The 56233-nt window shown below is 61.5% G+C and carries 54 protein-coding genes (2 of these 54 running past the window's edge); 23 read left to right on the top strand and 31 right to left on the bottom strand.

What is annotated here, in order from left to right; all coding sequences use genetic code 11:
• The 11 genes from AC07XZ_RS19540 to tssB all read right to left on the bottom strand — a co-directional run.
• Positions 1-680, bottom strand: partial view of a type VI secretion system Vgr family protein gene (locus tag AC07XZ_RS19540; RefSeq protein WP_102687016.1) — the 5' portion only. 1330 nt of this gene lie to the left of the window's left edge; the window shows 680 of its 2010 coding nt (coding positions 1-680); the start codon lies at positions 678-680; its stop codon lies off the left edge, out of view.
• 15 nt (positions 681-695) lie between these two features.
• On the bottom strand, positions 696-1070 hold the full coding sequence (locus AC07XZ_RS19535) for a hypothetical protein (RefSeq protein WP_007958880.1): 375 nt from the start codon (positions 1068-1070) through the stop codon (positions 696-698).
• A gap of 7 nt (positions 1071-1077) precedes the next feature.
• Positions 1078-1704, bottom strand: a complete 627-nt coding sequence (locus AC07XZ_RS19530; protein WP_007958878.1) for a DNA/RNA non-specific endonuclease — start codon at positions 1702-1704, stop codon at positions 1078-1080.
• A gap of 170 nt (positions 1705-1874) precedes the next feature.
• Positions 1875-2921: a hypothetical protein gene (locus AC07XZ_RS19525; protein ID WP_102687017.1), complete on the bottom strand. Its 1047-nt coding sequence runs from the start codon at positions 2919-2921 to the stop codon at positions 1875-1877.
• A gap of 46 nt (positions 2922-2967) precedes the next feature.
• Positions 2968-5508, bottom strand: a complete 2541-nt coding sequence (tssH, locus tag AC07XZ_RS19520) for a type VI secretion system ATPase TssH (protein ID WP_085746097.1) — start codon at positions 5506-5508, stop codon at positions 2968-2970.
• Between the two features lies 1 nt (position 5509).
• On the bottom strand, positions 5510-6535 hold the full coding sequence (tssG, locus tag AC07XZ_RS19515) for a type VI secretion system baseplate subunit TssG (RefSeq protein ID WP_102687018.1): 1026 nt from the start codon (positions 6533-6535) through the stop codon (positions 5510-5512).
• Positions 6499-8292 carry a type VI secretion system baseplate subunit TssF gene (tssF, locus tag AC07XZ_RS19510; protein ID WP_102687019.1) on the bottom strand — a complete coding sequence of 598 codons (1794 nt, stop codon included), beginning with the start codon at positions 8290-8292 and terminating at the stop codon, positions 6499-6501. Before tssF ends, tssG begins: the two co-directional genes overlap by 37 nt.
• Positions 8276-8719, bottom strand: coding sequence for a type VI secretion system baseplate subunit TssE (gene tssE / locus AC07XZ_RS19505; protein WP_102687020.1), 444 nt, complete (start codon positions 8717-8719; stop codon positions 8276-8278). The genes tssF and tssE overlap by 17 nt, the downstream gene beginning before the upstream one ends.
• Before the next feature lie 15 nt (positions 8720-8734).
• Positions 8735-9232 (bottom strand): Hcp family type VI secretion system effector, encoded by a 498-nt coding sequence (locus AC07XZ_RS19500; protein ID WP_007958866.1) that lies wholly within the window; start codon positions 9230-9232, stop codon positions 8735-8737.
• 76 nt (positions 9233-9308) lie between these two features.
• Positions 9309-10793, bottom strand: coding sequence for a type VI secretion system contractile sheath large subunit (gene tssC / locus AC07XZ_RS19495; protein WP_007958864.1), 1485 nt, complete (start codon positions 10791-10793; stop codon positions 9309-9311).
• A 29-nt stretch (positions 10794-10822) separates the two neighbouring features.
• Positions 10823-11365, bottom strand: a complete 543-nt coding sequence (gene tssB, locus AC07XZ_RS19490) for a type VI secretion system contractile sheath small subunit (RefSeq protein ID WP_007958861.1) — start codon at positions 11363-11365, stop codon at positions 10823-10825.
• Positions 11366-11593: 228 nt separating this feature from the next.
• On the opposite strand from tssB, the gene AC07XZ_RS19485 reads away from it, so the two are divergent.
• From AC07XZ_RS19485 to tssA, 5 genes are read left to right on the top strand one after another with little or no spacing between them, the layout of a single operon-like run.
• Entirely contained in the window at positions 11594-12040 is a 447-nt protein-coding gene (locus AC07XZ_RS19485; RefSeq protein ID WP_039767163.1) for a hypothetical protein, read from the top strand.
• A gap of 46 nt (positions 12041-12086) precedes the next feature.
• Complete coding sequence (gene tssK / locus AC07XZ_RS19480; RefSeq protein WP_085746101.1) at positions 12087-13418, top strand: type VI secretion system baseplate subunit TssK; 1332 nt, start codon at positions 12087-12089, stop codon at positions 13416-13418.
• An 18-nt stretch (positions 13419-13436) separates the two neighbouring features.
• The gene (locus AC07XZ_RS19475) at positions 13437-14201 is read left to right on the top strand and encodes a DotU family type IV/VI secretion system protein (RefSeq protein WP_102687021.1); all 765 of its coding nucleotides are present in this window, start codon (positions 13437-13439) and stop codon (positions 14199-14201) included.
• Entirely contained in the window at positions 14198-18019 is a 3822-nt protein-coding gene (locus AC07XZ_RS19470; RefSeq protein ID WP_102687022.1) for a type VI secretion system protein, read from the top strand. Before AC07XZ_RS19475 ends, AC07XZ_RS19470 begins: the two co-directional genes overlap by 4 nt.
• Positions 18016-19104, top strand: a complete 1089-nt coding sequence (tssA, locus tag AC07XZ_RS19465) for a type VI secretion system protein TssA (RefSeq protein ID WP_102687023.1) — start codon at positions 18016-18018, stop codon at positions 19102-19104. The genes AC07XZ_RS19470 and tssA overlap by 4 nt, the downstream gene beginning before the upstream one ends.
• Here tssA and AC07XZ_RS19460 read toward each other — a convergent pair.
• Both AC07XZ_RS19460 and AC07XZ_RS19455 read right to left on the bottom strand, forming a co-directional pair.
• On the bottom strand, positions 19101-20069 hold the full coding sequence (locus AC07XZ_RS19460; RefSeq protein WP_085746105.1) for a 2-hydroxyacid dehydrogenase: 969 nt from the start codon (positions 20067-20069) through the stop codon (positions 19101-19103). The two genes, tssA and AC07XZ_RS19460, sit on opposite strands and share 4 nt — an antisense overlap.
• A 172-nt stretch (positions 20070-20241) precedes the next feature.
• Complete coding sequence (locus AC07XZ_RS19455; RefSeq protein ID WP_007958838.1) at positions 20242-20625, bottom strand: tautomerase family protein; 384 nt, start codon at positions 20623-20625, stop codon at positions 20242-20244.
• Between the two features lie 273 nt (positions 20626-20898).
• On the opposite strand from AC07XZ_RS19455, the gene AC07XZ_RS19450 reads away from it, so the two are divergent.
• The 3 genes from AC07XZ_RS19450 (at position 20899) to AC07XZ_RS19440 (ending at position 22848) form a co-directional block, all read left to right on the top strand.
• The gene (locus tag AC07XZ_RS19450; protein WP_007958836.1) at positions 20899-21093 is read left to right on the top strand and encodes a hypothetical protein; all 195 of its coding nucleotides are present in this window, start codon (positions 20899-20901) and stop codon (positions 21091-21093) included.
• A 48-nt stretch (positions 21094-21141) separates the two neighbouring features.
• Entirely contained in the window at positions 21142-21312 is a 171-nt protein-coding gene (locus AC07XZ_RS19445; RefSeq protein ID WP_007958834.1) for a hypothetical protein, read from the top strand.
• Between the two features lie 255 nt (positions 21313-21567).
• A complete protein-coding gene (locus AC07XZ_RS19440; protein WP_102687024.1) occupies positions 21568-22848 on the top strand; it encodes an HAAAP family serine/threonine permease in 1281 nt (426 codons plus the stop codon).
• A 224-nt stretch (positions 22849-23072) separates the two neighbouring features.
• Here the strand turns inward: AC07XZ_RS19440 and acnB are convergent, their stop codons facing one another.
• Positions 23073-25682: a bifunctional aconitate hydratase 2/2-methylisocitrate dehydratase gene (acnB, locus tag AC07XZ_RS19435; protein ID WP_045121882.1), complete on the bottom strand. Its 2610-nt coding sequence runs from the start codon at positions 25680-25682 to the stop codon at positions 23073-23075.
• Positions 25683-26150: 468 nt separating this feature from the next.
• On the opposite strand from acnB, the gene AC07XZ_RS19430 reads away from it, so the two are divergent.
• On the top strand, positions 26151-26621 hold the full coding sequence (locus tag AC07XZ_RS19430) for a DUF1289 domain-containing protein (RefSeq protein WP_039767141.1): 471 nt from the start codon (positions 26151-26153) through the stop codon (positions 26619-26621).
• 124 nt (positions 26622-26745) lie between these two features.
• Here AC07XZ_RS19430 and AC07XZ_RS19425 read toward each other — a convergent pair whose 3' ends face one another.
• Entirely contained in the window at positions 26746-27609 is an 864-nt protein-coding gene (locus AC07XZ_RS19425; RefSeq protein WP_085602794.1) for a universal stress protein, read from the bottom strand.
• A 159-nt stretch (positions 27610-27768) separates the two neighbouring features.
• On the opposite strand from AC07XZ_RS19425, the gene AC07XZ_RS19420 reads away from it, so the two are divergent.
• From AC07XZ_RS19420 to AC07XZ_RS19410, 3 genes are all read left to right on the top strand, one after another.
• A complete protein-coding gene (locus AC07XZ_RS19420) occupies positions 27769-28377 on the top strand; it encodes a MiaE family protein (RefSeq protein ID WP_064597504.1) in 609 nt (202 codons plus the stop codon).
• Positions 28378-28517: 140 nt separating this feature from the next.
• A complete protein-coding gene (locus AC07XZ_RS19415) occupies positions 28518-29225 on the top strand; it encodes a response regulator (RefSeq protein WP_007958821.1) in 708 nt (235 codons plus the stop codon).
• A complete protein-coding gene (locus tag AC07XZ_RS19410) occupies positions 29226-30512 on the top strand; it encodes an ATP-binding protein (protein ID WP_102687025.1) in 1287 nt (428 codons plus the stop codon).
• 33 nt (positions 30513-30545) lie between these two features.
• Here the strand turns inward: AC07XZ_RS19410 and AC07XZ_RS19405 are convergent, their stop codons facing one another.
• Both AC07XZ_RS19405 and moaA read right to left on the bottom strand, forming a co-directional pair.
• Positions 30546-31445, bottom strand: a complete 900-nt coding sequence (locus AC07XZ_RS19405; protein WP_085746110.1) for a bestrophin family protein — start codon at positions 31443-31445, stop codon at positions 30546-30548.
• A 29-nt stretch (positions 31446-31474) separates the two neighbouring features.
• A complete protein-coding gene (gene moaA / locus AC07XZ_RS19400) occupies positions 31475-32473 on the bottom strand; it encodes a GTP 3',8-cyclase MoaA (RefSeq protein WP_102687026.1) in 999 nt (332 codons plus the stop codon).
• A gap of 357 nt (positions 32474-32830) precedes the next feature.
• Between moaA and AC07XZ_RS19395 the strand changes: the two genes are divergently transcribed.
• From AC07XZ_RS19395 to AC07XZ_RS19380, 4 genes are all read left to right on the top strand, one after another.
• Positions 32831-35155, top strand: a complete 2325-nt coding sequence (locus tag AC07XZ_RS19395) for an FdhF/YdeP family oxidoreductase (RefSeq protein WP_102687027.1) — start codon at positions 32831-32833, stop codon at positions 35153-35155.
• Positions 35156-35264: 109 nt separating this feature from the next.
• Positions 35265-36680, top strand: a complete 1416-nt coding sequence (locus tag AC07XZ_RS19390) for a cytochrome ubiquinol oxidase subunit I (RefSeq protein WP_102687102.1) — start codon at positions 35265-35267, stop codon at positions 36678-36680.
• A 17-nt stretch (positions 36681-36697) separates the two neighbouring features.
• The gene (gene cydB, locus AC07XZ_RS19385; protein WP_102687028.1) at positions 36698-37714 is read left to right on the top strand and encodes a cytochrome d ubiquinol oxidase subunit II; all 1017 of its coding nucleotides are present in this window, start codon (positions 36698-36700) and stop codon (positions 37712-37714) included.
• The gene (locus tag AC07XZ_RS19380; RefSeq protein ID WP_102687029.1) at positions 37701-37856 is read left to right on the top strand and encodes a DUF2474 domain-containing protein; all 156 of its coding nucleotides are present in this window, start codon (positions 37701-37703) and stop codon (positions 37854-37856) included. Before cydB ends, AC07XZ_RS19380 begins: the two co-directional genes overlap by 14 nt.
• A gap of 45 nt (positions 37857-37901) precedes the next feature.
• Here AC07XZ_RS19380 and AC07XZ_RS19375 read toward each other — a convergent pair whose 3' ends face one another.
• Positions 37902-38753: a CAP domain-containing protein gene (locus AC07XZ_RS19375; protein ID WP_102687030.1), complete on the bottom strand. Its 852-nt coding sequence runs from the start codon at positions 38751-38753 to the stop codon at positions 37902-37904.
• A 199-nt stretch (positions 38754-38952) separates the two neighbouring features.
• On the opposite strand from AC07XZ_RS19375, the gene AC07XZ_RS19370 reads away from it, so the two are divergent.
• Positions 38953-39573 carry a cell wall hydrolase gene (locus AC07XZ_RS19370; RefSeq protein ID WP_102687031.1) on the top strand — a complete coding sequence of 207 codons (621 nt, stop codon included), beginning with the start codon at positions 38953-38955 and terminating at the stop codon, positions 39571-39573.
• 145 nt (positions 39574-39718) lie between these two features.
• Here AC07XZ_RS19370 and AC07XZ_RS19365 read toward each other — a convergent pair whose 3' ends face one another.
• The 4 genes from AC07XZ_RS19365 to AC07XZ_RS19350 form a co-directional block, all read right to left on the bottom strand.
• On the bottom strand, positions 39719-41125 hold the full coding sequence (locus AC07XZ_RS19365) for a heavy metal sensor histidine kinase (RefSeq protein ID WP_102687032.1): 1407 nt from the start codon (positions 41123-41125) through the stop codon (positions 39719-39721).
• The gene (locus AC07XZ_RS19360) at positions 41122-41793 is read right to left on the bottom strand and encodes a heavy metal response regulator transcription factor (RefSeq protein ID WP_007950581.1); all 672 of its coding nucleotides are present in this window, start codon (positions 41791-41793) and stop codon (positions 41122-41124) included. Before AC07XZ_RS19360 ends, AC07XZ_RS19365 begins: the two co-directional genes overlap by 4 nt.
• 12 nt (positions 41794-41805) lie before the next feature.
• Complete coding sequence (locus tag AC07XZ_RS19355; protein ID WP_085746118.1) at positions 41806-42063, bottom strand: DUF2790 domain-containing protein; 258 nt, start codon at positions 42061-42063, stop codon at positions 41806-41808.
• Positions 42064-42210: 147 nt separating this feature from the next.
• A complete protein-coding gene (locus tag AC07XZ_RS19350) occupies positions 42211-42924 on the bottom strand; it encodes a murein L,D-transpeptidase catalytic domain family protein (protein WP_102687033.1) in 714 nt (237 codons plus the stop codon).
• Between the two features lie 151 nt (positions 42925-43075).
• Between AC07XZ_RS19350 and AC07XZ_RS19345 the strand changes: the two genes are divergently transcribed.
• Positions 43076-44689: a L,D-transpeptidase family protein gene (locus AC07XZ_RS19345; protein WP_102687034.1), complete on the top strand. Its 1614-nt coding sequence runs from the start codon at positions 43076-43078 to the stop codon at positions 44687-44689.
• Positions 44690-44692: 3 nt separating this feature from the next.
• Here AC07XZ_RS19345 and AC07XZ_RS19340 read toward each other — a convergent pair whose 3' ends face one another.
• Both AC07XZ_RS19340 and AC07XZ_RS19335 read right to left on the bottom strand, forming a co-directional pair.
• Positions 44693-45208: an HvfX family Cu-binding RiPP maturation protein gene (locus AC07XZ_RS19340; RefSeq protein ID WP_102687035.1), complete on the bottom strand. Its 516-nt coding sequence runs from the start codon at positions 45206-45208 to the stop codon at positions 44693-44695.
• Between the two features lie 57 nt (positions 45209-45265).
• On the bottom strand, positions 45266-45469 hold the full coding sequence (locus tag AC07XZ_RS19335) for an HvfA family oxazolone/thioamide-modified RiPP metallophore (protein ID WP_085746122.1): 204 nt from the start codon (positions 45467-45469) through the stop codon (positions 45266-45268).
• A 241-nt stretch (positions 45470-45710) separates the two neighbouring features.
• On the opposite strand from AC07XZ_RS19335, the gene glsB reads away from it, so the two are divergent.
• Both glsB and AC07XZ_RS19325 read left to right on the top strand, forming a co-directional pair.
• Positions 45711-46619, top strand: coding sequence for a glutaminase B (gene glsB / locus AC07XZ_RS19330; RefSeq protein ID WP_102687036.1), 909 nt, complete (start codon positions 45711-45713; stop codon positions 46617-46619).
• A 69-nt stretch (positions 46620-46688) separates the two neighbouring features.
• Positions 46689-48191, top strand: a complete 1503-nt coding sequence (locus tag AC07XZ_RS19325) for an aldehyde dehydrogenase family protein (protein ID WP_102687037.1) — start codon at positions 46689-46691, stop codon at positions 48189-48191.
• Positions 48192-48239: 48 nt separating this feature from the next.
• Here the strand turns inward: AC07XZ_RS19325 and AC07XZ_RS19320 are convergent, their stop codons facing one another.
• From AC07XZ_RS19320 to cynS, 3 genes are all read right to left on the bottom strand, one after another.
• Positions 48240-48899 (bottom strand): carbonic anhydrase, encoded by a 660-nt coding sequence (locus tag AC07XZ_RS19320; protein ID WP_007950573.1) that lies wholly within the window; start codon positions 48897-48899, stop codon positions 48240-48242.
• Positions 48900-48910: 11 nt separating this feature from the next.
• On the bottom strand, positions 48911-49147 hold the full coding sequence (locus tag AC07XZ_RS19315; protein ID WP_085746126.1) for a DUF2790 domain-containing protein: 237 nt from the start codon (positions 49145-49147) through the stop codon (positions 48911-48913).
• An 83-nt stretch (positions 49148-49230) separates the two neighbouring features.
• Positions 49231-49695: a cyanase gene (cynS, locus tag AC07XZ_RS19310; RefSeq protein WP_102687038.1), complete on the bottom strand. Its 465-nt coding sequence runs from the start codon at positions 49693-49695 to the stop codon at positions 49231-49233.
• Between the two features lie 120 nt (positions 49696-49815).
• On the opposite strand from cynS, the gene cynR reads away from it, so the two are divergent.
• Positions 49816-50694, top strand: coding sequence for a transcriptional regulator CynR (cynR, locus tag AC07XZ_RS19305; protein ID WP_102687039.1), 879 nt, complete (start codon positions 49816-49818; stop codon positions 50692-50694).
• Positions 50695-50766: 72 nt separating this feature from the next.
• Here the strand turns inward: cynR and AC07XZ_RS19300 are convergent, their stop codons facing one another.
• Positions 50767-51096, bottom strand: coding sequence for a hypothetical protein (locus tag AC07XZ_RS19300; protein WP_011334739.1), 330 nt, complete (start codon positions 51094-51096; stop codon positions 50767-50769).
• 127 nt (positions 51097-51223) lie between these two features.
• Between AC07XZ_RS19300 and AC07XZ_RS19295 the strand changes: the two genes are divergently transcribed.
• Complete coding sequence (locus tag AC07XZ_RS19295) at positions 51224-51595, top strand: hypothetical protein (protein ID WP_052026217.1); 372 nt, start codon at positions 51224-51226, stop codon at positions 51593-51595.
• Between the two features lie 12 nt (positions 51596-51607).
• Here AC07XZ_RS19295 and AC07XZ_RS19290 read toward each other — a convergent pair whose 3' ends face one another.
• Positions 51608-52111, bottom strand: coding sequence for a GNAT family N-acetyltransferase (locus AC07XZ_RS19290; protein ID WP_102687040.1), 504 nt, complete (start codon positions 52109-52111; stop codon positions 51608-51610).
• Between the two features lie 47 nt (positions 52112-52158).
• Positions 52159-54102, bottom strand: coding sequence for a DNA topoisomerase III (locus AC07XZ_RS19285; protein ID WP_102687041.1), 1944 nt, complete (start codon positions 54100-54102; stop codon positions 52159-52161).
• Between the two features lie 278 nt (positions 54103-54380).
• Here AC07XZ_RS19285 and AC07XZ_RS19280 point away from each other — a divergent pair, with 278 nt between their 5' ends.
• Positions 54381-55787, top strand: coding sequence for a serralysin family metalloprotease (locus AC07XZ_RS19280; RefSeq protein WP_102687042.1), 1407 nt, complete (start codon positions 54381-54383; stop codon positions 55785-55787).
• Between the two features lie 94 nt (positions 55788-55881).
• Here the strand turns inward: AC07XZ_RS19280 and AC07XZ_RS19275 are convergent, their stop codons facing one another.
• Positions 55882-56233 carry the end of an MFS transporter gene (locus AC07XZ_RS19275; RefSeq protein ID WP_102687043.1) on the bottom strand. Its footprint extends 863 nt past the window's final position, so 352 of the gene's 1215 nt are visible here — the last part of the coding sequence; its start codon lies off the right edge, out of view — the gene reads right to left on this strand; the stop codon is at positions 55882-55884.

The following is a 56233-nucleotide window of genomic DNA, read 5'->3' as shown; positions in this document are numbered from 1 at the left end:
TTGTACACCCCGGCCACCGCTTGCAGACACACCTGGCCTGAGCGGATGCCGTGCAGCTCGCGCTCACCCAATTGCTGACCCAGATACTTGACCTTCGGCCCGTTGGGGATCTGTACGAAAGCATCGTTGCTATCACCCAGCACCAGCGTGTGCTTGCCGTCCTCGTGGGTGAAGAACCAGAAAATGCCTTCCTCCTCCAGCAGGCGCGAGACGAAGGCGAAATCGGTTTCGCCGTACTGCACGCAGTATTCACGTGGGGTGTAACTGCCGGTCAGTGAGAGTTTGAAATCGGTGAAACCGTGAGCTTTGAAGATTGTGGTGACGATGTCGGAGGTGGCGAGGTTCTGGAATACCCGGTTGTTGCTGGCCAGGGTCAACCACCAGAGCCACGGTCTTAAAACCAACTGATAGCGCTCGGCGGTGGCATCGGCAGGCAGTTGGCGAATTTCAGCGACCAAGGCATCGAACGGGCGCAATTGAGCGTCGTTGTGCAGGGTGGTGGTGACGTGGGTGGCAACGGCGCTGGTGAGGGTGAGCGAGGTACCGTCATTCAATCCGTTGAGGGTTTGAACGCCGAGGTTGTTCAGGGTTTCCTCACCGGAGAGCGACTCAGGGTAAAGCGCCGACAGCGAGGTGGCGGTGAGGGAGAGCGTAGTGTTGCTGTCGGTGGAGCGGGGCATCCGCATTGCCTCCGATCAAGAATTCGCAAAAACAAGTTGTGAGGATGCGATGCCATGTTGAACTTTGATGACCTGCATTGGCGTCCCGTGGGGGCAGCTCCATCCATTGAGTGAGTCAGATACTTTTTTCAAATATTTTTTCTTGACGCTGACAAACACCATGACCCGATCGCGGCTGTCCGTCTGTGCGCGGATCACACTGGAGGTAAATATCCAGGACTGAGTTTTTCGCTGTTCGGGTCTGGAGCCAATGAGTGTTTGATAGACGGTTTCACGAACATTGAATCGGCCGATTTCATTGGTATTGCAGGCAGCGATCAGTGTGACCGCGCGCTCAGGAGGGCTCAGCCTTATCTCGTGTTCGAGTGTCGGGAAAATATCGAAGCTCATAGTCACCTCACGATGCCCAGCAGCCTTGGGCGACATGTTTCGGGCTACCTTCGTGAAACTTGTACACGCCGTTGAGAATATAGAGCGGTCCAGTGTTCCAGCCTTCACCATGCTCCGTCAAAACCCGATATATCAATGGGTAATTCAACTTTCCAGGTGCTTCTGCGTAGAAAAAGTCGATTCGTAAAGATTCCGGGCAGGGAAGCGGGCAGTAAGGATTGTTGGCAGCCCCGGATGTCGAACCACCGGGTGCAACTTGCGCAACCAAGTAGCGCGAGGTGTCGTACTGTGCGGTGACTTGATACACAAACTCGATCCCGGGATTCTTCTTCACGTACTCGTAAACCATGGCTTCGTACTCATACATGATTGGATGGTTGCTACCTTCGGTCAGTGTTACCAGATTCCGAAGATCGGTTCCGCTGCCGCCCAGCTTGTTTCCAATCAGATGCCCTCGTTGATGATGTTCCGGGCAAGTACCGGACACGAATCCCGGTGGTCGCAAGGACTGATCCGGACCCGAGCCGCCGGTCATGTTGGTCGATGTCAAAGTTGCCTTTGCATAAAGAGGCACCGTGACGTTGCTACCGTTTACGTTGACAGTGGTGGATTTGTATTCCGGATTCAATGGCATTGGCGTTAGTCCCGTTAAAGGCCTGCAATCTTGAAAATTTACCAATAGGCTTGCTGCTCTCCTGAAGGGGACGGATTTATTTGTTTCGCATAAATAAATCTGTCCCCTTAAATCCCCTAAATCCCCTGAACGTAGACGTTGGCGACTCTGTTGTGATGGGCTGACCAGCCTCAAGTGAATTCCATGAGTTCTTCTTCTGCGCTTGTCGTGACCTTGCCGGCGCCTTCATACACCGTTTTGAAAACAGTGAAGTCAGTCGAGGAAAAAACGTGGGGGGAGAACTTTGGCGCCGCCCAATTGGTAGGTGATTGTCGTTGTGGTCGCAAATTACCGAATTCAGCTTCGTTTGGAAAAGAAGGATCAATCTGATTCGCCGACAGCGTTTTAACCTTGCTGAACCAGGCACTGCACTTTGCGCATGCGGCTTTTTTACCGCCCAGATTTCCCTTGATAACGGGTTTGAAGCCACTGCCGATAATCAAAGCTCGCATCAGCGAAATTTCCGCATGGTAGCCATCATTCTCTACATATTGCAGGGCATGCGGTGTTGGAGGAGTGTTGGTTATTTTTGTTATCGGGCTCAGCACCACCGTACGTGGCAATGGTTTCTGCTCTTTGAATGCCTTGACCAAATTCAATAGGTTATTGAGTTGTTTGGTGTTGAGGCGGGGGTTGTAGGTCAATTCAAGAATTTTTTCGGCGACCTTTGCCTTTTCCTCCGCGGTCTTGCTGAGCATGTTGGTAACGTAAAGTTTGGTGTCAGGAATGATCGGCGCGCGATCGAGAAACTTCCATCTGACCAGTTTGGAGTTTTCGTCTGTCGCCCAATTGCCATTTTTATTACCAACCTGATTGCTCTTCAGCCAGCTTTCCTGCAACTCGTATTCCGGGATGTTCTGATTGATCACTCGGTCCGTTTCCGAGAACAACACATGGAGAATTCTGGCCGCTTCCATGAGTGCATTACTACCACCGGGGTGTATGGCGGTTAGAAGCACCTCACAGGCGGCAATCAATGACTCGCCATTTTTGTTCGCTGCAACATAAATGGTACTTTCACCAGGGTGAGTGTAGGCCTGTACCTCTTCCGGGCTCTTGGTGGTGACATGCTGCCCGATGACACCCAGCACAACACTGAGGATGCAGAGATGGTTGGGATTGTGCGGTGACAAAACGTTGATAACAGGTCTCTGTTGAGGCGCGCTGGGTAACGGCATTCCATTAACTCCTGTATTTTTTTAGCTTTCAATGACAGTACGTCATTTACTCCAACACCCACTCCGCCAATTTCCCTGTCACCTGCGTCATCAGCACGTTCTCGACATCCCGCGCGCCTGCTGCGCTGCATTTGGCGAGCACGGCTTTGACGATTCCCGAATCAAACTCGAACTGCTTGCCGGTAGCCGCCTTGTAACGGCCCCGCAGTTTTTCCAGCTTCGCCAGCACAATCCCTTCCAGCGTCTGCTCATCCAGCGGCCGATACGCGACCACCGTCATGCGTGCCAGAAAAGCCGGGCGGAAGGCTTGCAGGAGGACTTTGTGCAGCGCCTCGTTGAAGGCTTCCGAGCCGAGTTGTGCAGTCGGTGTATCGAGCAACAGTTCGGCGCCGACATTGCTGGTGGCGAGCATCACGGTGTTCTTGAAGTCCACCACCAACCCCGTCCCGTCTTCCATCAAGCCCTTGTCGAACACGTTGTAAAACGCTTCCAGCACATCCGGATGCGCCTTTTCGATTTCATCCAGCAACACCACCGAATACGGTTTGCGCCGCACGGCTTCGGTCAGCACGCCGCCGCTGCCGTAACCGACATAGCCGGGTGGTGCGCCCTTGAGCTGGCTGACGGTGTGGGCTTCCTGATATTCCGAGAGATTGATGCTGATCAGGTTGCGTTCGCCGCCGTACAAGGCATCGGCCAGCGCATACGCGGTTTCGGTTTTGCCAACGCCCGTGGGGCCGACCAGCAGAAACACGCCAACCGGTTTTTGCGGATCGGTGAGACCCGCACGATAGGCCTGCAATCGTTGGGCGATGGTGTTGAGCGCAGTGCTCTGGCCCATCACTCGCAGGCCCATGCGTGTGCCGAGGGTGCGCACGGCGTGGGCTTCGTCGGCGAGCATTTTGCCGACGGGGATGCCGGTCCAGCCGGCGATCACGGCGGCGACGGTTTTGCCGTCGACCTGTTCGGGCACCAGCGGATCGTCCTGGCGAATCGCATCGAGGCCGGCTTCCAGGCGCAGCAGTTCGGCGGCGAGGTGATCGATGCGGCTGTCGGTGGCTTCATCCGGTTTGTCGCTGTCGGCGCGTTCACTGAGGTCAAGTAATTCGCGGCGAGTGTCGAGCAGTTCACGCACCGCCACGCGCTCTTCACTCCAGCGGGTTTCAAGTTCGCGGATGGCCTGGACGTTGGTCTTCGATTCGCTTTCCAGCAGGGTGATGCGCTCGCGGTGATCGAGCCCCGTGGCTTGTTCGCGGCGCAGACGTTCGACTTCCTCTTTCAGGCTTTGCTGACGGTGGCGCAGGCTCTCCAGCGGCGGCGGTACATCATGCTGGCCGAGGGCGACCCGGGCGCAGGCGGTGTCGAGGACGCTGATGGCCTTGTCCGGCAACTGGCGGCCGGAGATGTAGCGGTGCGAGAGTTTCACCGCTTCGTGGATCGCGGCATCCAGCACTTGTACGCCGTGATGCTGTTCGAGTTTGGCGGCGACGCCACGTAGCATTTCCACGGCGGTGGTTTCGTCCGGCTCTTCCACCTGCACCAGTTGGAAGCGGCGGGCGAGGGCCGGGTCTTTCTCGAAATATTTTTTGTATTCCATCCAGGTCGTCGCGGCCAGCGTGCGCAATTCGCCTCGGGCCAGCGCGGGTTTGAGCAAGTTGGCCGCGTCGCTGCCACCCTCGGCACCGCCAGCGCCGATCAAGGTGTGGGCCTCGTCGATGAACAGGATGATCGGCTTGTCGGCGCTGCGAACTGCGTCGATCACCCCTTTGAGCCGCTGTTCGAATTCGCCTTTGACCCCGGCCCCGGCCTGGAGCAAACCAAGGTCGAGCACCCGCAAACTGACTTCCTGCAACGACGGCGGCACATCCCCGGCGGCGATGCGCAGTGCCAGGCCTTCGACCACGGCAGTTTTGCCGACTCCGGGTGCGCCGACCAGAATCGGGTTGTTCTGCCGGCGTCTCAGAAGAATGTCGACGCACTGGCGGATTTCGCCATCGCGACCGACGATCGGGTCGATGCGCCCGGCATGGGCGTCGGCGGTCAGGTCCTGGGTGTATTGATCGAGCACCGAGTCTTGCCGTGGCGTTGGACTCCCCGAAGACACAGAGCGCGGGCCAACGTGCTCACGGGAGTTTGCCGTCCATTCCAGCAGGTTTGCGCGCAGCGCTTCTTTCGGAATTCGCAGCAATGACGACGCGCTGTTGAGCAGCAGGCTGCGGCGTTCGTCGCGATCGATCAGCGCCAGCAACAGCAAGCCGGAACGAATGCTGTCGATCCCCAGCACACTCGCCTGCACCACGGCGTCTTCCAACAATCCCAGCGTGTGCGAAGACAGCGCCGGCGTGCGCGTGCTGCCGGTCTTGAACAGGTCCAGCGCCTTGTTGATCTCCGCCGTCAGCGCATCACGCTCCAGCCCGAAGCGCGGCAGCAGAAAAGCAAAATCGCCACCCTCGATATCCAGCAACTCCAGCAACAGATGCTCGATCTCGACAAAGTGATGCCCGCGCTGCAAACACCGTTGCGCGGCACGTTCGAGGGCGCGGCGGTTGTCCGGGTTGAGGCGTCCGATCAGGCTGGCCAGTTCCATTTCAGGTAATCTCCAGCTGACGCAGGCGGGTTTCGATCCGTTGCACGGCGAGGCTGGTCTGGCGTTGCAGGCCACCGTTCCAGCTCAGCAGGGCCGGGGTTTGTCGGCCGAGTTGCAGCGGCCCCGCACCGCGTACCAGCAGCACCAGTTTCACGTCCAGATCCGGGCCGAAATACAGCGCAGCAAGGCTGGCCAGTGCCGGATGCGCTTCGCCTTCCGGCAGGAATCGCGCGGCCTGCGTCGATGGCAGCGGCCCCAGCGTCAGACGAATTCCGGCATGTTCATCCCAGACCCGAGTACCGGCGACAGCACTGCGGCCGAGCTGCAGATTGCGTCCGCCGGCCTTCATGACGCTGCGGCTGGCACGTGGAATCTCACGCCACGCCCCCTCGTAAGCGCTCAGTTCCACCGCCACGGAAAACTGCTCACGGACAATCGCCGCAAACCCCGCCAATGACCGGCGGCCATCGGCGTACAACGCGGTGCAGGCCAGAACGGCGCAGTCGGGAATCGCCTGGCGTTCCTGCAAGGATTTTGGCAGCAAACCGGTCAGCGCCCGCAATTGCGCCTGCACGGGCGAAGCGCCGGGCGTGGTGAAACCGAGGGCGATCCGGTGTTTGCGCATCACCTTGTACAGCAGGCTCAGCAGCCGATGCTGGAACAGGTCGAGGAACTCGGCGGGCGCATGATCCTTGGCTCGCGCACGTTGTTGCAGCCATTCCTGATAGGCGTAAGGCAGCGGGCCGTCGGGGCCGCCGAGGCCGAACATCGGCGAGTTCAGGGTCAGCGGTTCACCGGGGTTTTCTTCCAGGCTTTCGATCTGGCTGGCGGCGAACAACGGCGTCAGCGGCCCGCGCAATTTCAGCGCTTCGGCCTGTGGCGATGTACCCGAACCAAGGGCGTCGGCCTGGGGCTGTTCGCGCTCCAGCAACAGCAACGCCTGCAACCATTCGAACGCCTGTGGATCACGGCGCAGGCGCTGGCTCAGGGTCAGAGCGACAGGGGCATGCCGGCTTGGGGTTGCCATGCCTTGACCTCCTTGTCTGCCTGCATGAGCACCGTGCGCACAAAGCGATTGGCCGTGGCGTACACCGAAAAGAATTGCGCGAGCACCGCTGAAAACAACACCGCGCTGCTGCCGACGAAATGCTGTGGATCGAGCTGCAATTGCACTTCAAGCCCGTTGCGCCAGCCGCGCCAGGCGTCGGCGCCGACATGGCCGATTACCCGTTCGCAACCGAGGCTCAGCAGACCTTCAATCTGGCGCAGGGCGCTGGCTTCATCGCGCAGGTTGTGCAGGGTCAGGATTTCCTTCAGCGCATCCAGTGCCTGCGGCCCTTCGACCAGCGACAGATGATTGAGGGTCAGTTGCGAGACGAGCCGCCAGCGCGAATCACCATTCAGTCGCGGCAGGCTTTGCGGGCTCGGCGGATTGCGCAGGCGTGCCCACGCCACGGGACCCGGCCGTTCGAAACCCAGCGGCGTACCGGCGGGCAGGCTCTGGGCCAGATGCCGATTGGTGCAGAGCAGTTCGGCGGTCAGGCTGTAATCGGGCAGATCGGTCTGCGGTTCGAAACGGGTGTCGACGACGCTGACCAACAGATCGCTGCCGAGCCGGTTCGGCGTCTGCCCGTTGACCCGCCGCGCATGCCAGTAACGTTGCCGGTCACCGCTGCTGTGCTGGCTGCCGAAATACGCCGGCAGCCGTTGCACACCGCTGGCGGAGCTGGCGCGCACGCTGCGGATGCTGTGGATCTCGACGCTGTTTTCCCGGTGGCTGTCGGCGATCAGTCGATACTCACTGCGGGTGCCGTCCGGGCGCAGCGGCTCCGAAGTGCGCGGGAACAGGTTGATCACCGGCGCGCAGCCCAGCGCTATATCGCTGGCCTGCAAGTGCAATCGGCCGGCCGGGGCCCGATCAAAAACGATGTACAGATACAGCGTCTGGCTGTCACTCGATACGCCGGACAGTGGCAGATCAAAGAAGTGGAATTTGTCCGGGAACGCGAAGTACTCGGCCAGCAGGCGCATGCCCGGATGCACGCCGTCTTCGTCCGGCAGCAGCACTTCGTCGTCGGCGAAACCAACCATCTTCGGCAGACCTTTCACGCCGGCGGGAATGCTCCCCGGCGAGCCGGCCAGCACCTGCACCGCGTGGGCGCCGAGCAGGTCATAGAGGCTGGCGTTGATCACTGGTGATGCGGCCAGGTGAATGCGCAAGTGTTCGATGCCAAGCTCGGACCACTGACTGTCGCCGAGGCAACGCAGACTCAGGCGCAACGCCGAGCGGGACTGCGCCACACCGGTCAGCGCCTGGGCTTCATCGCTACCCAGCAACAAGGCTTCGCTGACTTCGACTGGCCACAAACGCACGGCGGCGCTGGTGCGAAAGTGAATGCTCTCGCCCTTGCTGGTGGTGACGAACAATGGCGTGTCCCGGGGGAGGGGATAGCCGCCGTCGAGGTTGCCTTTGCTCGGGTCCGGTTCGAACTGGACGATCGCGCACGACGGCAACGGGCGCATGGCCAGGGGATAAAGCTGTTCGAGCAGCGCGTCGCTGAATTCGGCGTAGTCGTCATCCAGCCGCCGTTGCAGACGTGCGGCGAGCAGGGCGAAACCTTCCAGCAATCGTTCGACGTGCGGATCGGGGCATTCGCCGGGGGACAGTTCCAGCCGTCGTGCGACTTTCGGATAGCGTTCGGCAAACTGTCCGCCGGCATGTCGCAGCCAGGTCAGTTCGCGCTGGTAGTAGTCGAGCAATTGCGGGTCAATCGAGTCGCTCATGGCGCACCTCCAGCCCTTCGTTGCCGGGCTCGATGACAAATGCCACCGGCCAGTGTTGCGAGCCGCTGCGCAATTCACCGGTCAGGCGAATGCTCAAACGCTGCGGGTGCTCGGGCAGGGGATTGACCTGAACCTCGCCGAGCAGCAGGCGCGGTTCGAAATGGGTGATGGCTTCGCGAATGTCCCGCGCCAGACGACGCCGGTCATCGCTGCGCTGTTGTTGCAGGGCGCTCCAGTCGGCGATGCCGTAGTCGATGACGCTGGGCGGGGAGGTCAGGGGGCGCGGGCCACGGCGGGTGTTGAACAGGCGCCCGAGCTCGGTGTGCACCGAGTCGAGCAAATCCTGCCGATCGAACTCCCGCGCCCCGTCGCCCTCGCTCCAGGCGAGGCGTTCGAACAGCGGTGGAAGTAAGCCGGTGCCTGCCATGGCCGCGCCGCCGGGTTAGCTGACGAGCTTGTTGGCGGCCATGTCCCAGGTCGAGGCAGCCGTGCCTTCCTTGGTGCCGTCGTCTTTCTGCGCGGTGAGTTCCCATTTGATCTTGGTGAAGTTCAGGGACAGGGTTTCCACCGGTTTGCCGCCGGTACCGCCACTGACGCTGACGTTGGAAATCACCACGTTGGTCAGGGTGTAGATGATGAACGGCAGCAGTTGCCCGCTGCCTTCGGCGGCGTTACGGCCGATGGTGATCTTGGCTTCCGGGATCGGCTTGCCGGCGCAGCAGTATTCGTTGAGGGACGGTGTGGAGGTGTCGACGAATTTGGTCAGGGTGAACTCGCCGACGTGAGGCTTGCCGGAGGTGCGCTCCGAGTTGCTGACGTCGTTGGTGACTTGCATCGCCACGTTGTGGCTGTAGGACATGACTTCGATCTTGTCAGCGTAACCCTCGAGCAGGCTGTCGCCTTTGATGTCGCCGCCGAGGTCGAGAATGATTGCATCCATCGCTTGAAACTCCTGAAAGGTGTCGTGCCAGGCAAACAGGGGCGCGCCCGCAGGAAATCCTGCGGGCGCAGGCAGGTCAGGCGGCTACCGGTGGCGGCAGGGTCGCGACCAGGCGGATCGACGCGGTCAGCTCTTCGAGCTGGAAGTGCGGCCGCAGGAATACCGTCGCGCGATAGGCACCAGGCTTGCCGGCGACTTCGGTGACGTCCACCCGCGCTTCACGCAACGGGTACTGCGCCTTGATTTCCTGCGGTGCGTTGTCGTTGATCAGCACGTAGTCGGCGATCCAGTTGTTGAGGTAGGTCTGCACGTTGTCGCGGGTCATGAAGCTGCCGACCTTGTCGCGCATGATCACCTTCAGGTAATGGGCGAAACGCGAGGCCGCAAGCACGTACGGCAACATCGCCGAGATCCGTGCGTTGGCGTTGGCCTCGTTGGTGTTGTAGACCTTGGATTTGTTGGTGGTCTGGCCGCCGAAGAACACCGCGACGTCGCTGTTCTTCTTGTGGCACAGGGCGATGAAGCCGAGGTCGTTGAGTTCCTTCTCGCGGCGGTCGGTGATCGCCACTTCGGTCGGGCATTTCAGCGACAGATCACCGGAGCTGGTGCGGAAGGTGTGCGCCGGCAGACCTTCAACCGCGCCGCCGCCTTCAGCGCCACGGATCGCCGCGCACCAGCCGTATTTGGCAAAGGCTTCGGTGATACGTTGCGACAGCGCCCACGCGGCGTTGCCCCACAGGTATTTGCTGTGGTCGGTGCCGTTGGTGTCTTCAACGTAGTTGATGCCTTCCACTGGCGAAGTGTCCGGGCCGTAAGGCAGGCGCAGCAGGAAGTGCGGCAGCACCAGGGAGACGTAACGCGAGTCTTCGCTTTCGCGGAACGAGCGCCACTTGATCAGCTCCTGGCTCTCGAACACTTTCGACAGGTCACGCGGCACCGCCAGTTCGGTGAAGCTGTTCATGTCGAACAGGCGCGGGCTGGCGGCGGCAATGAACGGCGCGTGGGCAGCGGCGGCGACGTTCGACAGTTTCTCCAGCAGGCCGATGTCCTGCGGGTGCCGGCCGAAGGTGTAGTCACCTACCAGCAGGCTGAACGGATGGCCACCGAAGGTGCCGTATTCCTCTTCGTAGATCTTTTTGAATAGCGCGCTCTGGTCGAACTCGACGGCTTTTTCCAGATCGTTCTGCAGCTCTTTCTGCGTCACGTTGAGCAGGCGCAGTTTCAGCCGGGTGCTGGTTTCGGTGTTCTGCACCAGCATGTGCAGGCCACGCCAGGACGCTTCGAGTTTTTGCAGATCCGGGTGGTGAAGCACTTCGTTGAGCTGGGCGCTGATCAGCTCGTCGATCTGGCTGATGCGGTCGTTGATCATCGCCACGGTGTCCTTGTCGATGGCCATGCCTTCGTCGAGTACCTGGGTGGCGAATTCCGCGAGCATGTCGCGGGCGTAATCCTGCTGACTGTCGTCATGGGCCATGCGGCCCTCGGCGATGATTCGATCAAGCAGGGATAAAGTCTCGGCGGCAGCATTTTCGCTGGCTTGATTCTGGGCGGCGGCGGGCATGGCGAATTCTTCCTCGGTCAGGTGGACGATCAGGCTTGCGGTTCGGCCGGAGCTTCGGCATCAGCGGCCGGGACAGCGGTGTCCGGGCGGGCCGACTTGATCTCTTGCAAGCCTTCGGTGTTGGCGATGACGTCGCGCAGCAGCTTGTCCAGATCGTCATTGCCGTCGAGTTTGGTCAGCAGGTCGCGCAGGCGCTGGCGGGCTTCGAACAGGCGCCGCAGCGGCGTGACTTGCTCCACCACCTTGACCGGGTCGAAGTCGTCGATGTGCTTGAAGTTGAGTTCGATGTTGAGCTTGCTGTCGTCGCCGCTGAGGGTGTTGTTGACTTGCAGCGTGGCGCGGGGCGCGATGGAGGCGAGGACGTCGTTGAAGTTGTCGCGGTCGATTTCGGTGAAACGGCGTTCGGTCAGTTTTGCCAAGGGTTCGAGCGGCTTGCCCGAGAGGTCGGCGAGGATGCCGACCACCAGCGGCAATTCCTTTTTCTCGATGGCATTACCGATTTCGACGTCATAGGTGATTTGCACGCGGGGCGGGCGAACCCGGTCGAGCTTGTGCTGGGTACTTTCTGCCATGTCGGCGGACTCCGATGCGATGAGCGGGCGCAATGCATCGGGGAGGCCCGTTCATCGCTTTCCCTTGCTGGACCACAGGTTAGAAAGGGTGGCAGATGACCTGTCGTTCCTTTGACAAACCTTCCTCATTCGGCTGTAGGAACCGAACTACCCAAGACGCTAGAACAGGTCTATAAAAATGCAAGCGAAAAACTTTTTTGGACTGACTGGCGAAAAGGAAAATTCATTTTGTCTGCACGACTTTTTCTAACGATCGGGTTTGCGCTGCTCGCCGGCTGTTCGTTTTTCGGGCCGAAAGTCGATCTCGACAGCCTGACCCTCGACGTCGCTCCCAAGGCCAATGACGACACCCCGATAGCCGTGGATTTCATCGCGGTCAACGATCCGGATCTGCTCAAGCAACTGTCGGGCATCAGTGCCCGTCAGTGGTTTGCCGAGCGCGAGCAGTACCAGCGCGACTATCGTCAGCTGATGAGCGTGTGGGGGCTGGAGCTGGTGCCGGGGCAATTCATCGACCGCCAGCCGTTCCCTTTGGGGGGCAAGCGGGCGGCTGGACTTTTGGTCTTCGCCAGCTATAACACTCCCGGAGCGCACCGCCTGCGGCTGGACGATCAGAGCGACGCATGGCTCAAGTTCGACAGTCGCGAGATGAGCCTGGTCAGCAAGGAAAACTGAAACACACCGTCCGCCGCCGGTTCGCGGTGCAGTCGAAGGGAGTCGTATGAGTCTGCTACCTGACGCGGTCTGCTGGCATGAAGGCATGCAATTGCTGCCACAGCATTTTCAGTTACAGGGCCTGCGGGCCGAGGCGCTCGGCGCGCATCTGGCTCAGGCGTGCAATCCGTGGTTTTTCGGCGTCAGTCACATGGAGTTCGACCCGTCGGCGATGAGCGCCGGGGTGGTGCGGGTGCTGTCGTTGCAAGGGACGATGCCGGACGGTCTGCCGGTCAATCTGCAAGTCGGCGTTGACCCGACGCTGGAGCTGGACGTCGCTGCCGCGATCGACGCCACGGACGATGCGACGGTGACGGTTTATCTGGCGATCAGTCCGCTGTGGCGCGCCGGACAGTTACTACCACTCAAGGGGCGTCTGCAATCGGTGGTCGGCGAGGCGTTACCGGATCTTACCAGCGGTGAATTTCCTGAATCGATCACGGTGTGGCGTCCCAATCCACGGCTGTGTACGCAACTGAACAAAGCCGATTCGATCTGCCTGCCGCTGCTGAAAATCCGCAAGGAGGGCGGCGGTTTCCTGCCGTTGCCGTATACGCCGCCGACACCGGTCCTGTTGCCGGAATCGCCATTGGGTCGACGGGTGGCCGGGCTCTGCGCGCGGGCGCGGGAGAAGTGCCTGTTTCTCGGCGGGCGATTGCGCCAGGCGCTGCAGGCCGGCAATCAGGATGACGCGCTGGAAATCCGCCGGCAGATGACGGCGTTGTGGGCGCGGTTGCCGGAAGTGGAAGGGGCGCTGATCAGCCGTGTCGCTCATCCGCAAAGTGTTTATGTGCAACTGCTGGGACTCGCCGGTGCGTGGTCGGCGCTGGATCCGCTGGCGGGCGTACCGGCCTTTGCGCCATTGGATTTTCTCGAATTGCAGCGTGGTTACGAACCGTTGCTCGACTGGCTGGAAAACACCCTGGAACTGATCCGCGCCGGTTACCGCAGCATCGCGTTCGAGCGCGGCGAGCAGAGCTTTTCCATTCAGTTGCCGGACGAGCAACCGAGCCAGCGTCTGGTCATCGGCCTGCGCATGCCCAACGGTGCCAGCGAGCAGGCGGCCGGTGAATGGCTGCGCGGCGCGATCATCGCTTCGGCGCCGCACATCGCGTTGCTCAGCCGCCAGCGCATGAGCGGTCTGACGCATCAGGCCATGAGCCGCAGCGAGCAGGTGGCCTACAGCGTCGGCGACGACACCCGGCTGTTCGTGGTGACCGCCGAAGGTAGCTGGTTCGACGCGCAACTACCGCTGATGATTGCCGCGCCGGCCACCCGGCTGACCAGCAGTCCGTGGCAAGTGGTGTTGTTTGTCGCCCAGAACAGTGAACGTGCCTGATCACACAAGGAACGTCGTATGTCGCAAGGAAGTGCCGCAAGCCTCGGGTTGCAGGACGCTCCGCTGAGCAGTGCGTTCCGCCACACCTGGCAGCAGTGGTCGCAGGACTGGAGCCAGTTGCCCAAGGACAGCGAGGACGAAGCGGCGCTGGTCGAAACCGTGGTCGAACTCTCGACCCAGGCTTCGCAACGGCTGTGGCGTACCGCGTTTGCCAAGGTGGGTGATTCGGCGACCGATCAGGTCAAGGCGCTGGTGTATGCCTTTGTCGCGCTGGTCGATGAGACCCTGTTGTTCAGCCCGTGGCCGGGCCAGAGCGCGTGGCAGGAAAAACCTCTGGAGTCGCGACTGTATTCCAGCCGTCAGGCCGGCGAGCAAGTGCCGGCGGCGATCCAGACCCTGCTCGATGAACAGCAGCCCACCACCCGCGATCTGGCCAACGTCTATTTGCAGTGTCTGATCCTCGGTTTCCACGGACGCCTGCGCGGTGAGCAGGGTCAGGTGCAACGGGAAAAATGGCGGCGGGCGCTGTTCACGTTTGCCTGGCAGGAGGAGGCCGATTACGCCGCTGTCAGTCAGCGTCTGGTACAGCCTTCGCTGGCGACACCCTTGCAGTTGCCGGTGCGCACGGTGCTGCCCGACGGCTTTCGTCTGGCGCTGGGCATTCTGGCGATGATTCTGCTGCTGACCGGGCTCGGGCAGTTTCTGTGGCGCGACATCCGTCAGGAACTGGAGCCGGTGTTGCAGGCGCCCGACACGCTGACGGCGCCGGAGCAAGACTCATGAGTACCCTGACGATCGTGGCCTGGGCGGTCGCCATCCTCCTGCTGCTGGTGATCATCGCGGTGGCGGTGTGGTGGCTGCGCACCCAGAGCGGCGCGGCGATCCGCAGTTTCTACGCCGCCGTGCGGCACATGGAACAGGAGCAGGGCGCCCACGACCGTTATCAGATGCCGTGGCTGCTGATGCTCGGCGATGAAACCCAGGGTGCGCAACTCGCCAGTCAGTGGCGTTTGCAACCCACCGACAAACCGGCGTGGTTCGGCCGTTGGTGGTCGGACTCCGAAGGCGCGGTGCTGGTGGTGCCGCAGGCGCTGTTCCTGCCGGAAGACGGCATGCACCTGCAACGCGGCGGCTGGTGGCGCCTGCTCGGGTTGATCCTGCGCCTGCGCAGCAAGCGGCCGCTGGACGGGGTGATCTGGACGGTGCCGGTCAGTCGGCTGAGCAATCTGGAACAGGCCACGCAGCTCGGTCTGGCGGCGCGTCGGCGTTTCATCGATCTGTTGCAGCGCTTTGGTCTGAGCCTGCCGGTGTACGTGGTCATCACCGGGCTGGAAGAACTGCCGGGATTTCAGGAGCTGATCAGCGCCTTGCCGGACGAGGCCCGCGATCGCACCTTGGGCTGGTCGTCGCCTTATGCCCGCGATGCGGTGTGGCAGGGGCAATGGAGTGATCAGGCGCTGGATCGGCTGCACCGCGCGGTGGCGGAAGCGGTGATCGAAATCGGCACCTTGTCCGGGCATCTGAGTGCCGATCTGTACGCCTTGCCGGAACGTCTGGAAACCCTGCGCCGTGGTTTGCAGAACGTGCTGGAGCCAGTGTTTCAAGGCAACGCTCAGGGCGAAGCACCGTGTTTTCGTGGCGTTTACCTGACGGCCAATCAGCCGGCCGACGATGCGCTGGACGGTTTTTCTGCCGATGACAGCGGCCTGCAGCAAAGTGCGTTTGTGCGTCAGTTGTGGCGCCAGCGAATCGTCGGCGAACGCGGACTGGCCCAAGGCGTGCCGCGCCTGATGCGCTTGCGCCAGCGCTGGCAGCGAGTCACCGCCGGGGTGGCGCTGGTGGTCGGTGTGGTCTGGGCGGTGGCGATGCTCTGGGTCTGGCACGCATCGGTCAAGGACGCTCATGAACTGGCGCGGCTGCTGCAAGGCGCGCAGAAGAATTACGTGACGGTCACCGACGACGAGCATCGGGTCGAGCCGACCCGGCGCAACGTGCAGAACTTCTGGCGGGTGCTGGAACGGGCGCCGCACTGGCACTACGTTTCGCTGGCCTTTCCGACGTCGTGGTTTTCCTCGCTGGACGGGCGACTCGAACAGGAAGTGTTCAAGTCGACCCAGCGCCACATGCTGCAACCGCTGCACGATCTGCTGGTCGCGGAGCTGGCGAAAATCAAGGCGATCCGCGCCACCGACCGGCGCACCAGCGTCGAAAGCGAAGACCCGGCGCAGTGGCAGAATTATCAGAAGGCCACGGATCTGGTCGAGCGGGCCTTGCGTCTGGAACAACAGAACCAGTTGTTCGCTCAGGTGCAGAACAATCAGCGGACGCCGCTGGAGGATTTGGCGCAGCTGAGCAACAGCGCGCTGTCACTCAACCTCAACGCCGGCACCTTGCCCCATGCCGCCTACTACAACCGGCTGCTCGCAGCCAGTGATGGCGGCGACTTGCAGGCGCTGGATCTGAGCGTTGAACGGCCGTTGATCGTGAGTAATTTCACCGGGCTGATGGAGCGCTGGCTCGATCAGTATTTTCTGGCCGACAACTTCGTCAGCAAGGCCGGCTACCTCAAGTTGCATCTGGAACAGCTTGAAGCCGGGAGTGGCAACAGCCTCACCGAACTGGAAGACCTGCGCGCGCTGATCGACGACCTGCAAGCGGCGATCGCCCTGACCAACTCGACCTGGAGTCGCGGCAAGGGTCAGGAACTGGTGCCGGGTTATCGCGAATTTCTCGACAAGGTGCGCAAGAGTTCATTGCTGGGCCCGCCCGTAGAGCAGCAGCTTGATGCGCAGGCCGGCAAGTTGCAGCAGAGTTTTCGCGATCAATGGATCGCCCAGGTGGGTTCGCGGGGCAATCTGCTGGTGCAGCAGGGCAGCGGGCAACTGGCGTTGCAGGATCAGGTGGTCAAGCTCAACAACGCGGTGCAGGCGCTATTCAAGCGTGACTTCGTCTCGATTGCCCTGCGCGCCAGTCAGGACAGCGTCAACAGGCAGGGTCAGACCGTGGACGGCGATGACCTCAACGAGTCGCTGAATTATTTCGCCAGCTACAAGAGCTACGTCGCCGAAGAGTTGCCGCGCATTCCGCCGGCCTATCGCGAAGCATTGCTGCAAGCGGCCGAAACTGCCGCCGCGCAAGCGATGTGGTTGAGTCTCAAGGATCACGATGACCAGACTCATCCCTACGCGGTGTTCAACGTGCAGGCCGTGCAGGCGATGAACCTGCAAAAAGCCTTTATCGAAGTCCATCGCAGTGATCTGGCGGCACGTCTGCAAGGGGCGCTGAACCGCCGGGCGATGGCGCAGATCGTTGGCGGGCTGGATGAAATCACCGCGCAGCCGCTGTTCGGTGGCCGTACGGAAATCAGCCAGTGGGACGGCTCGAAAAACCTTGGCCTGCAACTCTACGGCGCCAGCGATGTGCAGGATCTGAAGCTGAGCCTCAAGCAGCAATTCAACACCATGCTCGGCATCACCGAGCGTCGCGCCCCGGCGCTGGAATGGCTGAAGACCCAGCAGGGCAATCTGTCGGCGCTGGATTACGAGCGCGTGACCCAGTTCAGCGCGCTCAATGACGAATTGCTCAAGTACAAGGATTCCAACCCCGCCAGTTCGCCGGCGCAGATCGAGCAACTGGTCAGCCGCGACTTCATTGAAATGGACACCGGCTCCTGTGTGCAGGTGTTGCAGACCGCCAATCTGACCGGCGGGCGCGGCACCCTGGCGATGCGGGCGGTGGAGTTGCAACAGTCGGCCCTGCAACGCTGCCAGTTTCTGCAACAGCAACAGGCGGCCGCCGCGTGGAACGAGCTGGCCACCTACTTCAATCAATACCTGGCCGACCGCTTTCCGTTTGCCAGCGGCGTGCAGGCGCAGGATGCCGACCCGGCGCGGGTCCAGCACTTTCTGGAAATCATCGACAAGCGCTTGCCGGTGGCCCAGGCCGGACTGGTCCTGAGCCAGACCCCGGAGCGGCTGGCGGCAGAAGATTTTCTCAACCGGGTGAAACAGGCCAGCGTCTGGCTGACACCGCTGTTCGTGCGCGACAAGAGCGGCATTCTAGGCGTCGAGCTGGATGTACGCTGGCGCACCGACCGCGAAGAAGAGAAGGGCGCCGATCAAGTGATTGCCTGGGGCTTGCTGGCCGGCAATCAGCAGATCAGCTATCCCGCTGCCGATCAGCCGAACCTGCGTTGGATGCCCGGCCAGCCGATCCGTCTGACCCTGCGCTGGGCGCGCAACGGCAAGGAGCGCCCGGTCAACGATCCGCTGCAACCGAACCTGATGGTGCGTGATCTGGAGGCCGGCTGGGAGTATGGCGGGCCGTGGTCGCTGCTGCGCCTGATGCGCGCGCACTTCTCGGTGCAGCGCCAGCCGAGCATGGATTACACCGATTTTCCGTTGAGCCTGCGTTTGCCGGTTACCGCGCAGAACGAGAGCGTCACCAGCGAATTCACCCGGATGTTCGTGCGCGTGTCGCTGATGAGCCAGGGCTCGAAACTGCCGCTTTCGATTCCACCATTGCCGACCCGCGCGCCGCGTTCACCGTTCCAGGTGACCGGCACCACCGCCGCCCTTGAAGTCCAGAAGGAGGATTTGTGAGCCTGCCATCGACCCCGTTGCCGGACCTGATCGATCAGTTGCTCGCGCCCATCAGCGACGACGCGCCCTGTGGTGCGGATCTGCGCTATGAGCGCGAGTACGACCAGTTGCGCGATCTGCGCCGCGAGGACGACGCGAGTTTGCCCACGGGTGTCTGGCAGTCGACCCTGAAACGGGCCAACTGGCCGGAAGTCGAGCGGCTGACCACCACGTTATTGCTCGAGCGCAGCAAGGACCTGATGCTCAGTGCCTGGCTGGGCGAGGCCTGGCTGCATTTGCAGGCACTCGATGGACTGCCGGGCAGTCTGGCGCTGATTGCCGGTCTGTGTGAGCGCTATCCCGAACATCTGCATCCGCAGGCCGACGACGGTGACCAGTCGTGGCGGGCGATTCCGCTGGAATGGCTAGTGCGTCGCTACAGCGAAGTGTTGCTGACCCGGGTGCCTTTATTTGGCGCCAACAACAGCGATTTTGAGGGCTACACCCTCGAAACCTGGCGGCGGATTCAGGTGCAGCAGGTGCAGGCCAACGATTCCAAAGGCGCCAAGGCGTCGGCCGAAACGGCGCGCAGCGAGCACAAGAAACTCATCGAGCAGGTGCGTGCCACGCCCATGGCGTTCTGGCTGCGCCATCAAGGCAATCTGCTGCTGAGCCTGCAACACCTGCAGCGTCTCGATGCCTGGTGCGATGCGTATCTGGGAGATCAGGGGCCGGGGCTCGGGCCGTTGCAGGACACCCTTCAAGCGTTGTTGATACTGGTTCAGGAGTTCATCGCCATGCACCCACAACAACCACTGTCGGCACCGCCGCCTGCGCCGGTCGCGGTTTCACCGGTTGAAGCGTCTGTCGCGGCCACGTCCGAAGCCGCGCCAGTGCCGCGCGAACCGGCCAGTCGAGAAGAGGCTTATCGGCAATTGCTGCTGATCGCCGAGTACCTGGCCCGCACCGAACCCCACAGCCCGGTGCCGTATCTGATCCGACGTGGGGTCGAGTGGGGCAACAAGCCGTTGAGCGAGCTGCTCGGCGAGCTGATTTCGGCAGACGCCGAATCCCGGCGTCTGTGGACCTTGCTCGGCGTGCTTTAGTGCACGCGCTGGTTGTTGAGTTTTGGCGGTAGCTGGAGCGGCGTCAGTACCGGTTGGCCGGAGAAGAACGCCACCAGATTCTTGCCCACCAGCTCAACGGTGCCTTGGGTGGCTTCCGGTGACAACCCGGCGACGTGAGGGGTAAGAAGCACGTTGCTGAGGTTTTTCAGCGCATCGGGCACTTGCGGCTCGTGATCGAACACATCCAGCGCTGCGCCGGCGATTCGACGTTGTTCCAGTGCGGCGATCAAGTCGGCAGTGGCGATAACACTGGCGCGGGCAATGTTGACGATGAAACCATTGGGCCCCAGGGCATCAAGCACCGGGCGGGTCACCAGATGCTGGCTGCCGATGCCGCCGGGCGTGGCGACCACCAGAAAGTCCGAGGCCCGGGCCAGTTCGGTCGGGGTCGAGCAGAACGCGTAAGGCACGTCACTGCGCACCTGACGGTTGTGGTAGCTGATCTCCATGTCGAAGCCCAGGCCTGCGCGTTTGGCAATCGCCATCCCCACTGCGCCCAGACCGAGAATCCCCAGACGCTTGCCGGCCAGCGACGGGCGCATGATCTTCGGCCACTCGCCGCGACGCACTGCGGCATCGCAGCGCGGAATGTCCCGCACCAGCGCCAGCAGCATCGCCATGGCGTGGTCGGCCACCGACGAAGCGTTGACGCCTGCGCCGTTGGTCACGGTCAGGCCACGGTCGCTGGCGGCCTGCAGGTCGACCTGCTCGTAACCGGCGCCGATCACGCAGATGATTTTCAGCGCGGGCAAGGCCGCGATTTCTTCAGCATATAAACCCAGTGGGCCACGGGTCAGCACCGCGTCGATCCGTGCCCCGTGGGTGGCGATGGCTTGCGCGCGTTCGGCAGGGGTCGGCGCGAGAATCAGGTGAAAACCCTGACGCTCGAGAATCGGCAAATAGTCATTGATGGTTTCAACCAGTACCAGAACGGTGGCGGGCATTGCTCGGCTCCTGTGATCGTCGGTCTTCGGGCGCAAAAGTCGGTTCAGAGTGCTGATTCCAGAGCGTTTTGGCAATGGCCGGCACTGCCCCGCATCAGGCAGTGTAGGAGCTGATGCGGGGAGCGCGCGGGTGGTTCGTCAGAAGGTGATGTCGGCGCTGGCGGTCACTGGATCACGTCACGTACTGGGCGATGCCGTTGCCGAATGACCAGTTCTCTTTTTTCACTTCCACCAGATTGATGAACACGTCTTCCTGACGCACGGCCAGTTGCTGGTTCAGGTTGCGCGCGATGGTCTGGAACAGCCGTTGTTTCATCTCCACGGTGCGGCCTTCGCTGATGGTCAGCTGGATGAACACGATGCCGTCGCTGCGCTGGATCCCCAGGTATTGCGGGTCATAGACGAAGTGCTGGTCGTCGTGCTCGGCCAGCACCTGGAAATTGTCGTGTTCCGGCACATTGATCTCGCTGCGCAGGGCGGCGTAGATCACTTCGCCAATGCGTTTGGCGAACGTCGGGTCCGGGTTTTTCTTGATGTCGACGCGGACGAGAGGCATGGGATGGCTCCACAGGCGGGGGGACTGGACGGGGATGTCAGTCAATTCGCCATTGGGTATAGCCGAAAAATGCCAGTCGGTGAGGTTGTTTAAAAACGTTAGGAAATGGACGCACCGTCCTGCGGGATTTACGGATGTTGCCTACGAGTGCTGCCGGATTTATCCGCTATACGGCGGGGTGAGAAGCGCGGAATTATAGAGAGCAGGACGGGATGCGTTCTTCATGACGAAGCAGTAATCCGGACGGAAATTGCCATCAGCCAAGGAAGGCCAATGCTTCAGAACAACCGCGAAAACCTGGAACTCGACAGGCTGCATAACGAGACGCGAAAACTGATAGCTGAGCGGCAGAAGCTTATGGCGGAACAGAAGAAGCTGAAGTGGGAGACGTATTTTTATCCAGTTGCGGTGGTGGCCGGCGTGTTGACGGCAAGCGCGGCATTGGCAGGCGTCTTTTTCAAGTTTTGAGCGTTCGTTTTCGCAATCTTCAGACACATGACTCAAAAGGAAATCAACATGAGCACCTATGACGCCAAAGCCAGAATGGAACAACTGGAACGGGAACACGATGAGTGGGCCGAAAAAATACGTATCAAAGACAGGAAAGAAATGCGCCCGATCTGGGGGTTGATGGGTCTGGGCATCTTTTGCATGTTCCTCGGCTTCATATTGGCCCGATCGATCTGATCGGGCTTTCCCATGGCTCATTCGGCGCCGGTACATGTCATAAAACGACATGTCGCGTATCTGGCGCCGACAGGCTTTTTCTCAAAAGCGACAAGCCTCCGATCTGCTCCGTACAACCATTCCTCAGCTAAGTCTTTGCTTCTGCTCATTTATCGCGGAGAATCGCGCCCCTGTTTCGGCCGGAGCATGTCTGTCGGTTTTTTCCGACGCGTCCTGACCGAGTGGCAAGTGACCGGAATGCGGAGATCCGACCGGATGAATGATCAGGCCAATAGCGTGGAACAACGCTTTGAAGCGGCAGCACCAGCCGAACTGTCGAGCTGGAATCGCCATGACACTACCTGGATGTTGGGACTGTTCGGGACGGCCATCGGCGCCGGTACCCTGTTTTTGCCGATCAATGCAGGTCTGGGTGGCTTCTGGCCGCTGGTGATCCTCGCGCTGCTGGCCTTCCCGATGACGTTCTACGCACACCGCGGCCTGACCCGCTTCGTGCTTTCCGGTCGCGAAGGCGCCGACATCACTGACGTGGTGGAACAGCATTTCGGCATCAAGGCCGGCGCGCTGATCACTCTGCTGTACTTCTTCGCGATCTTCCCGATCCTGCTGATCTACAGCGTCGGCCTGACCAACACGGTCGCCAGTTTCCTCGAACACCAACTGCACATCACGCCGCCACCGCGCGCGCTGCTGTCGTTCGTGCTGATCCTCGGCCTGCTGGCCGTGGTGCGCTGCGGCGAGCAAGTGATCGTCAAGGCCATGAGCCTGATGGTGTATCCGTTCATCGTTGCGCTGCTGTTCCTGGCGGTGTACCTGATTCCGCACTGGAACGGCGGCATCCTGACCACCGCTTCGCAAGTGCCGGCACCGTGGGCGCTGCTGCACACGCTGTGGCTGGCGATTCCGGTGATGGTGTTCTCGTTCAACCACTCGCCGATCATCTCGGCATTTGCGGTGGATCAGAAGCGTCGTTATGGCGTTCACGCTGACGAGCGCAGCTCGCAGATCCTGTCCCGCGCCCATCTGCTGATGGTGGTGATGGTGCTGTTCTTCGTGTTCAGCTGCGTACTGACCCTGTCGCCGGAGCAACTGGCTGAAGCCAAGGCGCAGAACCTGTCGATCCTGTCGTACCTGGCCAACCACTTCAGCAACCCGACCATCGCGTTCGCGGCGCCGCTGATTGCGTTCGTGGCGATCTCCAAGTCGTTCCTCGGTCACTACATCGGTGCCAGCGAAGGCCTGAAAGGCTTGATCGTCAAAAGCGGCAAGCGTCCGGGCGCCAAGTCGCTGGATCGCATTGTGGCGGCGTTCATGCTGGTAGTGTGCTGGATCGTGGCGACCCTGAACCCGAGCATCCTCGGCATGATCGAAACCATCGGTGGCCCGGTCATCGCGGCGATCCTGTTCCTGATGCCGATGTACGCGATCCGCAAAGTGCCAGCGATGGCCCGTTATCGTGGGCAGATGTCGAACGTGTTTGTCACCGCAGTGGGTCTGGTGGCGATTTCGGCGTTGATCTATTCGCTGACGGCTTGAGGTTCAACACCAGATCCCGATTGATCTTGTGAAACACAAAGGCCGATCTGCCTCGCGGGTCGGCCTTTTTTGTGCCTGCGATCTTCGCGGGCAGGTTCGCTCCCAAGATGATCGTTCCCACGCGGAGCGTGGGAACGATCAGCGCGGGGCGAGGCCCCATCCGGCAGGCATAAAAAAACGCCGCTCATCTCGCGATGGGCGGCGTTTTTCATTGCGTTGCAGCGTTAGGCTTGAACGACAGGGATCTTGGCGTTCGCAGCAGCTTCACGGAACTCGGCAATCTGGTCGAAGGACAGGTAGCGGTAAACGTCGGCCGCCATGCTGTCGATCTTGCCAGCGTATTCCATGTACTCCTCGACGGTCGGCAGGCGACCCAGGATCGAAGCAACGGACGCCAGCTCAGCCGAGGCCAGGTAGACGTTCGCGCCGTCGCCCAGACGGTTCGGGAAGTTACGGGTCGAAGTCGACACCACGGTGCTGTTCGGCTCAACGCGTGCCTGGTTACCCATGCACAGCGAGCAGCCTGGCATTTCCATGCGTGCGCCAGCCTTGCCGTAGATGCCGTAGTAGCCTTCTTCGGTCAGTTGGTGAGCGTCCATCTTGGTCGGCGGCGACAGCCACAGACGGGTTGGCAGCTGACCCTTGACCTGATCCAGCAGCTTACCGGCAGCGCGGAAGTGACCGATGTTGGTCATGCACGAACCGATGAACACTTCGTCGATCTTCTCGCCAGCAACGCTGGACAGGAGACGGGCGTCGTCCGGGTCGTTCGGCGCGCACAGTACAGGCTCGCTGATGTCGGCCAGATCGATTTCGATGACTTCGGCGTATTCGGCGTCGGCATCGGCTTCCATCAGTTGCGGGTTGGCGATCCAGGCTTCCATTGCTTGAGCACGACGCTCCAGGGTACGCGCATCGCCGTAGCCTTCGCCGATCATCCAGCGCAGCAGGGTGACGTTGGACTGCAGGTACTCGGTGATCGATTCTTTCGACAGCTTGATGGTGCAACCGGCAGCCGAACGTTCGGCCGAGGCGTCGGACAGTTCGAACGCCTGTTCCAGGGTCAGACCTTCCAGGCCTTCGATTTCCAGGATGCGGCCGGAGAAGGCGTTTTTCTTGCCTTTCTTCTCGACGGTCAGCAGACCGTTCTGGATGGCGAAGTAAGGAATGGCGTGAACCAGGTCACGCAGGGTGATGCCAGGTTTCATTTTGCCTTTGAAGCGCACCAGGATCGATTCCGGCATGTCCAGCGGCATGACGCCGGTGGCAGCGGCGAACGCGACCAGACCGGAACCGGCCGGGAACGAGATGCCCATCGGGAAACGGGTGTGCGAGTCACCACCGGTACCGACGGTGTCCGGCAGCAGCATGCGGTTCAGCCACGAGTGGATGATGCCGTCGCCCGGACGCAGGGAAACGCCGCCGCGGGTCATGATGAAGTCAGGCAGGGTGTGGTGGGTGGTCACGTCGATCGGCTTCGGATAAGCCGCGGTGTGGCAGAAGGACTGCATCACCAGATCAGCGGAGAAGCCCAGGCACGCCAGGTCTTTCAGTTCGTCACGGGTCATTGGACCTGTGGTGTCCTGAGAACCTACGGTGGTCATCTTCGGTTCGCAGTAGGTGCCAGGACGAACGCCTTTGCCTTCTGCCAGACCGCAAGCCTTGCCGACCATTTTCTGCGCCAGGGTGAAGCCCTTGGTGCTTTCAGCCGGTGCTTCCGGCTTCTTGAACAGGTCGAACGCTGGCAGACCCAGTTCGGCGCGAGCCTTCTCGGTCAGGCCACGGCCGATGATCAGCGGGATACGGCCGCCGGCGCGGACTTCGTCCAGCAGGACCGGGGTCTTCATTTCGAAGGTGGTGATGACTTCGTCGGTACCGTGCTTGCAGACTTTGCCAGCGTGCGGGTACAGGTCGATCACGTCGCCCATGTTCATGTTCGATACGTCGAACTCGATTGGCAGTGCGCCGGCATCTTCCATGGTGTTGTAGAAGATCGGAGCGATTTTGCTGCCGAAGCAGAAACCGCCAGCGCGCTTGTTCGGCACGTAAGGGATGTCGTCGCCGAAGAACCACAGCACCGAGTTGGTCGCCGATTTACGCGAGGAACCGGTACCGACCACGTCACCGACGTAGGCGATAGGGAAGCCCTGGCCGCGCATTTCTTCGATCTGCTTCATCGGGCCGGTCTTGCCTTGCTCGTCCGGAACGATGCCGTCACGGGCCATTTTCAGCATGGCCAGGGCGTGCAGCGGGATGTCGGGACGCGACCAGGCGTCTGGGGCAGGGGACAGGTCGTCGGTGTTGGTTTCGCCGGTCACCTTGAAGACGCGCAGGCTGATCTTGTCGGCCAGCACAGGGCGCTTCTTGAACCACTCGCCGTCAGCCCAGGATTGCAGCACGGCCTTGGCGTGAACGTTGCCGTTCTTGGCTTTTTCAGCCACGTCGTGGAAGGCATCGAACATCAGCAGGGTGTGCTTGAGTTCTTCGGCGGCCACTGGTGCCAGCTCGGCGTCGTCCAGCAGTTCAACCAGGGTCACGATGTTGTAGCCGCCCTGCATGGTGCCGAGCAGTTCTACAGCGCGTTTCTTGTCCAGCAGAGGGGAGGAGACTTCGCCCTTGGCCAGTGCGGAGAGGAAACCGGCCTTGACGTAGGCGGCTTCGTCCACTCCTGGTGGTACGCGATTGGTGATCAGGTCAACGAGGAAAGCTTCTTCGCCAGCCGGAGGATTCTTCAGCAGCTCGACCAGGCCTGCAGTTTGTTCGGCGTTAAGCGGCTGGGGAACGATACCCAGGGCTGCACGCTCTTCGATATGTTTGCGGTAGGCTTCAAGCACAGTTATTACCCTCATCAGTGGTCCCAAATGGGTGTCCGGGACGCTCATCCCGAAATGCTCGTACTCATGCGCTGCGTGGCGTTGTGGGCCGCTTAGCCAGAATTACCGGGCATTCCTTACAGAAGCTGCTTTCAAAGTTTTACGCCTGCAGAACGGGGAGCTGATGAGGGTTGGCGTTGGGCTTTTCCCCGCTGGAAAAACCCTACGCCAACACCGCTCTGAAGGAACGACTGTGCTCGTGACGCTTTGAAAACAGCTTCTAACGGACATTGGCGCCTAAAAAGGCTGGCTGATTCTACGGCAAAAAAAATTTAAAGGTAAGTCGCGCTCTATTGGACTTTGGTTGCGTTGTGCGCGGCTCGGGCAAACCTTGATCCAGCGCTTGCCCCTGACGTTTGAGGGGTGATGAATGGCGGACAAAGGGCTAACATGCCGACCTGTTCCGCGTTTCAAGTGTTCTGCCCATTTATGCCCAATCAGACCATCAAGACCCCCTGCGTCGGCCTCTGCTCCACCGTTTACGGTGATCTGGTGTGCCGTGGCTGCAAGCGTTTCCACCACGAAGTGATCCATTGGAACGGTTACAACGAGGAAGAAAAGCGTGCGGTGTGGCTGCGTCTTGAGCAATTGCTGTCACAAGTGATGGCGAGCAAGGTCGAGGTCTTCGACCCGGCGCGCCTGCGTCTGCAACTGGAACAGCGCAAGATCCGCTTCGTGCCGCATCAGTCGGAATATTGCTGGGCTTATCAACTGATCGCCCGGGGCGCGCGGGTGATCATTAATCTGGAAGCCTACGGAATGGTATTGCTGCCGGAGTTTCGCGACTGGAACCTGCCGGAACTGCGCGATGCCATTGATCGGGAATTTTTCCTGCTGTCGGAAGCGCACTATCAGCGCTACATCGCACCCGGTTTCCTCAAGGACGCCCTCGGCGACTGACCTATTGCTATCGCTGGCAAGCCAGCTCCCACAATAATGGTGTAAAGCTCTCCCTGGAGTGCACACCTAAGTCCCTGTGGGAGCTGGCTTGCCAGCGATAACGGCCTTACAGGCGCCCTAATACTTAATGCTTCACCGCCAACTCCACCAAATGGTCTTCAACCTCTTGGGGTTTGAGCACCAGCACATCACTCTCCAATTGATCCAGCACCTGTTCGGCCGTATTGCCGATCAACGCCCCCGACACACCGCTGCGCGCCACGGTGCCAATCACGGTCACCGCCGCTTGCAGCTTGTGCGCCATGAACGGAATCAACACGTCCGCCGGACCTTCCTCGACATGCAAATGCTCGTCATCGATGTCGAACTCAGCCTGAAACGCCCGGCATTGCTCGCGATAGCGCGCCTCGATGGTTTCCTTGAGCTGGAACGTCGGGTCCGCCGCCGACAGCATCGGTGACGGATGGGCGGTAATCACGTGCAGATGCCCCTTGGCCAGGCTGGCAATGTCGAACCCATGGTCGATGATCGTGGTGTGCAGATGACGGTGTTCGCCATCGGCATTGCCCACGTCGACCGCTGCCAGAATCACTTTGTCCTTCCACGAACCGGCGGTTTTCACCAGCAGCACGGGAGTAGGGCAGTGGCGCAGCAGTTTCCAGTCCGCCGGGGTCAGCAGGGCCTTCTTCAACGAGCTGTCGGGGAAGTGCTGCTTGATCACCAGTCCGCAGCCTTCGGCCTGCTGCACGTCGATGATGGTTTCGTGCAGGCTCTCGTTCCACGCCTGTTCGGTGGTGACGCTGTAGCCGTCCGCCAAAAGCGCGGCCTTGAGCACGCTGAGCATACCGGCGTGATCGTGCTTCTTGTCGCAGACCAGCAGGTGCAGATGGGCCTGGGTCACCCCGGCGATCAGCTTGGCGCGCTTGAGCGCCAGGCTTTCCGCGTGTTCGGGTTCGATGACCACCAGAATGCTGCGAATGGCTTGCATGAGTGAGTCTCCAGCAATGAAAAGGCACGGCGTTGCACAACTATAGTTGCTGCGCATCCGTCTGCGACTTGATGCATATCAACGCGGGCCGCTGGTGGTCTGCGGGCAGGCCGGTATAATCGGCGCCCTTCGCTCGAACACCTTTTGACCGTGAGCCCCATGATCCTTCCCGAAATCCACGAATTCCTTGGTTGCCGCACGCCTGATGCCTGGGTTGAAGCCGCGCTGGCCGATCAGGAAACCCTGCTGATCGACCACAAGAACTGCGAGTTCAAGGCCGCCAGCACCGCGTTGAGCCTGATCGCCAAGTACCATTCCCACGTCGATCTGATCAACATGATGTCGCGTCTGGCCCGGGAAGAACTGGTGCACCACGAGCAGGTGATGCGCATCATGAAGCGACGCAAGATCGAACTGCGCCAGCTGCACGCCGGCCGTTATGCCTCGAGCCTGCGCAAAGTGGTGCGCAGCCACGAACCGGTGAAACTGGTCGACACCCTGGTGGTCGGCGCCTTTATCGAAGCGCGCAGTTGCGAGCGATTCGAAGCGCTGGTGCCGCATCTGGACGAAGAACTCGGCAAGTTCTACTTCGGCCTGCTGAAAAGCGAGGCCCGGCATTTCCAGGGTTATCTGAAACTGGCCTACCAGTACGGTGACGCCAAGGACATCGCCCAGGTGATCGAGAAAGTCCGCGCCGCCGAGCAGGACCTGATCGAGTCACCGGACGAGGAATTCCGTTTCCACAGTGGCGTACCCGTCGCGGCATGAATTGTTAAAAACTCTTAAGAGTATGAAACATCAACGAAAACCGGCCCCAGAGGCCGGTTTTTGCTGCCTGCGATAAACGTCTCGCCATTGAATGCCCGCATAATGTCGCCCACTTCACAAAGCGGTTGGCGGCGGTTGTTATGGATAACCTGGGTTTTGGCAGAGTCCTGCTGGTGGAAGACGATGAGCGGCTGGCCGCACTGATCGCCCACTTTCTCGAACAACACGGCTACGAGGTACGCACGGTGCATCGCGGCGATCTGGCCGTGGCCGCGTTTCTCGAATTCAAGCCCAAAGTGGTGGTGCTCGACCTGATGCTGCCGGGGCAGAGCGGCCTGCACGTGTGCCGGGAAATCCGCAGCGTGTCGGACACGCCAATCGTCATCCTGACGGCCAAGGAAGACGACCTCGACCATATTCTGGGCCTGGAGTCCGGGGCCGACGACTACGTGATCAAACCGATCAAGCCACCTGTTTTGCTCGCGCGCCTGCGTGCCTTGCAACGCCGGCAAGTACCGGAAAGCGGCGTAGTGAGTTCGCTGGAGTTCGGCAATCTGATCATCGACCGCAGTTGCCGCGAAGTGCGTCTGGCGGGCGAGCTGATCGAGCTGACCACCATGGAATTCGAGCTGCTGTGGCTGCTGGCCAGCGCCGCCGGCAAGATCCTGTCGCGCGATGACATTCTCAACCGCATGCGCGGCATCGCCTTCGATGGCCTCAACCGCAGCGTCGACGTGTACATCAGCAAGTTGCGCAACAAACTCAAGGACAACCCTCGCGAGCCGGTCTGCATCAAGACCGTGTGGGGCAAGGGTTACCTGTTCAATCCGTTCGCGTGGGAGTTGTAGATGCTGCGGTTATTTCTGGGGCTGTTTCTGGTGATGACGGTCGGGCTGGTGGCGGCGCTGCAAACCGTGGAGCACACCTTCAACGCCTTGCTCGACAACCAGATGCAGGCCTACAACCGTGAGGCGGTTCGCGGCCAAGCGTGGTCGCTGGTCGAACACATGCGCGACCAGCAGGGCGCGGCGCGCGAGGCGCAACTGGAAGCCTTGCGGCCGCACTACGGGCTGACGTTGAGCCTGGTCGAGGCTGACCAACTGAACCTTAACGATCAGGAGAAAGCCGAACTGGCTCAGGATCTGTTGGTGATCCGCGACGATTACACCCAGTTCATCAGCAATATCGACGGTGGTTCGCAGTTGCTCAGCATCAAACTGCCGCCCGAGCCGAGCCTGATGCCGTTCTACATTGCCGGGGCTTACCTGATGCTGGCGGTGCTGCTGGGCATCGTCCTGTACTTCTGGGTTCGTCCGCACTGGCGCGATCTGGAAAAACTGCGCCTCGCCGCCGAGCGTTTCGGTGACAACGACCTTTCGGTGCGGATCCAGCTGTCCAAACGCTCGAACATCCGCGACCTCGCCGGTCACTTCAACCTGATGGCCGCGCGCATCGAAGGCCTGATCGCCAATCAGCGCGAACTGACCAACGCGGTCTCCCACGAACTGCGCACGCCGATTGCCCGGTTGTCGTTCGAACTCGACCAGCTCAAGCAACAACCGGACGCCAGCCAGAACCGCGAACTGATCGCCGACATGTACGCCGACCTCGGCGAGCTGGAAGAAATGGTCTCCGAGCTGCTGACCTACGCCAGCCTCGAACGCGGCGCGACGGTGATCACCCGCGAAAACATTCAGGCTGCCAACTGGCTCGACAGCGTGGTCGGCAGCGTGGCGCTGGAAGCCGAGGCCGCCGGGGTGCAGCTGTTGATCGTAGATTGCCGGGTCGATGAAGTGCGGATCGAACCGCGGTTCATGGCGCGTGCGGTGATCAATCTGCTGCGCAATGCCATTCGTTATGCCGAGCAGCGGGTCGAAGTGTCGCTGGTGCGCATCGGCGATCAGTACGAAGTTCAGGTCAACGACGACGGGCCGGGTGTGCCGCTGGCAGGGCGGGAGAAAATCTTCGAACCGTTCTCGCGCCTGGACGCCAGCCGCGACCGCCGCACGGGTGGTTTCGGACTTGGCCTGGCGCTGGTGCGACGGGTGTCGCAATCCCATGGCGGGCAGGTCGAGGTCGGCGACTCGCCGTGGGGCGGCGCTTCGTTCCGCATGACCTGGGCGCATCTGGATTGATGAGTCTCCCTCCCCGGAAGGGGAGGCAGTTGATTAACTGAGGACGTAGTCCACCGGTTTCAGCGCCGGCGGCAACGGCTCAGTCCCCAGCTCCGAGAGAATATCCCGCTCGATACCCCGCACCAGCGCATCGGTCGGCAAATCGTTTTCATCCCGGCCGAACGGGTCTTCCAGTTCATCGGCAATCGCATCCAGGCCGAAGAAGGTGTAGCTGACAATCGCCGTGAACAGCGGCGTCAGCCACCCCAGCGGTTCGGCCATGGCGAACGGCAGCAGGATGCAGAACAGGTAAATTGTGCGGTGCAGCAGCAGGGTGTAAGGGAAGGGCAGCGGCGTGTTCTTGATCCGCTCGCACACGGCCTGCGCCTGGGTCAGGCTGGTCAGGTGATTGGCCAGCAGCATGTAGCGCCATTCGCTGAGATCGCCCGCTTCATGCAGATCGGAACATTGCTGGCCGACGGTTTGCAGGATCCGCCCGCTGTAATCCGGCACCTGCGCATCGTGTTGCGGGGTGATCCATTGAGCGCTGGCGGCGGCTTCGTCTTCCCGGCGCAGTCGCGCATTCAGCGCGTGGGCGAAACCACAAAGGTTAAGCAGCAATAACCGACGCTGGGCCGATTCGCGGATCACATGGGTCTCGCGAATCACCGAACGCACATGCACGATCACTTCGCCCCAGGCCTTGCGCGCTTCGTACCAGCGGTCGTAGCAGGCGTTGTTGCGAAAATTCATGAAGATCGACAGCGACAGGCCGAGCAGGGTGAACGGCGTGGCGTTGACTTTGGTGAAGTTGCTCGGGTGGAGCATTTCCACCAGCACGATGGCCGACGCCAGCAGTGTGACCATCAGGGTGCGCAGGGCGATGCGCTTGGCAATCGAGCCCTTGAGGGTGAAGAGAATGGCGAATTGATTGACCTTGGGTCGGATGATCATGCGGCTCTCTGCCTTGCAAACGTGGCGGATCAGCCGCCGGTCATGTTCATGAAACGCACCACTTGCACGTCGTCGTTCACTTCAAAGTTATGCCGGTAAGGCTTGAGTTTCATCGCTTCGATGATGGCTTTCTCAAGCCGCTCCGGTTGACCCGGGTGGGCCCGCAGCACCGCTTTCAGATCCACCGAATGCTCGTTCCCCAGACACAGTAGCAAACGCCCCTCGACGGTCAGCCGCACCCGATTGCAGGTGCCGCAGAAGTTGTGGCTGTGGGGCGAAATGAACCCCAGCCGAATGTGCGGCGCTTCGGCCAGCCGCCAGTAGCGCGACGGGCCCTGGGTCGATTCGGCGGAGTCGATCAGGGTGTAGCGCTCGGCGATTCGTTCGCGCACTTGGTTACTGGAGAAGAACGACTCGGCGCGGCTGTGTTCGCTGATGATCCCCAGCGGCATTTCCTCGATGAAGGAAATATCCAGATCGCGCTCGATGGCGAACTGCACCAGATCGTTGATCTCGTGATCGTTGCGGCCCTGCATCACCACGCAGTTGAGTTTAGTGCGGGTAAATCCGGCGGCGCGCGCGGCGTCGATGCCGTCGATCACCTGGGCCAGGTCACCGGTGCGGGTCATCTGCTTGAAACGCTCGGCATCAAGACTGTCGAGGCTGACGTTGAGGCGTTTGACCCCGGCGTCGAACAGCGGGCTGGCCAGTTTGCCGAGCTGCGAGCCGTTGGTGGTCAGGCACAGTTCGCGCAGGCCGGGCAGGGCGGCGATCTGCTTGCACAAGCCGACGACGCCGGGACGAATCAACGGCTCGCCGCCGGTCAGGCGAATCTTGCGGGTGCCCAGCGCAACGAAGCTCTGCGCCAGTTGATAGATCTCCTCCAGCGTCAGCACCCGTTGGCGCGGCAAAAACTGCATGTCTTCGGCCATGCAATACACGCAGCGAAAGTCGCAGCGGTCGGTGACCGACATGCGCAGATAGTCGACGCGGCGGTTGTAACCATCGATCAAGACGCGCTCTGACATGACAGCCTCGCTTGGGTGAAATCCGCTATTGAAGGGATTGGGTCGGCGCAGGTTATGAGCAACTTGAGACAGAGTCCAATCACTCTTAATGACCGGCCGATTGATGCTGTCGATGATGAAATAATTATTTGCTGTTTTTCCCTTCTTAGTTTTGCAAGTGCCCGTATTTAAAGGGTTTAAGTCCGTGATAGATGCTTTCGATAACGCAGTCATTAATAGCGATTAGACAAGTTTTTGCAGCGGTTCCTATCCTTGGCCCCGTCAAACGAAACGACCGCTTTTTTAACTTGAAAGTCAGTCGTCGCTGTTTAAACCCGATCAGGTTTTTGCCTGTGTGCATCGTCATGGAGAAGTCCCATGTCACAAGTCGACCGTTACAAACCCTACAAGGGCGCCGCTGCGGGTTGGGGCGCTGTCATCAGCCTCACCAAGAACTGGTTGGGCAGTGAAAACGCCCTGAAAAACATCCGCGCCATGCTCAAGACCAACCAGAACGGCGGCTTCGACTGCCCCGGTTGCGCCTGGGGTGAAGCGCCCGGCGCGAGCATGCTGAAGTTCTGCGAGAACGGCGCCAAAGCGGTGAACTGGGAAGCCACCGGCCGCCTGGTCGATCCGGCGTTCTTCAACAAGTACACGGTCTCGACCCTGGCCGAACAAAGCGATTACTGGCTCGAATACCAGGGCCGGATCACCCATCCGATGCGCTACGACGCGCGGGTCGACCGCTATGTGGAAACTACCTGGGACGATGCCTTCGCGCTGATCGCCAAGCACCTCAAAGGCCTGAAATCGCCTCACGAGGCCGAGTTCTACACCTCGGGTCGTGCCAGCAACGAAGCGGCGTTTCTCTATCAGTTGTTCGTCCGCGCCTACGGCACCAACAACTTCCCGGACTGCTCGAACATGTGCCACGAAGCCAGCGCGGTGAGCATGGGCGAGAGCCTGGGCGTCGGCAAAGGCACGGTGGTCTATGAAGACCTGCACCACGCCGATGCGATTTTCGTGATCGGCCAGAACCCCGGCACCAACCACCCGCGCATGCTCGAACCGCTGCGCGAAGCGGTGAAGCGTGGCGCGCAGGTGGTGTGTATCAACCCGCTGAAGGAGCGTGGGCTGGAGCGTTTCCAGAACCCGCAAAACCCGATCGAGATGCTCAGCAACGGCTGGGAAGCGACCAACACCGCGTACTTCCGCCCAGCCTTGGGCGGCGACATGGCGATGATTCGCGGCATGGCCAAATTCCTGCTGGAGTGGGAGCGCGAAGCCCAGGCCATCGGCGGCGAACCGGTGTTCGATCACGCCTTTATTGCCGAGCACACGTCGGGCCTCGACAGCTACCTGGCCGAAGTCGATGCCACGAGCTGGGAGCATATCGTCGAGCAGTCCGGCGTGCCGCTGCATGACATCGAACTGGCCGCGCGCATGTATGCCCGGGCCAAGAGCGTGATCATGTGCTGGGCCATGGGCCTGACCCAGCACGTGCACTCGGTGCCGACTCTGCAGGAAGTCATCAACCTGCAACTGCTGCGCGGCAACGTCGGCCGTCCGGGCGCCGGGCTGTCGCCGGTGCGCGGCCACAGTAACGTGCAGGGCGACCGCACCATGGGCATCAACGAACTGGCCCCGACCGAGCTGATGGACGCCCTGGAAAAACGCTTCAACTTCAAAGTGCCGCGGATGCACGGCCACAACACGGTCATGGCGATTGGTGCCATGGAACGTGGCGAAGCCAAGGTGTTTATCGGGCTCGGCGGCAACTTCGCTCAAGCTACGCCGGACACCCCGCGCACCCACGCCGCGATGCGCAAACTCGACCTGAGCGTGCATATCTCGACCAAACTCAACCGCAGCCATCTGGTGACCGGGCGTGATGCGTTGATTCTGCCGTGCCTCGGCCGTACCGACATCGACGTCCAGGCCGAAGGCCCGCAAGGCGTGACCGTGGAAGACACCTTCAGCATGGTGCACTTGTCGTTCGGTCAACTGAAACCGAAGTCGGCGCACCTGAAATCCGAGCCGGCGATCATTGCCGGGATCGCTGCCGCGACCTTGGGCAAACACCCGATCGATTGGGAATGGGCGGTAGGCGACTACGGGCGCATCCGTAACCTGATCGCCGACGTGATTCCGGGCTTCGAGAATTTCAACGAGAAGCTGCTGATCCCGGGTGGTTTCCACCTCGGCAACAACGCTTCCGACCGGATCTGGAAAACCGAATCCGGCAAGGCCCAGTTCACCCCGTGTGTGCTGCCGGAACATCTGATCAGCGAAGGCGTGCGCAACCTGCCGGTCAAACCGCATCTGATCCTGCAAACCATGCGTTCTCACGATCAGTACAACACCACGCTGTACGGCCTCGACGACCGTTATCGCGGTGTATACGGGATGCGCGACGTGGTGTTCGCCAACGAGCAGGACATCCGCCGGCTCGGTTTTGAACCGGGACAGAAGGTTGATCTGGTAGCGCTGTGGGATGACGAGCGTGAGCGTCGGGTCAGCGGTTTCACCCTGATCGCCTACGACATTCCGGCCGGGCAGGCTGCCGCGTACTACCCGGAAACCAATCCGCTGGTGCCGCTGGAAAGCTACGGTGACCGCACCTACACGCCGACCTCCAAGTTCGTGGCGATCCGCCTCGAAGCGGCCGAGGCGAGCAACCTGATCCCGTCGTCGGTGGCGTAGCCGACTCACGCGATCCAACCCTTTTGCATTTTGACTGGCTGCAGGCGTTCGCGCCTGGCGGTGGCCCGGCCGTGTGCTGCCGCTTTTCAGCCTGGATGAGGACATCATCATGTTCAACCTGGAGGCACTGGACCTGGCGCGAATTCAATTCGCGTTCACGGTTTCGTTCCACATCATTTTCCCGGCGATCACCATTGGTCTCGCGAGTTTCCTGGCGGTGCTCGAAGGCCTGTGGCTGAAAACCCGTAACGACACTTACCGCGATCTCTACCACTTCTGGTCGAAGATCTTCGCCGTCAACTTCGGCATGGGCGTGGTCTCGGGGCTGGTCATGGCGTACCAGTTCGGCACCAACTGGAGCGGATTCTCTGACTTTGCCGGCAGCGTCACCGGGCCGTTGCTGACCTATGAAGTGCTGACCGCGTTCTTCCTCGAGGCCGGGTTCCTCGGGGTGATGCTGTTCGGCTGGAACCGCGTCGGCCGAGGGTTGCACTTCTTTGCCACGGTGATGGTCGCCATCGGCACGCTGATCTCGACCTTCTGGATTCTTGCCTCCAACAGCTGGATGCAGACTCCGCAAGGCTTCGAAATCGTTGACGGTCGAGTGATGCCGCTGGACTGGCTGGCGATCGTGTTCAACCCGTCGTTTCCGTTCCGTCTGGCGCACATGGCGATTGCCGCATTCGTCGCCACGGCGTTCTTTGTCGGCGCTTCGGCGGCTTGGCATTTACTGCGTGGCAACGACACCCAACCGGTGCGCAAGATGTTCTCCATGGCGCTGTGGATGGCGCTGATCGTGGCGCCGATTCAAGCGGTGGTCGGTGACGCCCATGGCTTGAACACTCTGGAACACCAACCGGCAAAAATCGCCGCCATCGAAGGCCACTGGGAAAACGCCGACAACGGGCCGACCCCGCTGGTGCTGTTCGGCATCCCGGACATGCAGGCGGAGAAAACCAAATACGCCATCGAGATTCCGTACCTCGGCAGCCTGATCCTCACCCACAGCCTCGACAAGCAGATACCGGCGCTCAAGAGCTTCCCGAAAGAAGACCGGCCGAACTCGACCGTGATCTTCTGGAGCTTCCGCGTGATGGCCGGGCTGGGCATGTTAATGATCCTCGTCGGTGTGTTGGGCCTGGCGTTGCGGCGCAATGGCAAGGTCTACCGGCATCGCGGCTTCCAGCGGCTGGTGCTGCTGATGGGGCCGAGCGGCCTGATCGCGCTGCTGGCGGGTTGGATCACCACCGAAGTCGGGCGTCAGCCGTGGGTGGTCTACGGCCTGATGCGAACCCATGACGCGGCGTCCCATCACTCGGTGGCGCAGATGAGCACCTCGCTGGCGCTGTTCGTCGTCATCTACTGCTCGGTGTTCACCGTGGGTATCGGCTACATGATGAAACTGGTGAGCAAGGGCCCGCAGCCGCACCACGAACATCCGCCCGAAGGCACTCAGGTGCAGACCCCGCGCCGGCCACTGTCGGCGGTCACCGACAACCTCGAATCCGCGACCCGGATCCACTGAAAAAGGAGCGTTGAGTCATGGGTATTCAAGGTATCGATCTCTCGTTGATCTGGGGCGTGATCATTGCCTTCGGGGTAATGATGTACGTGATCATGGACGGCTTCGATCTAGGCCTCGGGATCCTGTTCCCGATGATCAGCGACGAGCAGGAACGCGACGTGATGATGAACACCGTCGCACCGGTCTGGGACGGCAACGAAACCTGGCTGGTGCTCGGCGGCGCGGCGTTGTACGGCGCGTTTCCGCTGGCTTACGGGGTGATTCTGGAGGCGCTGTATCTGCCGCTGATCTTCATGCTCGCAGGGCTGATTTTCCGCGGTGTGGCGTTCGAGTTTCGCTTCAAGGCGCCGGCTGAAAAACGTCATCTGTGGGATTGGGCATTCATCGGCGGTTCGCTGCTGGCGACGTTCTCCCAGGGCGTGGTGATCGGCGCGTATGTGGCGGGGATTCCGGTGGTGGATCGACAGTTCGCCGGTGGTGGTCTCGACTGGCTGGCGCCGTTCCCGCTGGTCTGCGGCGTCGGTCTGGTGATTGCTTACGCCTTGCTCGGCAGCACCTGGCTGCTGGTCAAGACCGAAGGCATGCTCGAATCGCGGATGCGTCACTACAGCCGTCCGCTGGCGTGGCTGCTGCTGGCGATGGTGGTGGTGATCGGCGCGTGGACGCTGCAACTGCATCCGGAACTGGCTGGCCGCTGGTTCAACCATGCGCACCTGACCGTGTTCGCCGGGCTGGTGGTGTTGGCGGTGCTGGCGCTGTTCGGGCTGTTGCGTTCGCTGCGTCAGCGCCACACCCACTGGCCGTTCGTGTTCACCCTGGTGCTGATGTTCCTTGGTTACATCGGGCTGGCGCTGAGCCTCTGGCCGAACATCATCCCGCCGTCGGTCAGCCTGTGGGCGGCGGCTTCACCGGCCACCAGTCAGTTGTTCGCCCTTATCGGCGCGCTGTTCATCCTGCCGGTGATCCTGATGTACACCTTCTGGAGCTACTACGTGTTCCGCGGCAAAGTGAGGATTGGCGATGGCTACCATTGATTCGCGTGAGGTGAAATCCAGCCCCTGGTACAAGCGTCTGGGCTGGCTGCTGCTGATCTGGTTGGGCAGCGTGGTCTCGCTGGCGGTGGTGGCGAGCCTGCTGAAACTGGCGATGTATGCGGCGGGAATGAGGACTCATTGACCATAAAAAAACCGGAGCCTGGCTCCGGTTTTTATTGCGCGGGATTTACTCCCCGCCAAACATCGCAGTCCAGTAAATCCCGGCGCTGCTCTTCGGATCGACTGCGTAGGCAGCGCCCAGCTCGCGGTACTGCGGGTTCATCAGGTTGGCGCAATGGCCAGGGCTGGCGAGCCAGCCGGCAACGACCTTCTGCACCGTGTCCTGCCCGGCGGCGATGTTTTCGCCGACCTGCTGGCCGCTGTAACCGGCCAGTTCCGCGCGGTCGCCGGGAGTGCCGCCGTTGCGGTCCTTGTGGTCGAAATAATTGTTGTTGGCCATCTCGCGGCTATGCTCCTGGGCAACGCCACCGAGCACCGAGTTCCACGCCAGCGGCGCTGTCGCTGCGAATGCCTGACTGCCGCACTGGCGCGGTTGGGCGCGGGCGGCGTTGAGTTGTTCGAGGAGTTTCTGGCCTTCCGCCTGACCGTCGCCGAGGCGGGCGGACAGCAGTGGTCGGGCGAGGGTGATGCGCCAGTCACGGTCGGCGCGACTGACGCCGATATCGACGAACTGCGGATCCAGCACCACCTGACAGAAACTCTCCTGAATCGCCTTCATCGCCGACGCCGCATCCCTTGGCCCGTTCAGGGTAATCGCCTGCACGTTGACCATCGGGTAGCGAGCGCTGGACATCGCCTGCTGCAAATCCACCACGCCGCTGGCCGGCAGAATCAGGCGCGGATCGGCCGACAGCGGCGGCAATTCGCTGGACGCCTGGCTGCCACAACGCTGCGGCTGGCTGCGGTAGCTGTTGATCGATTCGATCAATTGCGACTCGTCGGTGGCCATGGCCGAAGTGGCCAGCGCCAGGCCCACGGACAACGCGGCGAGTCGCAGAACGGATGGCATGAAGCGCATGGAAATCTCCCTTGGGCTGAGTGCGCACATCATGCGCGAAAGGGCCCCGGTTCGTGCAATGTCTTTTTCTTCACGACGCGGATTTTTCTGCGGAACGATGCCGTGAAAATTGCCGTCTACACTTCGCGAAGAGCCCGGGATCCGGGCGTCTCAACCACGTAACACTTTGCCCGCATCGGGCCCTGCCGGAAGAATGATCATGCAATTGAACGGGTTGCTTTGCTGTCTTGCGTTGACCTTGCTGAGCGGCGCGGCACTGGCCACCGATCAGGCACCGATCAAGGAAAAGGCCGAAGCGAAAGCCGAGGTTCTGGAAGAGAAGGCCGCCGACAAACCCGACGCGCCCCCGGCACCCAAATCCGAAGCCATCACCCCGACCGAAGCGCAGGCGGTCGACCCCGCTGGCGCCGCTCCGCTGGACGACCCGATCACCTGTCTGGCGCGCAGTATCTATTGGGAAGCCAAGGGCAAGGACAATGCCGACATGGAAGGCGTGGCCAGTGTGGTGATGAATCGCCTCGGGCATGACGGCTTTCCGGGCACGGTGTGCGAGGTGGTCAAGCAGGGCTCGGAAACCAAGAGCTGCCAGTTTTCCTGGTGGTGCGACGGGCGTCCGGATCAGGTCAAGGAAGATGCCGAATACGCGCTGGCCAAGGAAATCGCCGGCAAGGCGCTGAACCGCCAGCTCACCGATCGCACCCGCGGCGCGCTGTATTTCCACGACCGCAATGTTCATCCAAGTTGGGCCAAGGAATACAGAAAAACCGCCGAGACCAGGAAATTCCTGTTCTACAAACCCGCAGGCGGGGACGCGCGTTAGGCGCAGACTTCGCGCACACAATGGCACCGCCATTTCCCTAGTAGGAGCGAGCCTGCTCGCGTTAACGCCCCGTCAGCCAGTTTCATCAGTGCCTGACACAACGCATTCGCAAGCAGTTCGCTCCCACAGGGACACCTTGGCGAAATCAGTCGCGGGGTTGTCGGGCCGGAAAGAACAGTTCAAAGCAGGTGATGCCGTCGGCGCTGCTGACGCTGTAGCGGCCCTGATGCAACTGCATGATGGTCGCGACAATCGACAGGCCCAGTCCGTTGGATTGGGCCGAGCGCTCGCGGGACGGATCGACGCGGTAGAAGCGCTCGAACAACCGCGACAGATGTTCCGCCGGAATGGTCGCGCCCTGATTGCGTACCCGCAGGTAGCTGCCGTCCGCTTCGGCGATGGCTTCGACCTGCAGCGTCGAATCCGCCGCGCCGTACTTGATCGCGTTGGCGCACAGGTTGGCCAGGGCCCGACGCAGCAGCATCGGTTCGGCCCAGATCACACCGCTGCCACTGGCCTCGATGGTGACGCCGACATCGGCGGCCAGGCCTTCGAAGTAATCGGCAATGCGTTGCATCTCATCGCCGGCGTCCAGTTCCTGCCGCTGGCTCAGCGCGCCGGCCGGGTCGGTGCGGGCGAGAAACAGCATGTTGTCGAGCATCCGCGCCAGCCGTTCGAGTTCTTCGACGTTGGAGGCGAGCAACTGCTGATAGGCGTCCACACTGCGGTTCTGTTGCAGCGCGACCTGGGTTTCCCCGAGCAGGTTGTTGATCGGTGTGCGCAGTTCGTGGGCCATGTCGGTGGAGACTTGGCTCAGTTGCGCAACCCCTCGGTCGAGCCGGTCCAACATCGCATTGAAGGCTTCGATCATCGGCTGCAATTCCCGAGGCGTGCCGTGGCGGTCGAGGCGTTCGCCGAGGTTGGCGATGCCGATCCCGTGGGCGTGCCGGGCAATCCGCCGCAACGGCAGCAGTCCGCGATACACCAGCAGGCAGCCGACCAGCGCCAGCACAATCGCCGCCAATGATGCGAGGCCGTACACGCTGAGCCGGTAATTGGCGAGCATTGCCGTGCGCTCGGTCATCAGGCGTCCGGTGAGCACCTGCAGGTTGCCCAGATCGCCCGAGTCGATGGTCGCCGCCACCGCCGAAAATGGCACACCGTCGACGCTCGGCAAGTGCTGTACATCGCTCAGGGCCATCGGGTGATCGATCGGTACGGCGGGCAAGTTCGGAGTGGCGAGGTTGCCGGGGTTGACCACCAGCAACGGCGGCTGGCCGGGTGCGCCGATGGTCAGCAAGGCTTCGCGGTTGCCGAGCATGTTCTGAAACAGCGCCGGCTTGTTCTTGATCAGCTCCAGGGTGTTGCTGTCGTTGAGGAAGGTGCGCAACTGATCGACGCGACTGACCAACTGGATGTCGTCGCGGCGAATCAGAGCAGCTTCCAGTTGGTTGTACAGCGCCGCGCCCAGGCCTCCCAGCGCGGCGAAGGCGAGCACGGCGAAGACCAGCGCCAGACGCAAGGTCAGGGAGTAAGTGCCGGCGATTTTCATGGCTGGGTATCGAAGCGGTAGCCGATGCCGCGCACGCTGTGGATCAGCTTGAGCGGGAACGGATCGTCGATCTTCGCCCGCAGGCGGCGCACGGCGACATCGACCACATTGGTGTCGCTGTCGAAATTCATGTCCCACACCCGTGAGGCGATCAGCGAGCGCGACAGCACCTGGCCGGTGTGGGTGGCGAACAGTTGCAGCAGGGCGAATTCCTTGTTGGTCAGGGTGATCCGGTTGCCGGCGCGGGTGACCCGACGCTTGAGCACGTCGATCTGCAGATCGGCCACCTGCAATTGCTCCTCTTCATGGATCGGCCCGCGCCGGGTCAGGGTGCGCAGGCGCGCCACCAGTTCGGCGAAGGAAAACGGCTTGATCAGGTAATCGTCGGCGCCCAGTTCCAGGCCCTTGACCCGGTCGGCGATGTCATCGCGGGCGGTGAGGAACAGCACTGGCGTGTCGGTCTCCTTGCGCAGCCGGCGCAGGACTTCCCAGCCGTCCATTTTCGGCATCATCACGTCCAGCACGATCACGTCGAAGTCGAACTCCAGCGCCAGGTGCAGACCGTCGGCGCCGTCCCGGGCCAGACTCACGCTGTAGCCCAGTTCCTGCAGGCCGTTGAGCAAGTAGTTGCCGGCCTTGGGTTCGTCTTCGACAACAAGGATATTCATGGGCACTGTGCCTCAATTGTCATTGATACAGCCGCTGCCTTGCACTTGATAGTCCAGCACATGTTCACGGCCCTGGTGGTCGAGGTAGTTGAGTCGCGCGGGGATCACGCCGCAAGCCTGGGAAATATCGGTGCTGGAGAGGACTTTGTCGACATCCAGGTGCACGAAGAAACCGGTTTTGTCATGAATGACGGCAGCGTCCGGTGCAGGGGCGGCGAACACGGAACCGGTGGCGAGGAGGGCGGTGAAGGCGAGGATCAGGGTTTTCATGATGGGTCACTCGAGTCGTTGAAGTTGATCGGCGTTTGGGCCGGGACAACTTCAAGCTACCGGGCGATCCGCTCGGCAAACCGACAACTCGATGACAAATCTGTAATAAACCGAACCTGTGGGAGCCAGCGCACTCCCACAGAGTATTCAGCTGGCGTGGGTGCTGAGAATGCTCGCGATCTGTTGTGGCTGGCAGTTGAGGTACGGCGAGGATTTCAGCCACTGCTGATCCGGGTACCAGGAGAACATGAATTGGCCATTCTTCAGACTGTCGATCACCCGTTTGGCAACTTGCGGTCGCACGGCCGGGCAACCCTGGCTGCGGCCCAGACGACCGGTACGTTTGCTCCAGAACGGGTTCACGTAGTCGGCGGCATGGATCACGATGGCGCGGTCACGGGCCATGTCGTTGACGCCCGGTTCCAGACCGTCCATGCGCAGCGAGTAACCGTGGGTGCCCTGGTAACTTTCCTGGGTGCGGAACAGGCCGAGGCTGGACTGAAAACTGCCTTCACGGTTGGAGAACCGGGTGGCGAAGTTTTCCCCGGAGTTCGAGCCGTGGGCGACCAGATCGCGCAGCACCAGTTTTTTCCGGGTCAGGTCGAAGATCCACAACCGACGCTCGGTGGACGGCTGCGAATAGTCGATGATCGCCAGGTGACGGGACTGCTTCGCGCCGTTGTTGATCGCACATTGCATGGCGTTCAAGGCACCTTTCAGCGCCTGGGGATTGAGTTCCGGAGCGGCGTGCGCGAGGCTGGTGTACAGAACCGGCGAAGTGGTGCCGGCGGCAAAGGCTGGGCTGGTCAGCACGCCAAGGGCGGTGGCAGTCAGCAGAAGTCGGCGCAAAAACGTCAACATTTAAAGTGAGTCTCCACTTGCTACTTGTTTGGCACTTAGGCTCCTGACGTCCAGTCGTTCCCGGCAAGCCCGCGAATCGGGCCTGACTGTGCACCGCACCTGAGGTAAGGTTGACCGTCAATCAAGACGGCCATGGATTGGAGTAAAGCAGTTGTTCAAAAAGTACGCATGCTACTTGAGCATTTGTTTGCTCGCTGCGCCGTTTGTCGCTTGCGCCGAAGAGCCGTTGCCGGGACTCCCGACGCTGCCGCCCGTGCCGACGGAAATGCCCATCGAGCCACAGAGCCCGCTGCAGGCTGCGCTGATCAGCCTGCCCCAGGCGTGCCCGACGATCGGCACCAGCCTCAACGGCCCGGCGCTGGATCAATTGCGCGCATTCTACCAGCAGCAGGACTGGCTGCCGGTGTGGGCCGATGGCGGGCAATTGCCGGCCTTGCATGCGCAATTGCAGCTGTTGGCCGACGATGGCCTGAATCCGAAACGCTATCCGGTGGCGCTCACCGCCCCGCAGGACGGCGAACTGTGCGCCGACATCGAGATCAGCCGTTACTACCTGCAAGCCCTGCAGGATCTGCATTACGGCCGCCTGTTGCAATCGCACTTCGAACCGCTGTGGCATTCCGACGAAACGCCACGCGACCGACAGGCCGAATTGCTCGCCATCGCCGTACCGGGCGTGCACAACGTTCCGGCTGCCTTCGATCTGGCCCGACCGCAGCTGGCGCAGTATCAGAATTTGCGCCATCTCTACGCAGCTCAACGCCTGAAAGCCTTGCCCCAATGGACGTCGGTGGGCAACGGCCCGTTGCTGCGTCCGGACATGGAAGACAAACGCGTGCCGGAACTGGCCCGCCGGCTCTACAGCGAAGGCTACCTGAGCAGTGTGGTCGGCACGCCGGACAACGCTTATCACGGCGTATTGGTGGAGGCGGTGAAGAGCTTTCAGGCCAACCATTCGTTGCAGGCCGACGGAGTGGTCGGGCCGGGAACGATTGCCGAGCTCAACATCAGTCCGCTGACCCGCCGCGAACAGTTGCGGGTCAACCTTGAACGTTTCCGCTGGATGGCCCAGGACATGGAGCCGGACGGTTTGTTGGTCAACGTCGCCGCTGCCGAGCTGACGCTTTATCAGGGTGGCCTGCCGGTGTGGCAGACCCGCACCCAGGTCGGGCGCGCCGAACGCCAGACCCCGCTGCTCAAATCCCGGGTCACGCGTCTGACCCTGAACCCGACCTGGACCGTGCCGCCGACCATCTGGAAGGAAGACAAGCTGCCGGAAATCCGTAAGGATCAGACCTTCCTCAGCCGCCAGAACCTGCAAGTGCTCGACGCCAACGGCCAGCCGCTGGCCGCCGCCGACATCGACTGGGACAATCCCGGCAACATCCTTCTGCGTCAGGACGCCGGGCCGCGCAACCCGCTGGGGCAGATGGTCATTCGGTTCCCCAACCCGTTCTCGGTGTACCTGCACGACACGCCGAGCAAGGCGCTGTTCGACAAGGGGCCACGGGCGTTCAGTTCCGGCTGTGTGCGGGTCGAGCATCCGATGAAGCTGCGCGATTTCCTGCTCAGCCCGGCGGAGAAGGCGCGCACCGACACCTTGCTCGCCACCGGCACCACCCATGAATTCCGCCTGAGCAATCCGGTGCCGATCCTCATGACTTACTGGACGGCACAGGTCGATGGCCAGGGTCGCGTGCTCTACGCGCCGGACATTTACAGCCGAGACAGCGCGTTGCTGGCGGGGCTGGACCGGGCGCATTGATCCTCAGCGGCTGGCGCGTTTCCAGAAAAACCGCGCCAGCCACGCATCCACGCTCAACTTGCCGGCCCCGGCAAATACGAGCGGCACCAGCGCAGCCAGGTAGATCGCCGGCAGTTTGAAGTTGCCGAAGCCCTTGTTGGTGATCGCGTAACCCTGGGCCAGTTCACTCAGCGATGACCAGTCCGCCGGCCAGTGCACGGCAGCGGTGGCGACGACGGTCACGACAATCAGCGAAATCGCCGAAATCCGCGTGCCGAATCCGATCAGGATCGCCAGCGCGCAGATCAGCTCTGCCCACATCGACAGCTCCCAGTTCAGCGTCGCCGGCAAGTGGTCGAAGGGAAACGGAAACCGCTCCTGAATGTCTTCGAACCAGTTCTGGCCGTTGAATTTCTCCAGTCCCGATTCGAAAAACTCCCAGGCGATGAACAGGCGCAAGGTCAGCGGCGCGAGCCACTGGCCGGCGCGGTCGAGGTTCCAGTGCAGGCCTTTGACGGCCGACGAGAGAGCTGTGGTCATGGGAAGGCTCCATTCATTCGAAAGAAAACGGGGCACCAACGTGCCCCGTGAAAAGGGTTACTCGCCGGCGCCGCACTTGCCTTCGCCGCATTTGCCTTCCGAGGTTTTTTCCGCCGAGTCGGCCTTGGCCTGGGACTGGCTGTAGCCGTGATCCAGTTGCTTGACGCTGAACGCTTCGGAAGCCGAAGCCGCGTTGGACAGGGCCAGGCCACCGGCAAGCAGCAGGCCGAGGGTCAGGGAGGTTTTCGAGCGCTTGGTCATGGTGAATCTCCGATGCGATGTTTGAGTTCAAAGGCTTGATCGGGGCTGCCGATCGACAGGTTCATTTGAACGCCGGGCTGTATCGCTGATGTGTCGCGAAGGGCCGGATTTGTGCGCGGGATGTGTCGGGCGTCGGGCCGTACACACTGCGATACAGAGCGCCGGTGTGATTCGATTGCCGGGCGCAGCGTCTAGCCACGGTGTCCCCGCAATCCCATGGGGCGAGACTTCGGAACCCGGCATGCAAGCGCTGTTGAACGAGATCCTTGACGCTGTCCGGCCCCTGATCGGGCAGGGCAAGGTGGCTGACTACATTCCCGCACTCGGCACCGTGCCGGCCAATCAATTGGGCATCGCCGTGTATGGCAACGACGGCGAGATGTATTGCGCCGGCGACGCCGAGACGCCGTTCTCGGTGCAAAGTATTTCCAAGGTGTTCAGCCTGGTGCAGGCCATCGAACATTCCGGCGAGGCGATCTGGGAGCGTCTGGGCCACGAGCCATCCGGCCAGCCATTCAACTCGCTGGTGCAGTTGGAGTTCGAACGCGGCCGTCCGCGCAATCCGTTCATCAATGCCGGGGCGCTGGTGATCTGCGACATCAACCAGTCGCGCTTTGCGGCACCGGCGTTGTCGATGCGCGACTTCGTGCGGCGGCTGTCGGGCAACCCGCAGGTGATGGTCGACGGCAAGGTCGCCGACTCCGAGTACCAGCACCGCGCGCGCAACGCGGCGATGGCGTACCTGATGCAATCCTTCGGCAATTTCCACAACGACGTGGAAGCGGTGCTGCGCAGCTACTTCAGTCACTGCGCGTTGCGCATGAGCTGCATCGACCTGGCCCGGGCGTTCTGCTTCCTGGCCAACGACGGTTTCTGCAAACACAGCGGCGAACAGATTCTTACTCGCCGCCAGACCCAGCAAGTCAACTCGATCATGGCCACCAGCGGTCTCTATGACGAGGCCGGCAACTTCGCCTATCGCGTCGGTCTGCCCGGCAAGAGCGGCGTCGGTGGCGGCATCGTTGCGGTGGTGCCGGGGCAGTTCACGGTGTGCGTGTGGTCGCCGGAGCTGAACACGGCGGGCAACTCGCTGGCGGGGATGGCGGCGCTGGAAATGCTCAGTTCGCGGATTGGCTGGTCGGTGTTCTGAGCCCGTGTTGCTTTGAGGGAGGCCAACCTATACATTTTCCGGCCGCCCTCAATATGGTGAATCCGCTCCATGTCTCTCGCGCTCGAACGTCTCGTCGCTGGCACGCCTATCCCTTTCGCCGGTAACCGCGTCACCGTGGTCAGCCCCGAACTGGCCGAGCGTTTCCGACCCGGCGACCACCTGTTGGTGGAGCAGGTGAGCGGCGAGCTGTTGCTGATTCCGGTGGTGGATCAGCAGGCCGCATCGGTGGCGATCGAGCGTGCAGCGGCGGCCTTTGCCGCGTTGTCTGCGGTGCCGGATGAGGCCATCAGCCGCTTCTTCGATCTGTTTGCCCAACGTCTGGAAAACCCGGACGCCTGGGCACTGATCGAAACCGCCAACCTCGCCGACATCGAACGGGCCAAGGCGCGCGGTCGTTCCACCACCCGGTTGCTCGCCGACGAGCGCATGCGCCGCGACATGATCGCCGGCCTGCGCGCCTGGCGTGATGCGCCGGCCACCCGTGGCAAAGTGATCAGCAGCGTCGAGCATGACGGCTGGAAGGTCGAGCAGGTGGTGTCGCCGCTGGGCATCGTCGCATTCGTGTTCGAAGGTCGGCCAAACGTCTTCGCTGACGCCGCCGGTGTATTGCGCACCGGCAACACCGCCGTGCTGCGCATTGGCAGCGATGCGCTGGGCACCGCGCAAGCCATCGTCACCCACGCCCTGAACCCGGCGCTGGCCGATGCCGGTCTGCCGGCGGGTGCGGTGTCGCTGGTGGAGAGCGTCAACCACGCCGCCGGTTGGGCGATGTTCGCCGACCGGCGTCTGTCGCTGGCGGTGGCCCGTGGTTCGGGCCGTGCGGTCAGCCAGTTGGGCAGCATCGCCCAGCAGGCCGGCACCGCCGTCAGCCTGCACGGCACCGGTGGCGCGTGGCTGATCGCTGATCGCGATGCCGACGCCAAGCGCTTTGCCGCCGTGGTGCGCAACTCGCTGGATCGCAAAGTCTGCAACACCCTCAACGTCTGCCTGATCCAGCGCGACCGTGCCGCCGAACTGGTGCCACTGTTCCTCGATGCCTTGAAACAGGCCGGTACCGCGCGCGGTCAGGGCTGCAAATTGCACATCGTCGAAGGCAGCGAAAGCTATCTGCCGAGCGAATGGCAGAACGCGACGGTCGAGGTCTATCGCGCCGAGGGTTACCAGACCGAAGCGTTGGCCGAGCCGCTGCCGGAAGTGCAACTGGGCCGCGAGTGGGAATGGGAAGAGACCCCGGAAACCAGCCTGATGATCGTCGACGATCTGGATCAGGCCATCGCGCTGTTCAATCGCTACAGCCCACAATTCACGGTGTCGTTGATCAGCGAAGATGCAGCGGTTCAGGAGCGCTTCTACAGCGCGGTCAACGCGCCGTTCGTGGGCAACGGCATCACTCGTTGGGTCGATGGCCAGTACGCGCTGAACAAGCCGGAGCTGGGGCTTTCGAACTGGGAAAGCGGCCGGTTGTTTGCCCGCAGCGCGATTCTCTCCGGTGACGGTGTGTTCACCGTACGCAGCCGCATGACGCAAATCGATCTGGGCGTAAAACGCTGAACAGAACAACGCCGCGCCCGTCGCAATGACGGGCGCGGCGTTGTGTTTTCAAGCAGCATCGACTGCCTGACCGTACACCGCGCACGTCGACGGTTGCTCGGCCAGCGAGACGAAGGTACGGCGGTCGGCACTCAGCGCGTCGATCGAACCGGTCTCGATGTCGTACACCCAGCCGTGCAGATTCAGCAGGCCTTTCTCCTGGGCCAGGCGCACGCTCGGGTGAGTCTGGATGTTCGCCAGTTGCGCGATCACGTTTTCCCGCACCATCGAACTCAGCTTGGCCGCGTCATTGGCGTGTGGCCGCGATTCGTTGACCACTTTCGCCGACTCGGCGTGTTGCAGCCAGCCGCTGACGGCGGGCAGGTGATCCATGCATTTGCACTGGGCGATAGCAGTCATGGCGCCGCAGTCGGAGTGGCCGCAGATCACGATGTCGGTCACGCCGAGCACGGCGACCGCGTATTCCACCGTTGCCGAAACCCCGCCCGGATGCGGGCTGTAGGACGGCACGATATTGCCGGCGTTGCGGATCACGAACAGCTCGCCGGGTTCTTGCTGGGTCAGCAGTTCCGGGACGACGCGGCTGTCGGAGCAGGTGATGAACAAGGTGCCCGGCGTCTGGGTAGTCGCCAGGTGTTTGAACAGTTCAGTGCGTTGCGGAAACGCTTCGTTCTGGAACTTCAGGAAGCCTTCGATCAGGTTTTTCATGGTGTGTCCTCTCAGTTCGAACAGCCGGTGCCGAATTCGCTGTATTGAAGAATGTGTTTTGCGCCGTGACTGTCGAGGTAAGTCATCTCGACCGGCACTACGCCGCAGACGTCGGCGACCGGGGTGATGCTCACGACTTCAGCGATATCCAGAGACATGCCGTAGCGGTAAGCGACGGCTTCGTCATCGGCCTGGGCTTGAGTGCAAAGGCCGGCGAGCAGGGCAAGGGTCAGCAGAATTTTTTGCATGGGGCAGCCTCCAGGCAGATGTGGTGATGACTTGGCAAATCAGGTTTGGAGGGGCCCGCACGCGGAGTGCGGGCCCGGAGGGGTCAGAACGGACGCAGCGGGAGGAACTTGCCGTCGAGGGTGACCACGGCGCGGGAACCGCCTTCAGGGTCTTCGACTTTCTTGATGTCGAGCTTGAAGTTGATCGCGCTGATGATGCCGTCGCCGAACTGCTCGTGAACCAGCGCCTTCAGGGTGGTGCCGTAGATCTGGATCATCTCGTGGAAGCGGTAGATGGTCGGGTCGGTCGGCACACCGTCGAGGCTGCCGCGCAGCGGGATGATTTGCAGGGCGGCGACGTCTTCGGCGCTCAGCTCAAGCTTGTCGCCGACCACTTCGGCAGCGGCTTTGGGCAGTGGATGCTGGCCGAGGAGGGCGGCGGTCACGTAGGCCAGGCTCAGGCCGGTGCCGTCGGCCAGGTCCTGCCACGACAGGTTTTTCTCAGCCTTGGCATCCAGGGCGCGGGTGGTCAGGGCGATGCGGCTGTCGTTGTAGGCTTGGGATTGCATGGTGCTTCTCCTTTCGGGGTTGGCTTGCTGTGTGGGATTCATCTTCTGCCGATTGATCCATAGCGTCCAAGACCGATATACAATGCAAGGCATAAGCACTGCCTATAGATGGAGCGTCCCATGCTGCTGCGACATTTGCGATACCTGCTGGCCGTGGCCGATCACGGCGGCTTCACCCGGGCGGCCGAGGCGCTGCACGTGTCGCAGCCGACCCTGTCGCAACAGATCCGCCAACTGGAAGAAAGCCTCGGTGTGGATCTGTTTGATCGCACCTCGCGCTCGGTGAAACCGACTGATGCCGGGCAGGCCTATATCGAATGCGCGCGACGGGTGCTGGTGGAGCTGGAGGCGGGCAAGCGCGCGTTGCATGACGTGAAGGATCTGACCCGAGGCTCGCTGCGCCTGGCCATGACGCCGACATTCATGGCGTATCTGGTCGGGCCGTTGGTGCGCGACTACGTGGCGCGGTATCCGGGGATTCACCTGGAGATTTTCGAGCTGTCGATGGACGACATCGAGGCCGGGCTGGCGGATGACTCGCTGGATATTGCGATTGCCTTTACCCCGGTGCGCAATCCAGACATTGAATGCATTCCGGCGTTTGTCGAGACGTTGGGGGTGATGGTCGGGCGTGAGCATCCGCTGTACGACAGCTCATCGGTGCTGACCCCGGATGACATTGCGCAGCTGGATTTCGCGTTGCTGGCGCCGGATTTCATCACGCGGCTATCGATTGACGAGTATTTCCGTCAGCACGGCATCACACCCAAGGTGCAGATCGAGGTGAACTCGGTGAGTACGTTGCTGGAAGTGATCCGGCATGCGCCGATTGCGACCATGTTGCCGGAGGCGATTGCGACCGAGGACCGGGCGTTGCGCCGGTTGCGTGTCGAAAGCGAGGCGCCGCAGCGGGGAGCGGCGTTATTGCGGCGCCAGAACATCTATCACAGTGCGGCGGCGGAGGCGTTCATGAAGCTGGTGCTGGAAACTCGTTCATGAGCTTTTTTGCGAGCAATAAAAAGGGCCTGCTTCGCTTTCGAAGCAGGCCCTTTTGTTTATTGAAGTTTTAACTTAGCAGAACCGATCAATCACCCGAACTTCGTTGTTGTTCTGCATCGAGTCCCACGCCTGTTTCAGCGTTTGCAGAACATTACCGATGAAGTCCTTGTCGGCCGCGGCTTTCTTGCCGACATAGCCGTGGCCGCGGCGGTACATCTTCAGGCGGGCCAGCAGGTTCTGGTTGTTCCGGTCGAACTCTTCTTCACCAGCATGGGGCGACAGGCAGTCGATATGGACCTGACCCGACTTGCTGATCCACAGAATATGGCTGTCGTGGCTGTCTTTTTGCGCAGCGAACATACGAGCCAGTTCTTCGATAGTAGGTTGATTGTTCAGATTCATGATATTGCCCCTTGACCAGTCTGGTGATCTTTCAAAGTTGATTCGCTAATACAGGTAGCCCATCGGTTAGTTGATCCCTGGCACCGAAACCAGGACGTCAGCGGTCGCCCGTGTGAAGTACGGGGTCATGCGTCTGTTGCATGTAGTCGTGTTGAATAACTGCTACGCAATAGCGTCACAACGAGGAGAAGCAGCGAAAACCGGGAGGCTCCTTGACGACGTTTTCAGGGTCGACCACAAGCGTCTTGAGAATTTTCGCCAGCGCTTCTCGTCCTTGTACTGGACGTTCAGGCCAGGTCAGCTTCTTCAATCTGCCTTGTGGGCAGCGTGTATCCGGAAAAAACAGCTCGGCGGTCAGACGAGCTTGCTCAAGCGTGTTGCCAGTGCTCCCGATCGGGGAGACGTCTGCATCATGCAAAAGCAAAACGATGCCGTCAACGGTTTTGTAGTGATTATTTTTGGTCACTACATATTGTCGGACAAAGTCATTCTGGAATGAAAAAAGCGGCGGTCAGGCAGCGGGAGAGAGGCTGCGCAGGCAGTACAACGTGCAGGGATAGCCGTCCACGGTTTTGGTCTGGCGGGTAAAGTCGCCGCCGCTCAGCTCGGGGATGAGCCGGGCCCAGAACCGCTGTGCAGGCAGGTTGGCGTCGACATGGAAAATCTGCCATCGACCGGGCAGGTGGCTCAAGAGGGCAGAGGCGACAAACTGCGCGACGCCTTGGCCACGCCAGCGTCGGCTGACGAAGAAGTATCCGATGTTGTAGTCGGCGCCTTCGATGAGGAGGTGGTCATCCACGGTCACGAATCCCGCCAGTTCGCCGTCGACGTGGATCAGGAATGGCCGCGTCGCTGGCTGTCGCCAGTAATCGTCTTTCAACTGGATCGGGAAGTAACCATGTCCGCCCAGCTTCAGCGGCAGCCACTCGCTGAAGTCATAGGTGTAGAACTGCATCAGGTTTTCGAGGGTGTCCCGTTCGTCGCGCCGGGCGACGCGCAGTTCGATGACAGACATGCGGCTGCCTCCTGACCATCACTGCAGAAACAGTAGCGTGCAGCGGGCTATTTGGCTGCCGGTTTTGCCGCACGCTTGCTGGTTCCGGTGGTTTTGCGCCGGGTGGTCTTGCGTTTGTTCTTCCATGGCGCAGCGGCCTTACCGGCAGGCGGCGGGCCGCTGATGGTCAGGCTCAGTCCGGCGCAGCGGGTCACTTGTTTGCTCATCCACGCGGCCTGCTTGGTGACGAACTCTTCCAGACTCATTTCGCCGCTCTGCACCATGTCCAGCGCCTGCTCCCAGATCGCCGTGGTGCCGGGGTCGGCAATCGCGCGCGGCACGGCGTCGATCAGGCTGAAGGCGGCGGGGGTGGCGGACAGCGCCTTGCCGTTCTTCACCAGATAACCACGATCCAGCAACCCTTGAATGATCGAGGCGCGGGTGGCTTCGGTGCCGATGCCGGTGGTGTCCTTGAGTTTCTGCTTGAGCAGCGGATCTTCCACCAGTTTGGCGACGTTCTTCATCGCCTTGATCAGGTCGCCTTCGGTGTAGGGCTTGGGTGGCTGCGTCCACAGGTCCTTGAGCTTCACGTCCGCCACGGCGCATTCGGCACCTTGGGTCAGCGTCGGTAGCGTTTGCGGCGCGGGGGCTTCTCGGCCCTTGGCCGGGGCCAGTGCTTCGGGCAACGCGCGTTTCCAGCCCGGCTCGATGATCTGCTTGCCAACCGCGCGCAAGGCTTCCCCGGCGCAATCGAAATCGGCCTGGGTGCGGTCGTATTCGTGATTGGGCAGGAACTGCGCCAGATACCGTGCGCGAATCAGCGTGTAGACCGCGCGGTGCTTGCCGGTCAGGCGCTCCATGTTTTTCGCAGCAGCGGTCGGGATGATGCCGTGGTGGGCGCTGACCTTGGCGTCGTTCCAGGCGCGAGAGCGGCGCTGTGGCTCCAGATGCTCACGCAGCGCTTCGAGGCTAGGGTCGGCCTGACGCAACGCCGCGAGAATCCCCGGCGCCTCGCTGTGCTGGCTCAGGGGCAGGTAGCCGCAATCGCTGCGCGGGTAGGTGATGACTTTGTAGGTTTCGTAAAGCGCCTGGGCGATGTCGAGGGTTTCCTGGGCACCGAGGCCGAGCTTCTTCGAGCAGACTTCCTGCAAGGTGCCCAGATCGAAGGGCAGGGGGGCCACTTCGCGCATGCGCTCGGTGCGCAGCTTGATCACCCGGGCGCTGGCAGCGCTGCTTATTGCGGCGGCCGCTTGCTGGGCGAGGGCCTGATTGAGGCAGCGGTCCTGATCGTCACAGGCATCGTTCGGCGCACGCCATTGCGCCGTGAACGGCATGCCGTTGTGCAGCAGTTGCACATCGATGGCCCAGTACGCCACCGGCACGAAATCGGCGATGCTGCGGTCGCGATCCACCACCAGTCGCAAGGTCGGCGTCTGCACCCGGCCCACCGGCAACACGCCTTGATAGCCCGATTGCCGGCCGAGCAGGGTGAACAGGCGACTCATGTTCATCCCGATCAGCCAGTCCGCCCGCGAGCGCCCCAATGCCGAGTGGTAAAGGCTGAAGGTTTCGGCGCCCGGCTTGAGCGCCGCCAACGCCTTGCGAATCGACGCTTCGTCCAGCGCCGACAGCCACAAGCGGCGGATCGGACCGCGATAGCGGCAATGCTCGACCAGCTCACGGGCGATCATCTCGCCCTCACGATCAGCGTCGGTGGCGATGATCAGTTCGCTGGCCTCGCCGAGCAGGCGCTTGACCGCCTTGTACTGGCTGGCGGTACGCGGTTTGACGGTCATTTTCCATTTGTCCGGGATGATCGGCAGGTCGGCCAGCACCCAGCGCTTGTATCTGGCGTCATAGGCGTCCGGCGGGGCGGTTTCCAGCAAGTGGCCGATGCACCAGGTCACCGTGACATCCGTTCCCAGCCAGCAGCCGTCGCCCCGACGCTTGGCGCCGAGCACGGCCGCAATATCCTTGGCCTGGGAGGGTTTTTCACAGAGGTACAGCCGCATAACCACCGTCGTCGATCATTGCCCGAAGAGGCGCACAGGATGGCCTGAGTCGGGCGTTCGGGCAACTTTTATCTGTATGGATATACAGATAAAAGGATTGCCGGTCATGACAGCGTGCGTCGGGGCAATCCGGGACGCTATCGAGAAATTGATTAGCGCCTCCGTTGGCGGCTGTGGCAGGTTCAATCTGCCTAACGGGGCGAGTGACAGGACGATCTCGCCAGAAGATCGCCGCTTTTCTGTCTGACACTGACTCTTCAGAAACAAGGACGTACACCATGTCTCAACCTTCCTCCCAGGCCAGCAGCGCCTTCACCGCCGTCGACACCTTCAGCCACCTGTACGATCGCGGCACCGGGACCGTCAACGGCAAGCCGTCGTTCACCGCCGACCAGGCCGCCGACGAAATCCTGCGCAAGGGCATGTCGTGGCAGGACAAGAATGCCGACGGCAAGATTGATCTGACCTACACCTTCCTGACCGACAAACCGTCGAACTACAACCCGAAACTCGGCAACTTCAGCGAGTTCAGCGCCCAGCAGAAGGCCCAGGCCGTGCTGGCGATGCAATCGTGGTCGGACGTGGCCATCGTGACCTTCACCGAGGGCAAGGGTGGCGACGGCCACATGACCTTCGGCAACTACGACGTCAGCACCGGCGGCGCGGCGTTCGCCTACCTGCCGCAGGGCAGCAGCTACGACGGTCAATCGTGGTACCTGATCAACGATCAGTACCAGGTCAACAAGACTCCGGGCACCAACAACTACGGGCGCCAGACCCTGACCCACGAAATCGGCCACACCCTGGGCCTGTCGCACCCGGGCGCCTACAACGCCGGCAACGGCAACCCGACCTACGGTGACGCCAAATACGCTGAAGACACCCGTGGCTACAGCCTGATGAGCTACTGGAGCGAGGCCAACACCGACCAGAACTTCAGCAAGGACGGCAGCGGCGCCTACGCCTCGGCACCGTTGATGGATGACATCGTCGCAGTACAGAAACTCTACGGCGCCAACTTCGAAACCCGTGCCGACAACACCGTGTACGGCTTCAACTCCAACGCCGATCGCGACTTCTACAGCGCCACGTCGAACACCTCGAAAGTAGTGTTCTCGGTGTGGGACGGCGGCGGCAACGACACCCTGGATTTCTCCGGCTTCAGCCAGAACCAGAAGATCAACCTCAACGAAGGTTCGTTCTCCGACGTCGGCGGTCTGGTGGGCAACGTGTCCATCGCCCACGGCGTGACCGTGGAAAACGCCATTGGCGGTTCGGGCAATGACCTGCTGATCGGCAACGCGGCGGCCAACGACCTGATCGGCGGTGCCGGCAACGACATCATTTACGGCGGTGGCGGCGGTGATTCGCTGTGGGGTGGTGAAGGCGCAGACACCTTCGTGTTCGGCGCGGCCAGCGACTCGACCATGACTGCGCCGGACTGGATCATGGATTTCACCAGCGGCCTGGACAAGATCGACCTGTCGGGCATCGCCGGGTTCGCCACCGGCGCAGCCACGCTGAACTTCGTCAGCGGCTTCACCGGGCACGCGGGCGATGCGATCCTTACGTACTTCGAACAGACCAACCAGACCAGCCTGATGATTGACCTTACAGGCCAGGGTTCGGTGGACTTCGCCGTGGGTGTGGTGGGGCAGGCCGTGGCGACCGATATCGTCGCCTGATCTGAAAACGGAAAATCTGAAACGAAAAAACCGCAGTCCTTCGCAGGCTGCGGTTTTTTTGTTCTTGGACATCGCTCTACGACAGTGAAATCCGTTACTGCTCGGTCTCGAGGATCGACGTGGCGTGGGTATTACGTACTCTGGCAAACCACCAGAGAGCCGCCACGCCCAGCAGCGTCGCCAGCACGGCCAGAATCAGAATCACACGTTGCGTCCCCAATGGCGCGGCGAGCAGTGCGACCAGCAGACCGGCCAGCGGTTGCGACAAGTTGTTGAGCAGGGTGATCACGCCCACGGTCTTGCCGAAGTCCTGCCGGGGAATGACTCGCTGGCGAATGCTGCGCATGTAAACGTTGAACATCTTGTCGAAACCGACGATCAGCAGGAAACCCAGCACATAACCCGCCAGGTTCGGGCTCAGGGCGCTGATGAATGCGCCGGCGGCG

The sequence above is a fragment of the Pseudomonas sp. GW458-11-26-14-LB4 genome (genome assembly GCF_059423925.1).
The sequence above is the reverse complement of the archived record's forward strand: the minus strand, read 5'-3'. Positions and strand labels throughout refer to the sequence as shown.

Coding starts and splice junctions, on each gene's coding strand:
- AC07XZ_RS19365 (WP_102687032.1), bottom strand. CDS start 41,125: ATGAAAATCGCCGGCACTTACTCCCTGACCTTGCGTCTGGCGCTGGTC.
- AC07XZ_RS19530 (WP_007958878.1), bottom strand. CDS start 1,704: ATGCCATTGAATCCGGAATACAAATCCACCACTGTCAACGTAAACGGT.
- AC07XZ_RS19455 (WP_007958838.1), bottom strand. CDS start 20,625: ATGCCTCTCGTCCGCGTCGACATCAAGAAAAACCCGGACCCGACGTTC.
- AC07XZ_RS19360 (WP_007950581.1), bottom strand. CDS start 41,793: ATGAATATCCTTGTTGTCGAAGACGAACCCAAGGCCGGCAACTACTTG.
- AC07XZ_RS19290 (WP_102687040.1), bottom strand. CDS start 52,111: ATGTCTGTCATCGAACTGCGCGTCGCCCGGCGCGACGAACGGGACACC.
- AC07XZ_RS19295 (WP_052026217.1), top strand. CDS start 51,224: ATGCGTCTGTTGCATGTAGTCGTGTTGAATAACTGCTACGCAATAGCG.
- tssE (WP_102687020.1), bottom strand. CDS start 8,719: ATGGCAGGCACCGGCTTACTTCCACCGCTGTTCGAACGCCTCGCCTGG.
- cynR (WP_102687039.1), top strand. CDS start 49,816: ATGCTGCTGCGACATTTGCGATACCTGCTGGCCGTGGCCGATCACGGC.
- AC07XZ_RS19340 (WP_102687035.1), bottom strand. CDS start 45,208: ATGACCACAGCTCTCTCGTCGGCCGTCAAAGGCCTGCACTGGAACCTC.
- AC07XZ_RS19500 (WP_007958866.1), bottom strand. CDS start 9,232: ATGGATGCAATCATTCTCGACCTCGGCGGCGACATCAAAGGCGACAGC.
- tssK (WP_085746101.1), top strand. CDS start 12,087: ATGAGTCTGCTACCTGACGCGGTCTGCTGGCATGAAGGCATGCAATTG.
- cydB (WP_102687028.1), top strand. CDS start 36,698: ATGGGTATTCAAGGTATCGATCTCTCGTTGATCTGGGGCGTGATCATT.
- AC07XZ_RS19280 (WP_102687042.1), top strand. CDS start 54,381: ATGTCTCAACCTTCCTCCCAGGCCAGCAGCGCCTTCACCGCCGTCGAC.
- cynS (WP_102687038.1), bottom strand. CDS start 49,695: ATGCAATCCCAAGCCTACAACGACAGCCGCATCGCCCTGACCACCCGC.
- AC07XZ_RS19410 (WP_102687025.1), top strand. CDS start 29,226: ATGCTGCGGTTATTTCTGGGGCTGTTTCTGGTGATGACGGTCGGGCTG.
- AC07XZ_RS19390 (WP_102687102.1), top strand. CDS start 35,265: ATGTTCAACCTGGAGGCACTGGACCTGGCGCGAATTCAATTCGCGTTC.
- AC07XZ_RS19375 (WP_102687030.1), bottom strand. CDS start 38,753: ATGCGCTTCATGCCATCCGTTCTGCGACTCGCCGCGTTGTCCGTGGGC.
- AC07XZ_RS19425 (WP_085602794.1), bottom strand. CDS start 27,609: ATGCAAGCCATTCGCAGCATTCTGGTGGTCATCGAACCCGAACACGCG.
- moaA (WP_102687026.1), bottom strand. CDS start 32,473: ATGTCAGAGCGCGTCTTGATCGATGGTTACAACCGCCGCGTCGACTAT.
- AC07XZ_RS19285 (WP_102687041.1), bottom strand. CDS start 54,102: ATGCGGCTGTACCTCTGTGAAAAACCCTCCCAGGCCAAGGATATTGCG.
- AC07XZ_RS19335 (WP_085746122.1), bottom strand. CDS start 45,469: ATGACCAAGCGCTCGAAAACCTCCCTGACCCTCGGCCTGCTGCTTGCC.
- AC07XZ_RS19430 (WP_039767141.1), top strand. CDS start 26,151: ATGCCCAATCAGACCATCAAGACCCCCTGCGTCGGCCTCTGCTCCACC.
- AC07XZ_RS19440 (WP_102687024.1), top strand. CDS start 21,568: ATGAATGATCAGGCCAATAGCGTGGAACAACGCTTTGAAGCGGCAGCA.
- AC07XZ_RS19535 (WP_007958880.1), bottom strand. CDS start 1,070: ATGAGCTTCGATATTTTCCCGACACTCGAACACGAGATAAGGCTGAGC.
- AC07XZ_RS19460 (WP_085746105.1), bottom strand. CDS start 20,069: ATGCCCGCCACCGTTCTGGTACTGGTTGAAACCATCAATGACTATTTG.
- AC07XZ_RS19320 (WP_007950573.1), bottom strand. CDS start 48,899: ATGAAAAACCTGATCGAAGGCTTCCTGAAGTTCCAGAACGAAGCGTTT.
- AC07XZ_RS19445 (WP_007958834.1), top strand. CDS start 21,142: ATGAGCACCTATGACGCCAAAGCCAGAATGGAACAACTGGAACGGGAA.
- AC07XZ_RS19370 (WP_102687031.1), top strand. CDS start 38,953: ATGCAATTGAACGGGTTGCTTTGCTGTCTTGCGTTGACCTTGCTGAGC.
- AC07XZ_RS19315 (WP_085746126.1), bottom strand. CDS start 49,147: ATGCAAAAAATTCTGCTGACCCTTGCCCTGCTCGCCGGCCTTTGCACT.
- AC07XZ_RS19325 (WP_102687037.1), top strand. CDS start 46,689: ATGTCTCTCGCGCTCGAACGTCTCGTCGCTGGCACGCCTATCCCTTTC.
- AC07XZ_RS19380 (WP_102687029.1), top strand. CDS start 37,701: ATGGCTACCATTGATTCGCGTGAGGTGAAATCCAGCCCCTGGTACAAG.
- AC07XZ_RS19350 (WP_102687033.1), bottom strand. CDS start 42,924: ATGTTGACGTTTTTGCGCCGACTTCTGCTGACTGCCACCGCCCTTGGC.
- AC07XZ_RS19395 (WP_102687027.1), top strand. CDS start 32,831: ATGTCACAAGTCGACCGTTACAAACCCTACAAGGGCGCCGCTGCGGGT.
- tssG (WP_102687018.1), bottom strand. CDS start 6,535: ATGGCAACCCCAAGCCGGCATGCCCCTGTCGCTCTGACCCTGAGCCAG.
- AC07XZ_RS19450 (WP_007958836.1), top strand. CDS start 20,899: ATGCTTCAGAACAACCGCGAAAACCTGGAACTCGACAGGCTGCATAAC.
- tssB (WP_007958861.1), bottom strand. CDS start 11,365: ATGGCAGAAAGTACCCAGCACAAGCTCGACCGGGTTCGCCCGCCCCGC.
- AC07XZ_RS19420 (WP_064597504.1), top strand. CDS start 27,769: ATGATCCTTCCCGAAATCCACGAATTCCTTGGTTGCCGCACGCCTGAT.
- AC07XZ_RS19415 (WP_007958821.1), top strand. CDS start 28,518: ATGGATAACCTGGGTTTTGGCAGAGTCCTGCTGGTGGAAGACGATGAG.
- AC07XZ_RS19525 (WP_102687017.1), bottom strand. CDS start 2,921: ATGCCGTTACCCAGCGCGCCTCAACAGAGACCTGTTATCAACGTTTTG.
- tssC (WP_007958864.1), bottom strand. CDS start 10,793: ATGCCCGCCGCCGCCCAGAATCAAGCCAGCGAAAATGCTGCCGCCGAG.
- AC07XZ_RS19300 (WP_011334739.1), bottom strand. CDS start 51,096: ATGAATCTGAACAATCAACCTACTATCGAAGAACTGGCTCGTATGTTC.
- AC07XZ_RS19470 (WP_102687022.1), top strand. CDS start 14,198: ATGAGTACCCTGACGATCGTGGCCTGGGCGGTCGCCATCCTCCTGCTG.
- tssF (WP_102687019.1), bottom strand. CDS start 8,292: ATGAGCGACTCGATTGACCCGCAATTGCTCGACTACTACCAGCGCGAA.
- AC07XZ_RS19355 (WP_085746118.1), bottom strand. CDS start 42,063: ATGAAAACCCTGATCCTCGCCTTCACCGCCCTCCTCGCCACCGGTTCC.
- tssH (WP_085746097.1), bottom strand. CDS start 5,508: ATGGAACTGGCCAGCCTGATCGGACGCCTCAACCCGGACAACCGCCGC.
- AC07XZ_RS19475 (WP_102687021.1), top strand. CDS start 13,437: ATGTCGCAAGGAAGTGCCGCAAGCCTCGGGTTGCAGGACGCTCCGCTG.
- glsB (WP_102687036.1), top strand. CDS start 45,711: ATGCAAGCGCTGTTGAACGAGATCCTTGACGCTGTCCGGCCCCTGATC.
- AC07XZ_RS19405 (WP_085746110.1), bottom strand. CDS start 31,445: ATGATCATCCGACCCAAGGTCAATCAATTCGCCATTCTCTTCACCCTC.